We start from the raw sequence: 55,680 nt of genomic DNA on the forward strand, positions 1-55,680 counted from the left end.
CACACCGGCGAGGCCGCCGCCCTGCTGCACGCCACCCCGCTGCACGCCGAGGACGTCCCGGAGCTGGTCGGCATGCTGGCCGACCGGGCGCCGCGCTTCCTGCGGCCGCAGTCCAGCAGCCCGGTGCTGCGCGACCTGCTGCTGGGCATGGCCGTCGGCGACGTCGTCGCGGTCCCCGTCCTCGCCGGCCGCACCTTCCTCGGCGTGGTCACCGCCGGCTGGCCGGCCGGGCGGGCGCGCGGGCTGGTCGGCGACACCCTCGCCCGGCTGCGCGGCGTGGGGGACCAGGCCGCCACGGCCCTGCAGCGGGCCCGCCTGCTGGAGACCGTCCGGCACCAGGCCACCCACGACGTCCTCACCGGGCTGCCCAACCGGGTGCTCTTCCTCGACACGCTGGCCGGGGCGCTGGCCGGCGCGGGGGCCGGGCAGCACGTCGGCGTGCTGTTCTGCGACCTCGACCGGTTCAAGGCGGTCAACGACTCCCTCGGGCACGCCGCGGGCGACGAGCTGCTGCGGCAGGTGGCCGCCCGGCTGCGCGCCGCGGTGCGCCCCGGGGACACCGTGGGCCGGCTCAGCGGGGACGAGTTCGCCGTCGTCCTGCCCGCCCTGGCCCGGCCCGGGGACGCCGGGCGGGTGGTCGACCGGGTCACCGGCTGCTTCACCGAGCCGTTCCGGCTGGAGGGGACCCGCGTCGACGTGGGCGTCTCCGTGGGCGTCGCCGTCCACGGCGGGCCCGGCGGGGACCCCGGTGCGCTGCTGCGCACCGCCGACGCGGAGATGTACCGGCACAAGAAGCGGACGCCCGTCCCGCCGCAGGCGGTCCGCTCCCCGCGGGACCCCGATCGCGGCGGCGGGTCCTAGCCGGGCTGCTGGTCGCGGAGGCGGGCGCGCAGCGCGTCCTGCTCCCCGGGGCCGAAGCCGTGCACGGTGAGCCAGCCCCGCGGCCCGCCGTGCCGCTCGTGCAGCAGCTCGAGCAGCCGCCGCATGGTCTCCGCGCGGGGCGTGTGGCTGGCGACGTCGCGGCGCTGCATGTCCTCGGCGTAGGTCGGCGAGGAGGCCAGCTTGGCGACCAGGTCGTCGATGACCTCGGCGGTCAGGGCGTAGTCCGCGACGATCTCCTCGTCCGGCACGCCGGCCACCGCCAGGGCGAAGGCCACCACGACGCCGGTGCGGTCCTTGCCCGCGGCGCAGTGCACGACCGTGGCGCCGCCACCGTCCGGGGACCCGTCCCCGGCCAGGGCGCGCAGCGCCGCCACCACGTTCTCCGGCCGGTGCGCCAGGTAGCCGAGGTAGGAGCGCACCGCCGGCGTCTCCTCCTGGTCGTCCTCGGCGACCTGCCGCGGCAGGATCGACTCCGCCCAGCCGGCCGGCAGCTCGGGGGCGTCGGCCTCCTCGACGGCGAAGACGTCGGTGTGGTGACCCCGCTCCGGCAGCAGGGTGAAGTGCCGGTGCCGCACCCCGGGCACCGCGCGCAGCGGGCCGCGGCCCTCCAGCAGCACCTCGGCGGTGGAGCGCAGGTCGACGACCTCGCGCAGCCGCAGGTCCTCGACCAGCCGGCGGACGTCGACCTCGCTCAGGGTCTGCAGGTTGTCGCTGCGCAGCACCCGCCCGCGGACCGTCGTCCCGCCGTCGACGGTGGGCAGGCCGCCCAGGTCGCGGGTGTTCGTCGTGCCGTCGAGCCGCAGCCAGCGGTCGGTGCGCGTGGAGGTCACCCCCCGACCGTACGACCCGCGGGCCACGCCCCCAGATCGGCCGCGTGCACCCGCGGTGTGCTGCAGGCGTCGGCGGGGTGTGCCCGGGCCGGGTGGACCGCCGGGGGAGCCGCTCCCTAGGGTGTGACCCCGGCCACTCCCCGTATCCGGTGGGTCGCCCGTGAGCGTCCGTCGTCGACCCGACAGGAGTCCCATGCGCCTGACCAGAGCCAGGACCGCCGCGGCGGGAGTGGGCCTCGCCCTCGTCGCCGCACTCGGCTGGGTGTCCCCGGCCGGTGCCACCGGGGAGGCCGCCGACACGGCCGCCCGCTGCGCGGCGCTGGTGGGCGTCGCCGTCCCCGCCTCCGCCATCGGCCTGCCGACGACCGGCGGCGACGTGACCGAGGCCGCCGTCGTGGCTCCCTCGGGTGCCGGCCCGACGGCGATCGGGGAGCACTGCCTGGTGACCGCCGCGCTGCACCCGGTGGACCCCGCGGCGCCTGACATCCGCATGTCGGTCGCGCTGCCGACCACCTGGAACGCCAAGGCGCTGATGTTCGGCGGCGGCGGCTACAACGGCACCATCCCCAAGCTCGACCAGAACGTGCCCTTCGGTCCGGACGACGCGCTGCGGCCGCTGGGCCGCGGGTACGCGACCTTCGCCAGCGACTCCGGGCACCAGACGCCCGCAGGCTTCACGCCGACCCCCTCGCTGTACGGGGAGTTCCTGGCCAACGACGAGGCGCTGCGGAACTTCGCCGGCGACGCGCTGAAGAAGACGCGGGACGCCGCCGTCTTCCTCATCGGGCGGTACTACGACGAGGGGCCGCGGCAGACCTACTTCGCCGGTGGCTCCACCGGCGGGCGCGAGGCGCTGGCCGTCGCGCAGCGCTGGGGCCGGGACTTCGACGGGGTCATCAGCGTGTACCCCGCCTTCAACGCCGCAGCGCTGGACCTCTTCTTCGGGTACGCGACCCGGCAGCTCGCCGTCCCGGGGGCCTTCCCGCGGCCGGCGCAGCAGGTGCTGCTCTACGGCGCCGTCATCGCCGCCTGCGACGGCCTCGACGGGCTGGTGGACGGCGTCGTCGGCGACGAGGCCGGGTGCCGGTTCGACCCCGTCGTCCTCCGCTGCCCGACGGGGCAGGACGACGGCGACGGCTGCCTGTCCGACGCCCAGATCGGCGCGGTCCGGGCCCTCTCCAGCGCGATCACCTTCCCGTACGAGCTGGCCAGCGGGGAGACCGGCTACCCGGGCTTCCCGTTCCTCTCCGGTGCGGACATGTCCACGCCGCTGCTCGGCATGGGCACCACCCCGCCGGCGACCCCGATGCCGACGACGGCCGGGTACGGCATGCAGTTCTGGGACGCGTGGGTGAAGTACGCCGTGACGCGCGACCCGGCCTACGACTCCCTGACCCTGGACCCGCTGGCGCCCGGCGCGTGGGAGCAGCGCATCTCCGACCTCACCGCGCTGCAGGACGTCAACAGCACCGACTACAAGAAGTTCCGGAAGAACGGCGGCAAGCTGCTGATGGTGCACGGGACGGCCGACGAGCTGGTCAGCCACCGGGCCACGGTGGACTACTGGGAGCGGCTGGTCGCCGACCTCGGGCAGCGCGAGGTGGACGCCTTCGCGCGCTTCTACCTCGTCCCGGGCGCCAACCACGCCAACGTGGCCACGCCGTTCGCGGCCGGCTGGGACTCCCTGACCGCGCTGGACCGCTGGGTCACCGAGGACACCGCCCCGGTCGACCCGGTGGTGCAGGACACCAACCCCGGGGCCACCCGCGAGCGGCCGCTGTGCGAGTACCCGGCGCACCCGGAGTACACCGGGGGCAGTCCCGACTCGGCGGCCAGCTTCGCCTGCGTGACCGGCTGACCGGCCGGCGGGCCCGCGCGGCGCAGACTCCGCGCGGGCCCGCTCAGGCGGCGGGCAGCAGCCCCCGGCACACGTCGAGCAGCCGGGCCCGCAGCCCCGCGCCGCGGGCGGCGAACGCCCGCTGCGCGGCCACGTACTCCGCCTTGCCCTCCGGCGTCTCGATCGGCACCGGCCGGTAGCCGGCGGCGTGCAGGTCGTACGGGGAGGCGCGCATGTCCAGCTCGCGGACGTCGGCGGCGAGCACGAAGCAGTCCAGCAGCAGCTCGCCGGGGACGGCCGGGCCCAGCTTGTAGGCCCACTTGTAGACGTCCATGGTGGCGTGCAGGCAGCCGGGCTGCTCGAGGTCGACCTGGGTGTCGCGGGTGGGCTGCAGCCGGTTGCGGCCGGCGGCGGCCGGGGTGAAGAAGCGGAACGCGTCCACGTGCGAGCAGCGGATCGGGTGGGCCTCGACGACGGCGTCGGTGCCGGCCTGGCCCAGGCGCAGCGGCAGCGGGTGGCGGTGCCCGTCGTCCCGGTAGACCATCGCCCACTCGTGCAGGCCGAAGCAGCCGGTGAACGCCGGCCGGGCTGCGGTCGCGGCCAGCAGCCGGGCGACGAAGGCGACGGTGTCCCCGCGGTCGGCGAGGAAGGCGGGGCGGTCCAGGGCGACCGCGCCGTCGTCGCCGGTGGCGTACCAGCGCCAGGACGCGTGCTCCGCCGGGCCGTCCGCGCCGGGGAGCAGGACGGCCCCGGCGCCCGGGTGCCAGCGGCGCAGCTGGGCCGGCCGCGCGCTGTAGTACTCGAACAGGAAGTCCTCGACCGGGTGCGGGGTGCCGGTGGCCCGCCGGGCGCGGTGCCCGGCGGTCAGCGCGTCGGCCCGCCCCGCGTGCGCCCGCACCCGCGCCGCCCACTCCACCGCCGGCAGGCGGGCGGGGACGGCGGGCACCCGGCCAGGGTAGGCGGCAGGGACCTCCGACCGTGTCCGGCCAGCGTGCGCGGGCCGACCATCGGCCCATGACCGGCGAGCCGCTCTCCTGCGGCCTGGGGTTGCACGCCTACGTGCGGCAGCACCCCGCGGACGAGCGGCCGCACGGCCCGGACCAGGAGGTCTGCCGGCGGGGGTGAGGTGCTGGAACGGCCCCGTGCAGGAGGACCTCCTTCAGTGGGCGCTCCACCCTCCGTCCATCACCAGTGAGCTGCCGGTCATCGAGGCCGCGACCGGCGAGCACAGGTAGTGCACCGCCTCGGCGACCTCCTCCGGCTCGATGAGCCGCTTGACCGCCGCCGGCGCCAGCATCACCTGCGCCACCACCTCGTCCTCCGACATGCCGTGCACCCGCGCCTGGTCGGCGATCTGGTTCTCCACCAGCGGCGTGCGCACGTAGGCGGGGTTGACGCAGTTGGAGGTGACCCCGTGCGGGGCGCCCTCCAGCGCGATCACCTTGGACAACCCCTCGAGGCCGTGCTTGGCGGTCACGTAGGCGCTCTTGAACGGCGAGGCGCGCAGCCCGTGCACCGAGCTGATGTTCACCACCCGGCCCCACCCGCGGCCGTACATGTGCGGCAGCGCGCCGCGGACCAGCCGGAACGGCGTCTCCAGCATCAGCCGCAGGATGAGCGAGAAGCGGTCCACCGGGAACTCGTGCAGCGGCGCCACGTGCTGCAGCCCCGCGTTGTTCACCAGCACGTCGACGTCGAGGTCCAGGCCGTCCACCGCGTCGAGGTCGGACAGGTCGACGGCGACCGACGTCCCCCCGACCGCGGCCGCCACCTCCTGCGCCGCCGTGCCGTCCCGGTCGACGACGACCACCTCCGCGCCGGCCTGCGCCAGCCGGACGGCGCACGCCCGGCCGATGCCCGAGGCGCCGCCGGTGACGAGTGCGCGCCGTCCGCTGAGGGTCCCTGAGTCCGCCATGCCGCCGCACGCTAGGGCCTCCCGCCGTCCGGCCGCACGGCGGGGGGCGCGGTCAGCTGTTGCCCGGCTTGACCGGGGCGTCGTCGTCCTGGGCGTCGTCGTCCGTGGTCAGCGTGACCTCGTCGCGCTCGCCGCCGTCGGACCGGTCCTCACCGGTGACGCCGTCGACCAGGTTGTCCTCCGACGGGCCGGTGCCGCCGGTCGCCGGCTGCGGGTCGCTCATGTCGTCTCCTCGCGTCGTGGGGGCCGCCGGGTCACAGGCTGCCGCCGGGCCCGCCGCGCTGGGCGCGCGCCGGGTCGCTGTCGGCCCGGGCCGGCAGGTCGTCGGGCTGCGCCGCGTCGCGCTCGACGGCCTCCTCGCGGGTGAGGGGGACGTCGTCGAAGCCCGTCCCGGTGCTGCTGTCGCCGCCGCTCCCGGACGAGGTGGGGACGTCCTGGATCCGGTCGCTGCCCTCGGGGTCGGTCATCGTCGTCCTCCCTGTCGTTCCGGTCGCGGGGGGACATGCCCGGGCGATGCACCGTCCATGCCCGGGCGACCGGCCCGGTCAGCCGTTCCGGCGGCGGGCCCGCAGCACCAGGCCGGCCAGCCCGACCAGCAGGCCGCCGAGCGCGGCGGCGATGACCAGTGCCAGCACCAGGGGCGCCTGCACGTCGGCGAAGACCAGGCTGATCTGCACGGTCTGGCCGTTGTAGACGACGAACAGCACCAGGACGACGGTGACGAACAGCAGCAGCGCCAGGGCCAGGGTGCGGCCGATGGCGCGCCCGGGGTGGCGCTCGCGGGCCGGGGTCCGGCCGGGGGAGCCGGTCGCGGGCGCGGTGGTCCCCGGTGTCGTGTTCCCCGGTGTCGTGTTCCCCGGTGTCGTCGCCCCGGGGGTGGTCGTGGAGTCGGTGGCGGGTCGCGCGCGCGTGGGGTCGGAGCCTGGGGCGGTCACGGGTCGAGTCTCGTCCCGGCCGCGGCCGCGCGCACGGTCAGCGTGCGTCCGGCTCGCTGCCGGCCGGCGGCCAGCTCGGGCCGGCCACCCCGTCGGCCGGGCCGGGCGTGCCGCCCTGCGAGTCGGGGTCGCCGGGCGGTGCCGTCTCCCCGCCGAGGGGCGGGACGTCGCGCGGCTCGTCGGGCTCCGGCATGGTCATGGCCCGAGTCTGCGTCGGCGTCGTCCGGACGGCGACCCGGCGGGCCCTACTCCGACAGCGCGGGCCCCGCCTCGTGCGCCGGGTGGCCGGCGCTGCGCTCGCGCTGCTTCATCCGGGCCTCGAACACGTGCCGGTCGCCGTCGGCCAGCTCTGTGCGGGCGCGCTCGTCGAAGGCGCGGAAGACCGACCAGTAGTTGGCGTCGTAGTCCTCGACGATCTGGAAGGTCCACCGGTCGGCGATGACGTTGCGGCCGACGAGGTCCCGCTCGATGTCGTCGGCCAGCGTGGTGTGCCCGGCCTCGCGGAGCAGCCGCACCGCGTCCTGCAGCAGCAGGTCGGCCTTGCCGGAGTGCTGGTGGAAGCCGTAGAGCTGGCCGCGGGCCTGCTCGATGGTCTCCAGGGCCTCGGAGAGCTTGCCCAGGCCCTCCACGGTGGTGTCGTCGAGGTCGGGGCGGCTGCGGTCGGTGCTCACCGGGTCATCCTGCGGTGCGGTGCGGCCGGCCGCCGCCCGGCCGCGGCGGTCAGCCCGCGACGGCGGCGTCGACCAGCCGCTCGGCCAGCTCCCGGCCGTGGGCGGCGGGGCCGTCGGGGCCCAGCAGGCCACCGGAGAGGTACATGCCGTCGATGATCAGGTGCACCTGGGCGGCGAGGTCCTCGCCGTCCCCGGGGGCGACCTGCTCGGCCAGGCGTTCCAGGCGGCCGTGCAGCTCGAACTTGAAGTCGGCCGCGGCGCTGCGCGCGGGGTGCTGCGGGTCGTCGTACTCGCTGCTGACGTTGGTGAACGGGCAGCCGCGGAAGCCGGCACGGGTGACGTCGGCCTCGACGGTGTCGACGACGGACAGCAGCGCCGCCCGCGGGTCGCCCTCCAGCCGCGCCAGCTCGCCGTCGATGCGGGCCAGCACCGTGGCCGCCTTGCGGGCCAGATAGGCGCCGACCAGGTCGTCCTTGCTCTTGAACAGCCGGTAGACCGTCATCTTGCCCAGCCCGGTCTCGCGGACCAGCTCGTCCATCCCGACGCTGCGCGAGCTGCGCGAGGCGAACAGCCGCTCCGCGGTGTCCAGCACGATGGCCTGCCGCTCGGCCCGGCTCCGGCGGACGGGGACCGAGGCGTCGTCGGCGGCGAGGGGGAGAGCGGCTGCGGTCACCCCGGGGATGCTGCCCCAGGGCGTGACGGAGCGGTTCGCGGCACGCCGGAGATCGCCGACGGCTGGTTGCGGTGAGTGACGAGGTGCCCGCGGGCTGACCGTGACCGGTGGGACGGGTGGGGCGGCGGCGGTCCTCCTGCGCGGCCCGCCGCGACCGGGGAGTGCCGCTAGGCGCGCCGGGTCCGCCGGGGGTTGGCCAGCAGGCGGACCAGGGGCGGTGTCGCGTCCTGGCGGTCCTGCGACTCGTCGGCCGGGGGCTCATCGGCGGGCCCGGTACCGACGCGGGGCTGGCGCTGCGTGTCCTCCATGCAGGGCACCTCCCCCGCACAGCGGGTGACGAAACGGCGCGGCACCGGCCCGGGTGACTCCGGCGCGGAGACATGCGTCACGGTCCGGGCGCGGCAGGGGTGCGCCGCCCGCGCCCGGACCGCCGCGCTCAGGGGGTGTCGGCGCCGCCCCCGGACACGTCGCCACCCTCGGCCGGCTCCTCGGCGTGCGGGGTGCGGCCGGCCTCCTCCTCGCCCGGCCGGTCTCCGCCCTCGGCGGGCTCGGGGCTGCGGGGCGGGCGCTCGGGTTCGGTCATCGCAGGTCCTCCTCGGTCCTCGGCTGGCCGGACCTGTGCCCGGGGGTCCGGTGGGTCAACCGCACTCCCCACCGCGACGGCGGCCGGCAGCCCGGGCAGGGCCGCCTGGACCGCGGCGGCGTCGGGCAGGGCGCCGCGGGCCCCCGCGCCGGTGGTCGACAGCGCGGCCGCCGTCACCGCCGCCGCCACCGCCCCGGCCGGCGCCGTCCCCGCGGCGAGGGCCACCGCCAGGGCGCCGCAGAAGGCGTCCCCGGCGCCGGTGGTGTCCACGGCCGTCACCGGCGGGGGAGGCTGGAGCAGGGCCGGGCCGCCGTCCGGCACCAGCAGCGCACCGCGCGCGCCCAGGGTGACCACGACCGTGCCGGCCGCCAGGTCCCGGGCCAGGGCGGCCAGCTCGGCCGGTGTCCGCTCCGCCGGCCGGGCGCCGGCGAGCTGCACCAGCTCGTGCTCGTTGGGCACCAGGACGTCCACCCGCGCCAGCAGCCCGGCCGGCAGCGGCTGCGGCGGCGCCGGGGTGAGGACGACGGTGCCGCGGGCGGTCCCGGCCGCCGCCTGCACGGTCTCCAGCGGCACCTCCAGCTGCAGCAGCACCACCCGCGCGTCCCGCACCGCGGCGACGTCGACGTCCCCGGGGCCCAGCTCGGCGTTGGCGCCGGGGACGACGACGATGAGGTTCTCCCCGCTGCCGTCCTCGACCGGGATCGTCGCGGTGCCGGTCAGGGCCCCCGGCGTCCGGTGCACGGCGCTGACGTCGACGCCCGCCGCGGTCAGCGCCGCCAGCTGCCGGCCGGCGGCCGGGTCGTCGCCGACGCGGCCGACCATCGCCACCCCGCCGCCGAGCCGCCCGGCGGCCGCGGCCTGGTTGGCCCCCTTGCCCCCGGGCGCCAGCACGGTGTCCCGGCCGACCACGGTCTCGCCGCGCCCGGGCAGCCGCCCGACGCGGACCAGCACGTCCTCGTTGAGGCTGCCGACGACGGCGACGGTCATCCGGCGGCCGTCCGGCGGTGGCGCAGGGGCAGGGCGTACCAGGCGACGAGGGCGGTGGCCAGGACCACCGTGCTGGCCGCGACCGCCGGCCCGCGGCCGAGGACGACGTCGAGGACCAGCAGCACGGCGCTGGTGATGGACACCGCCAGCAGCACCAGGGCGATCAGCAGGGCGCGGTCGGCGAAGCGCACCAGCTGCTCCTTGCGGTGCCGGCGGAAGACGGTGCGGTGGAAGGAGACCGGCGCGACGAGCACGACGGTCGCCAGGGCGGTGCTCATCAGGGTCACCGTGTAGACGACGGTCGGGAAGGCGCCCAGGTCGGGGAAGCGGGCGGTGAAGGCCAGCGACAGCAGGAACGCGAACAGGATCTGCACGCCGGTGAGCACCACCCGGAGCTCCTGCAGCAGCTCGGCGACGTTGCGGTCGAGCACCTGCTCCCGGGTCTCGCCGCGCGCCAGCGCCGTGCGCTCGACGTCGAACCGTTTCTCGGTCACGCCGGTGCGGTACCGCGCAGGACAGGACCCGACACGCGGAGGCACCCATGGCCAAGGACGACGACCCCGACGAGATCCGCCGGCAGTTCAGCGAGGCGGTCAACATGAGCCCGGCGGAGCTGGAGCGGTGGCTGGACACCGACGAGTCGCGGTCGGTGGGTCAGAAGACCGACGGCGGGGAGTCCACCGGCCACGCGGAGGGCCGCCGGATCGTCGAGCTGCTGCGGACGAAGAAGGGCGACCTGGACGACGACGACCTCGCGCACATGCGCAAGGTGCACGGCTACGTCGCCCGCCACCTGGCGCAGGAACCGGCCAAGGAGGACGTCGAGACGTCCAAGTGGCGGTACTCCCTGATGAACTGGGGCCACGACCCGCTCAAGAGGAGCTGACGCCCGCACATGGGCGCGCTGCGGCCCAACGACCCCGCCCAGTACGACACCCTGGCCGACCAGTGGTGGGACCCCTCCGGCGGCTTCGCCGCGCTGCACTGGCTGGCCGCCTCCCGGGCCGAGCACGTCTCGCCGGCGCCGCACCCCGGCGCGGTGCTGGTCGACCTGGCCTGCGGCGGGGGGCTGATGGCCCCGCACGTGGCCCGGCTCGGCTACCGCCACGTCGGCGTGGACCTGGGGGTGCCGGGTCTGCGGCTGGCCGGCGAGCACGGCGTGCTGGCCGTGCGCGGGTCGGTGCTCGCCGTCCCGCTGGCCGACGGGTGTGCCGACGTGGTCGTGGCCGGGGAGATCCTCGAGCACGTCGAGGACGACGTCGGGGTGCTCGCCGAGTGCGCCCGGCTGCTCCGCCCGGGCGGCGCGCTGGTCCTCGACGCCCTCGCAGCCACCCGCGTCGGGCGGTTCCTCACCACCACGGTCGCCGAGCGGCTGCCCGGCGGGCCGCCCCCCGGCATCCACGACCCCGCCCTGTTCGTCGACCGTGCCCGGCTGCTGGCCGCCGCCGACGACCTCGGCCTGGACCTGCGCCTGGTCGGGCTGCGGCCCTCCTTCCGCGACGCGCTGGCCTGGCGGCTGGGCCGGCGGGTCACCGTGCGCATGAAGCCGGTCCGGTCCACCGCCGTCGTCTTCGCCGGCTACGGGCGGCGCCGCGACGGCGCGGGGCCCGCCGGCCGGACGCAGGGCGGCGGGGGGTCGCGGCCGCCCGTACGGTCGTGACCATGACGCCCCGCGCCCGCGAGCTGCGCCGATGAGCGCCGTCCTGACCGGTGCCGGCCGCGCCCTGCCGGCGACGCTGGACCAGGACGCGGCCTGGGAGGGCTTCTTCGCCGGCCACTACGCCGGCGTCCGGGCCGCGCGCCGGGTGTTCGCCGGCTCCGGGGTGCGCCGCCGGCACACCGTCGCCAACCCGCTGGACGAGGACATCAGCGGCTGGAGCACCGGCGCGCGGATGCAGCGCTACGTCCAGGAGGCGCTGCCCCTGGGCAAGCAGGCGGTCGCCGCCGCCCTCGACGAAGCCGGCCTCGCGCCCGGGGACGTCGGGCTGTTCGCCGTCGCCACCTGCACCGGGTACGCCACCCCCGGCCTGGACATCCGGCTGGCCAGCGACCTGGGCATGCCGCCGGGGCTGCAGCGGCTGCTGATCGGGCACATGGGCTGCTACGCGGCCATCCCCGGGCTGGCCGCGGTCGGCGACTACGTGGAGGCCCGGTCCCGCCCGGCCGTGCTGCTGTGCTGCGAGCTGACCAGCCTGCACGTGCAGCCGCCGGTGGGGGAGCTGGACCAGGTGGTGGCGCACGCGCTGTTCTCCGACGCCGCGGCGGCCGTCGTCCTGGAGCCCGGCGCGCGCGGTCGGCGGCTGGCCGGCGTGGTGGCCCGCACCGACTCCTCCACCGCCGACCACATGACCTGGGACGTCACCGACCTCGGCTTCCGCATGGGCCTGTCCCCTCGGGTGCCCGACGTGCTCTCCCGGCACGTCGGCGACGTCGTCGACGAGCTGCTGGCCGGCGCCGGGCTGCGCGTGGAGGACGTCGCCGGCTGGGCGGTGCACCCCGGCGGCCCGCGGATCCTCGACGTCGTCCGCGACTGCCTCGGCCTGGCCGAGGCGGACCTGGCGACCTCCCGGCACGTGCTCGCCGAGCACGGCAACTGCTCCTCGGCGACGGTGCTGCTCGTGCTGGAGGAGCTGGCCGGCGTCGACGGTCCCGTGGTGGCCATGGCCTTCGGTCCCGGGCTCACCCTGTACGCGGCGCTGCTGCTGCCCGCCTGACCATGGTCTCCAGGACTACGGTGGGTGATGTGGATCACGTCGAGGACCGGCCCGCGTCCGTGCGGGTGTTCCTCGTCGACGACCACGAGGTGGTCCGGCGCGGGGTGGCCGAGGTCCTGGAGGAGGACCCGGTGATCACCGTCGTCGGCGAGGCCGGGTCGGTCGCCGAGGCGCTGGCCCGCGTGCCGGCGGTCCGGCCGGACGTCACCGTCGTCGACATGCGGCTGCCCGACGGGGACGGCGCGGAGGTCTGCCGCCGGCTGCGCGAGCGGGTGCCCGGCCTGCGGTGCCTGGTGCTGACCAGCTTCCCGGACGAGGACGCCGTCGCCGCGGCGGCGGCCGCCGGCGCGGCCGGCTACCTCCTCAAGCAGGTCCGCGGCTCCGCGCTGGTCTCCGCCGTCCGCACCGTGGCCGACGGCGGGACGCTGTTCGACCGGGACGCCGGGGTGGCCGCCGCGGCGCGCCGCCGGCCCGCCGAGCGGGACCGCCGGCTGGCGCTGCTCACCGAGCAGGAGCGGACGGTGCTGCGGCTGATCGGCGAGGGGCTGACCAACCGGCAGATCGGCGCCAGGATGGGCCTGGCCGAGAAGACGGTGAAGAACTACACCAGCCACCTGCTGGCCAAGCTCGGCCTGGAGCGGCGCACCCAGGCCGCCATCCTGGCCACCGAGCTGCGCGACCGCTCGGACTGAGCGAGGACCCCGCTGCCCTCACCGGCGGGGGAGCGGCACCGACCAGCGGATCTGGGTGCCCCGCGGGCCGGTGGAGGTGCTCATCCGCCCGCCGTGCCGCTCGGCCCGGTCGGCCAGGTTGGTCAGCCCGCTGCGGACGGCGACGGCGGGCAGCCCGATCCCGTCGTCGGTGACCACGACGCGCACGTCGCGGTCGACGGTCACGGTGACCGTGACCCGGGTGGCCTGGGCGTGCCGCACCACGTTGGTCACCAGCTCGCGGACGACGGCGACCACGTCGGGCAGCAGGCGGGGCGGCAGGTCGTCGTCGCCGCGCAGCCGCACGTCCGGGCGCAGGCCCTGCCCGCCGGTGATCGAGCGGACCACGTCGACGATGCGGGTCCGCACCGCGTCGGGGGAGGCGTCGTCGGCCTCGTGCAGCTCGAAGATCGACGAGCGGATGCGGGCGATGGTGCCGTCCAGCTCGTCGACCCGCTCGGCCAGCGCCGCCGCCGTCTCCGGCTGGGTGTCGGCCAGCGAGCGGCTCACCCGGTCCAGGGCCAGCCCGGTGGCGAAGATCCGCTGGACCACGTGGTCGTGCAGGTCGCGGGCGATCCGGTCGCGGTCGGACTGCACCTGCAGCCGCCGCTCCCGCTGCTGGCTGCGGGCCAGCTCCAGGGCCACCGAGGCCTGCGCGGCGAACGCGGCGGCCAGCTCCAGGGTGTCGGGGGCGAACAGCTCCCGGTCGCGCAGCCGCAGCGCCACCACCGTCCCCAGCGCCGGGCGCCCGCCGAGCGGGATGACCAGCGTGGGACCGAAGTGCCGGGCGAGCTCCCCGAGCACCGGGGCCCGCCGGCCGCCGTGGGCCGCCGTGCTGGCGTCGGCGATCAGCCACGGCAGGCCGGAGCGGTGCGCCGTCCCGAGCTGGCTGTCGACCAGCGGCAGCCGCACGCCCTCGAAGCCCTCGACCTCCTCCTTGTCCGGGCCGATGGCGACCACGACGGTCAGCACCTCGTCGTCGTCCGGTGCGGGCACCAGCACGCCGGCGACGTCGGCCGAGGCCAGCTCGGCCACCCGCTCGCCGATCGAGCGCAGCACGCTGTCGGGGTCCGCGCCGGACAGCAGCGCCGTGGCGATGTCGCTGCCGGCCTGCGCCCACGCGCGCCGGTGCTCGGCCTGCTCCACCAGCTCGGCGTTGGCGAGGGCCAGGCCCGCGGCCGCCGCCAGCGCCTCCGCGGCCGCCTGGTCGGCCGCGCTGAACGGCCCGCGGGCGAGATCGCCGGTGAGGTAGACGTGCCCGAAGACGGCGTCCCGGACCCGGATGGGCACGCCGAGGAAGGCGTGCATCGGCGGGTGTCCGGATGGGAAGCCGACCGCCTCGGGGTGGGTGGACAGGTCCGCGAGCCGCACCGGCTCGGGCCGCTGCAGCAGCAGGCCGAGCACCCCGTGGCCCTGGGGGAGCCGGCCGATGCGCTCGCGGTCGGTGGCGTCGACGCCCACGACGAGCAGGCGCTCGAGCCGGGTCCCCGTGCCGTCGAGCACGCCGATCGCCCCGTAGTCGGCACGGGTGTGCTCGACGGCCAGCCGCAGCGTGTGGCGAAGGGTCGCGTCGACCTGCTCGCTGTGCTCGGCGGGGCGCACCCCGGGGACGAGGAACTCGGTGGAGGGCAGGCCCAGGGACCCGGCGGCGGGCGGGGTCACGGCCCGGCGGTCGGGGTGCTCCGGCAGGAGCGGCGGTGGCGTGGCGATGCGGGGCTCCGTCAGGCCCCGCGGGCCAGCCGGCGGGCCGGGTGCCGGGGGACGGCGGGCCGCAGCAGGGTCTTGCCCCGGCCGCTGACCACGACGAGGTCGGCCCCGCGGGCCGCGCTGGTCAGCGCCTCGAGGACCGGCCGCTCGAGGACGGCGGTGCGGACCCGGCCGGAGACACCGGTCGCGGCGACGGCCCGCAGCACCTGGTCGTCCAGCCGCTCCAGGGCGGCGTCCCGCGCCTGCCGTCCGGCGGGAGTGCGGCTGCCCGGGGCGTCGTCGGTCTCGTCGAGCACGCACACGACGACCACGGTGGCCTCGCGGCGGGCGGCCTCCTGCAGGGCCCACACCAGGGCGTCGTGCGGGTCCGGTGAGCCGTCGACGTCGACCAACAGCCAGGGGGCCTGCCGCCGCGGGAGCAGGGGGGCCGGTCGCATGGGCGCCACCCGGCTCCCGCGCGCGCCGTCCGCCGGCCCGCCGTCGGGCCGGTGTCCCTCGTCCATGGGGAGATGGTGGCGACCGGCGTTCCGGTACGGCAGGGCCGAACGGCCCGTGACGGTGCCGGTCACGGCGTCACGGGCCCGTCCGCCGGCAGCTCCCGGTGTGTCGCTCCGCTGGGTGACCTCTCCGGCACGCGACCACCGGGGGCCGTGCCGGCCACGACGGTCGCGTCGCGGTCCTCGTCCCGCACCACCACCGGGCGCAGCCCCCCGGCCCGCACGGCGGCCGCGGTGGCCGGGGCCAGGCCGGCGCTGGTCTCCACCAGCAGCGTGCCGCCGGGTGCCAGCCACCGGCGTGCCCCGGCGGCGACCCGCCGGTGCAGGCCGGTGCCGTCGGGGCCGCCGTCGAGTGCGGCGCGCGGCTCGTGGTCGCGTGCCTCCGGCGGCATCAGGGCCACCGCGGCGCTGGGTACGTACGGGGCGTTGACCGCGAGCACGTCGACCCGGCCGCGCAGCCCCGCGGGCAGGGCGGCGTACAGGTCGCCCCGGTGCACCCGGCCCCCGGCCGGTGCCAGGTTGCGCCGGGCGCAGCCGACGGCGACCGGGTCGACGTCGGCCGCGTGCAGCTCGACCGGTCCGGCGGCGGCCACGGCCAGGCCCACCGCGCCGGAGCCGCAGCACAGGTCGACGACGACCGGTGTCCCGCCGGTGTGCCGCAGGGCGGCGACCGCCTGCTCGACGAGCAGGGCGGTCCGCCGGCGGGGCACGAAGACGCCCGGCTCGACCGCGACGCGCAGCCCGCAGAACGCCGCCCAGCCGACGACCAGCTCCAGGGGCTCGCCGGCGACCCGGCGGGCGAGCAGCGCGGCGAGGTGGGCCGGGCCGGTCGCCTCGGCGAGCAGCACGGCGGCCTCCTCCTCGGCGAACACGCAGCCGGCGGCGCGCAGCGCGGCGACGAGGCCAGGGTCCTCCGCGGGCAGGGGGCACACGCTCACCGGCCTCCCCGTGTCGCGGACCCCCGGGAGGCTACGGGTGCCGCGTGCATGACCACCGTGCCGCCGGGGCACGCCACACAGGGAGCGATCGGCACGCGAACGGCGTGCGACCGGCACAGACGGGAGGTCCCCATGCCGACGACCGGACCAGGACGGGACGGCGAGCCCCACCGGGACGAGTCGACCGCGCACGGACGGCGCGGCCGGCTGCTGGTCTCCGGGACCGTCCTCGGCGGGCTGGCGGTGGTCCTGGCGGTGCTGCTGGGGGTGTCGCAGTGCGGCCAGGAGGTGCAGGAGAACGGCTCGGCCGACCGGCCCGCGCCGGTGGTGCAGGAGGTCGTGCCGGCCGGTGGGCCCGGCCGGGCGTAGCGGCGCAGGTCAGACACCGGCGAGCACGGCGGCCGCGCCCCCCGCGGGGGTCCTCCGGTCCCGGCGGCGCCCGGCTGGTGACCGGCGCAGCGCCGGCGGGTCAGATGCCGAAGCCGGCGCGGTCGACCTTGCGGTGGTATCGCTCGCCGAGCTTGCCGCCGATCAGCGCCCCGAGCAGGGAGGCCAGCAGGGCGGCGACCCCGGCGACGATGCCGGCGGTGGTCGCGGTGTCGCCGCTGACCGGGATGCTCGGCAGGTTCAGCTGACCCAGCACGTTGTACTGCGCGCCCAGCACCGCCCCGAGGACGGCCAGCGCGACGACGACCAGCAGGCCGATGACCCACACGGCCAGGCCCTGGCGGATGCCGTCGAAGCGGCTCATCCGCCCGGCCACGTAGCCGCCGGCGAGGTAGGCGAGGAAGAGCACGACCAGCAGGGCGATGCCGCCGATCAGGCCGATCGTGTCCGCCTGCGCGCTCGCCTGGTCGGCGGCCAGGGCGCCCGTGGCGGCCTCGGAGAGGCCGAGGGCGACGCCGGCCGCGGACAGCAGCGCCAGCAGCAGGACGGCCAGGCCGTTGGCCGACAGCCAGCCGAAGAAGGCGGCCCCCCACTTGATGCCGCCGTAGCGGGCGTGCTGGGCGTCGACGGCCTCGCGGGCGCTGCCCCGGGTGGCGTACGCGCCGTCGGTCGCCGTCGCAGGGTCGGGTCGGGTGCGGTCGTGCTCGGTCACGTCGGCTCCTGAGGGGGGCGGGGCGACCGCGGGCCCGCGTCGCCGTCCTCCTGGCTGCCCGTGCGGGTGCCGGGGTGAACGGGCGACGGCCGGATGTGATCCAACTGTCACGTGGCCGCGGGGGCGTCCGCGGGCGTGCAGCAGGCGTCGGCGCCCTCGGGGGTGAGCGCGGCCAGGGTCGCCAGCAGCCGGACCGGCCCGGCCAGGGCCTCGCAGCACAGCGCGTGGACGTTGCTGCGGCCGCGGGGGGTGACGGTGACCAGCCCCTGTTCGCGGAGGGGGGCGAGGTGGTGGCTGACCAGGGTCTGGCCCATCCCGCTGAGGTCGGCCAGCTCCCGCACCGAGCGGGGCCCGTCGGCGAGGAGCAGCAGCAGGTGCAGCCGGTTGGGGTCCGACAGCGCCTTGAGCTGCGGGGCGAGCAGCCGCGCCCGGTCGGCGGCGGGGACGAACGCCCCGGGGTCCAGGAGGCGGACGTCGAGGTCCTGGCGCATGCCCCGAGTATGGCAGGCGGTCGTTGTCATCGACAACGTCGGCTGTTATTGTCCGGCCGTGGACACGGAGCTGCCGGTCGTGGTCGTCGGCGCCGGCCCGGTCGGGCTCGCCGCGGCCGCCCACCTGCTGGAGCGCGGGCTCGAGCCGCTGGTGCTGGAGGCCGGTGACCGGGTCGGCGCGGCCGTCCGGGAGTGGGGGCACGTGCGGCTGTTCTCCCCGTGGGAGTACGACGTCGACGCCGCCGCGCTCCGGCTCCTCGAGCGCACCGGCTGGGAGTCGCCCGGCCGCGACGAGCTGCCGACCGGCGACGAGCTCGTCGAGGCCTACCTGGCACCGCTGGCGGCCACGCCGGAGCTGGCCGGGCGGGTCCGCACCGGCACCCGGGTGGTCGCGGTGACCCGCCAGGGCGTCGACAAGACCCGCGGCGTGGGTCGCGCCGGGCGGCCCTACGTCGTGCGCACGGTGCGCGGCGGCCGGGTGGCCGACGTCGCCGCCCGGGCGGTGCTCGACGCGTCCGGGACGTGGGGGAACCCCAACCCGCTGGGTGTCGCCGGGCTGCCGGCGATCGGCGAGGACCGGGCCGGCCCCTGGGTGACCGGCCCGCTGCCCGACGTGCTGGGCGCCGACCGCGCCCGCTTCGCCGGCCGGCACGCCCTGGTGGTCGGCATGGGCCACTCCGCGGCGACCACGCTGCTGGCGCTGGTGCGGCTGCGCGAGGAGGAGCCGGGCACCGAGGTCACCTGGGTGGTCCGCGGCCGGTCCCCGGCCCGCCTCTACGGCGGCGGGGACGCCGACGGCCTGCCGGCCCGCGGCCTGCTCGGCTCGACGCTGCGGGCCGCGGTGGCCGCGGGCGCGGTGACGCTGCTGCGGGAGACCACGCTCGCCTCGCTCACCCCGCCGCCCGGCCGGACGGGACGGCTCACCGTCGCCGGCACCGGGCGCGACGGCGTGCCCGTCGAGCTCGCCGTCGACGTCGTCGTCCGCGCCACCGGTGCCCGCCCCGACCTCGGCCTGCTGCGCGAGGTGCGCCTCGACCTGGACCCCGGCCTGGAGGCGCCGTCGGCGCTGGCGCCGCTGATCGACCCGGACGCCCACTCCTGCGGCACGGTGCCGCCGCACGGCGAGGCGCTGCTCGCCCACCCGGACGACGGCCTCTACGTCGTCGGCGCCAAGTCCTACGGCCGGGCGCCGACGTTCCTGCTGGCCACCGGCTACGAGCAGGTGCGGTCCATCGCCGCGCACCTCGCCGGCGACGCCGAGGCGGCCCGGCGGGTGGAGCTCGCGCTGCCCGCCAGCGGGGTCTGCTCGACCGACCTGGCCGGCCGGGAGGCGGCCGACCTCGCGGCCGTCGGCTTCGCGACCGGGTCGCGGCACGGCCGCTCGGCCGAGGAGGCGCCGCCGGCCGCGGCCTGCTGCGGGAGCCCGCCCACGCCGGTCACCGTGTCGCCGTCCCGTGCGGGCTGAACGGCGGGCACTGATCGGCCTGTGCGTCACCCAGGTCACCAGCTGGGGCGTCCTGTACTACGCGTTCCCGGTGGCTCTGGCCGCCATCACCGCCGACACCGGCTGGTCGGCCACGGCGGCGACCGCCGCGTTCTCCGCGGGCCTGGTGGTGTCCGCCCTGGCCGGGATCCCGGTCGGGCGGTGGCTGGACACCCACGGGCCCCGGCGGGTGATGACCGCGGGCTCGCTGCTCGCCGTCCCGGCCACGGTCGGCATCGCGCTGGCACCCACCTACCCGCTGTTCCTGGCGGCCTGGCTGGTGGCCGGGGCGGCCATGGCCGCGGTGTTCTACCAGGCTGCGTTCGCCGCCCTCACCCGCTGGTACGGCGACCGGCGGGTCCGGGCGCTCACCGCGCTCACCCTCGTCGCGGGCCTGGCCAGCACGCTGTTCGCCCCGCTGACCAACGCGCTGGTCGAGGCGCTGGGCTGGCGGGACACCTACCTGGTGCTCGCCGCGGTGCTGGCGGTCGTGACGGTCCCGGTGCACGCCCTCGCGCTCACCGCGCCGTGGGTCCCCGCGGGCCACCGCGACTCGCCGGCGGCCCGGCGGCCGCGCCGGGTGCCGAACGAGGTGCGCAGCACCGAGTTCCTCGCGCTGTCCGGCGCGCTGACCCTCACCGCCCTCGGCCTGTACGCGACGAGCCTCACGGTGATCCCGCTGCTCACCGGCCGCGGCTTCTCCGCGTCGCTGGCGGCGACCACCCTGGGGCTCCTCGGCGCCGGCCAGCTGCTGGGCCGGCTGCTCTACGCCCCGCTCACCGCGCGCACCACCGCGACCGGGCGGACCGTGGTGCTCGTCGCGGCCGGCGCGCTGGCCATCGGCCTGCTCGGGACGCTGCCCGGGCCGCCGGCCGCCCTCGTGGCCGCCGCGGTGGCCCTCGGCGCGGTCCGCGGGGCGTGCACCCTGCTGCAGGCCACGGCGGTCGCCGACCGGTGGGGGACGGCGCACTACGGCACCCTCTCGGGGTTCTTCGCCGCGCCGGTCACCGCGGCGACCGCGCTGGCCCCCTGGGTGGGCACCGCGCTGGCCGAGGCGATCGGCAGCTACGCGATCGCGTTCGGCGTGCTCGCCGGCGTCGTCCTCACCGCCGTCGGCCTGGCCTGGCTGGCCGGCGCGCCCCGCGGAACGACACCGCGCCCCGCCTCGTCCGGCCGGACGTGAGACCCCCCGCCCGCTGTCCGCTGGTCCTCGCCGTCGCGCTGGGCGCGCTGCTGTCCGGGTGCGGTGCCCCCTCGGCCGCCGACCCGCAGGTGCTCGCGGCGGAGGAGGTGTTCGTCGACGAGCCGGTGGTGGTGCCCGACCCGTCCGGGACGTCGGCCACGCTGCGGGTGTCGACCGACCTCGACATGGCCTGCGCCGTGGTGTCCGGGCGCGACGGGTTCCCGCACCCCCGACGCCGCCCCGGTGGCCACCCCCGGGGACGAGGTGGCCGCCGGCGCCACCGTGGTGGACGTCAGCTCGGAGTCCTCCGACTCCTTCGCCGCGTCCCGGGCGGTCGACGGTGACCTGGCGACCGAGTGGTCCAGCGCCGGGGACGGTGACGACGCGTGGATCACGGTGGACCTCGGCCGTCCGGTCGACGTGGCCGGCCTCACCCTGCGCAGCCGGGCGATGAGCGACGGCACGTCGGTGGTCGAGACCCTCACCGTGACCGTCGACGGGGGCCGCACGTACGGGCCGTCCCAGGGCGGCACGGCCGTCGTGGTCGACGAGGTCGACCTCACCGGCCGGGTACTCCGGTTCGACGCCGAGCGCACCACCGGGGGCACCACCGGGGCGGCCGAGATCCAGGTGTTCGCGGCCCCCTGAGGGCGGGGGGACGGTCGCTCAGCGGGCGGCCGGGGCGACGTCCAGCTCGGTGAGCAGGCCGCGGACGCGGGTCTCGATCTCGTCGCGGATGGGGCGCACGGCCTCGACGCCCTTGCCCGCGGGGTCCTCCAGCGCCCAGTCGAGGTAGCGCTTGCCGGGGAAGACGGGGCAGGCGTCCCCGCAGCCCATGGTGACGACGACGTCGGAGGCCTCGACCGCCTCGGTGCTGAGCACCCTCGGCTGCTGGCCGGTGATGTCGATGCCGACCTCGGCCATCGCCTCGACGGCCGCGGGGTTGACCCGGTCGGCGGGCAGCGAGCCGGCCGAGCGGACCTCGACGGCGTCGCCGGCGAGGGAGCGCAGCCAGCCGGCCGCCATCTGGGAGCGGCCGGCGTTGTGCACGCAGACGAACAGCACGCTGGGCTTGCCGGTCATGCGGGGACCTCCTCGGGTTCGGTCTGCCGACGCGCGGCGAAGACCGTGGCCACGGCGGACAGCGCCTCCGGGCGCACGGCGTAGTACACCCACACCCCGCGCTTCTCCCGGTCCAGGACCCCGGCCGAGTGCAGCACCTTGAGGTGGTGGCTGATCGTCGCCTGGGTGAGGTCGAAGGCCTCGTTGAGGTCGCACACGCACGCCTCGCCCCGCTCGCCGGAGGCGATCAGGCTGACCAGGCGCAGCCGGACCGGGTCGGCCAGCGCCTTGAGCAGGAGGGCGACGGACCGGGCCTGCTCCTCGCTCATGGCGGTGCCGGTCAACGGCGTGCAGCAGGCGAAGCCGGGGTCCGTCGTCTCGTCCGCGTCCGTGGCCATCGACGCCCATCGTAGTGACGGGCGTCGATGCGGTCACCCGACGGCGGGTGGACGGGGGGTGACGACCGGGGGCGGGTGGCGCCGCTGACGGGGGCGCCGGGGGAGTCGACCGGTGGCCGACGTGGAGCGGGTGACGAGAATCGAACTCGCACTGTCAGCTTGGGAAGCTGATGTTCTACCATTGAACTACACCCGCGTGGTGCGTCGACGAGCCTACCGGAGCGCCCCGTCCGTGGGCAGCGGGGGCCCACCCGAGCGGATGACCACCGTGGTGCCCGACGGGCCGGGGGTGGCGGTGACCTCCCCGACGGCGCTCATCAGCATCGAGCCCCGGCCCCGGTCCATGCTCGGCACCCGCTCCCGCCAGCGGCCGTGGTCCCGGACGGCGACCTCCACCAGCCCGCCGGCCACCTCGACGTGCACGTCGACGACCGGCTCGGCCGGGTCCTGGGCGTGCTCGATCGCGTTCGTCGCCGCCTCGCACACCGCGAGCACGAGGTCGTAGGCGCGGTCGCCGTCCACGCCGGCCTCGGCGAACAGCGTCCGCAGCCTGCGGCGCAGCACCGGGACCGACGAGGCGGCCGACGGCAGCCGCCAGTGCCGCCGGACGACGGCCCGCGCCGGTACCGCCGGCGGCGCGGACGACGGCTGGCGGGGGTGCGGCGGGGCCGGGGGGGCCGCGTCCGGGTCCGGCGCGACGGGTGCCGGCGGGGGCGGGGTGCCCGGCCGCGCGCTCGCCGCGGCCCCGGCCGCACGACCGGCGGCGCGCTCGAGCACCGCCCGCAGCCGCGCGACCAGCTCCGCGGACTCGAACGGCTTGGCCAGGTAGTCGTCGACACCGGCGTCGAAGCCCTCGACCGCGGCCTCCTGGCCGGCCCGGGCGGTGAGCATGACCACCGGCACGTCGCGCAGGGCCGGGTCCACGCGCAGCGCCCGCAGCAGGCCGAAGCCGTCCAGCGCGGGCATCATCACGTCGGTCAGGACGACGTCGGGCCGCGCGGCGGCCACGGCGGCCAGCGCCTCCTGGCCGTTGGTCGCGGTCCACACGGTGAACAGCGGGGACAGCAGCCGGGTCAGGTAGGCCCGCATGTCGGCGTTGTCGTCCACGACCAGCACGCTGGCGCCGGTGCCGGCTGCGGCCGGGCGGGAGCCGGCGGCATCGACGGCGTCGTCCCACGGCGTGACGACGCCGCCGCGCGCCGAGGGCGACGGGACGGCCGGACCGCCGGCCGGGGCGTCGGGCTCGCCGAACGGCACCCGGACGGTGAACGTGCTGCCGACGCCGGGTTCGCTGGTCGCGGTCACCTCGCCGCCGTGCAGGGTGACCAGCTCGCGGGCCAGCGCCAGCCCGAGCCCGGTGCCCTCCCGGCTGCGCGCGGCCGTGCCGCTGCCGCGGTGGAAGCGCTCGAACAGCAGTGGCAGCTCCGCGCGGGGGATGCCCACCCCGGTGTCGGCGACGGTGAGCACCAGGGAGTCGCCGTCGGCCCGCAGCGAGACGTCGATGCCCCCGACGAAGGTGTACTTGACCGCGTTGGCCACCAGGTTGAGGACGATCTTCTCCCACATCCGCGGGTCCACGTACGCCGGGCGGTCCAGCGGCGGGCAGTCGACCGACAGGCGCAGCCCCGCGCGCTCGGCGGCGGCCCGCAGCACCCCGGCCAGCTCCGCGGTGAGGGCGGGGACGTCGGTCTCCACCCGGACCGCCGACGCCCGGCCGGCCTCGATGCTGACGAACTCCAGCAGGTCGTTGACCAGCCGCTGCAGCCGCTGGCCGTTGCGCAGCGCCAGGGTCAGCGAGCCGCGGACGTCGTCGGGCAGCGCCGTCCCGGCCGCGGCGAGGGTGTCGGAGAGCGGGCCGAGGAGCAGCGTGAGCGGGGTGCGCAGCTCGTGGCTGACGTTGGCGAAGAACGCCGTCTTGGCCCGGTCCAGCTCGGCCAGCGCCTCGGCGCGGGCCCGCTCCTCGGCGTAGGCGCGGGCGTTGCGCACGGCGGCGGTGAACTGGCCGGCGAGCAGCTCGTGGAAGGAGCGGTACTCCCCGTCCAGCGCGCGGTTGGGGTTCACGCCGAGCACGAGCGCGCCGAGGTGCTCGCCGTCCGCACCGTCGAGGGGCAGGACGACGGCCTCGGTGACCGGGTCGCCGAACGGGCCGCCGTGGACGCCGAGGGCGGCGACCGCGGGGGGCAGCAGCCCGCCGGGGCCGGCCGCCGTCCCCGGCAGCGACTCCGCGGTGCAGCCGACCACGGCCGCGCGGCGCAGCCCGTCCGGGCCGGCCAGGTACACCGCTGCGAACGGGACGTCGAGGGCGCCGCCGGCCAGCGCGGCGGTCATCGCCGTGACCGTGGCCGTCTCGTCAGCGAGCCCCCCGGACGACGACGCGACGTCGTGCAGCAGCCCCTGGCGCCGCTCGGCCAGCACCTGGCGGGTGACCTCCGTGCAGACCGCGTGCATGCCTGCGACCCGGCCGTCGTCGCCGTAGGCGGGTGCGTGCGAGACGGTGAAGTAGGTCTCCTCGCGGTAGCCGGCCCGCTCGAGCAGCAGCAGCAGCTGCGGGATCCACGACGCCTCGCGGGTGGCCATCGCGTGCTCCACCGGCCCCTGCAGCGCCGCCCAGCCCTCGGCCAGGGTGACCCGCAGGTCCTCGCCGATGGCGGCGGGGTGCTTGGTGCCGATCAGCGTCGCGTAGGCGTCGTTGTAGAACTGCGTGTACCGCGGCCCCCAGGCCAGGATCATCGGGAACCGCGAGACCAGCACGGTGCGGACGGCGTGCCGCAGGCCGGCCGGCCACTCCCCGACCGGGCCCACCGGCGTCGTGGACCAGTCGAAGGCGGCCATCAGCCGGCCGTTCGCGCCGCCGTCAGCGAAGAGCTCGTCGTCCCCCGGGGCGTGCGGCGGGGAGGCGTGCGTGCCCACGTGCCGGCGCACCTCCCGTGCTGGTCGTCCGCGCCCGCCGGACGTGTCCCGGGCGCGCGTCGTCGGCGGTGCCCGGCGGGCCGGGTACCGGGACCGGAACGCTACCCGTGTGGGCGGCCGCGCCGGACCCGGCCCCGGTCAGACCGCCCAGCCGGGGCAGGTGACCGCGCAGCCGGTCGACAGCACCGGCCGCAGGGCCGCGAAGGCCGCGCTGCGCACCAGCCGCTGGCCACCCGGACCGGTGCGCACCTCCGGCCCGCCGGCGCCCGCGTCCGGGCCGCCGGTGCCGTCGCCGGCCCCCGGCCCGGGGGTGCCCGGGTCCGCGGGGGTGTCGCCGCCCGGGCCGGGAGCGGCCTGGGTGACGTAGCTCAGCGCCGCGGTGAGCACCTCCTGCTCCCGGCCGTCCGCGGAGAAGACGTGCACGTCGTAGACGCCCTCGACGCGGGCCGGCGCCCGGAAGTCCAGCCGGGTGCCGGTGGTGCGCAGCACCTCGGCGGCCGCGGTGTCGCCGACCCGGACCCGCGCTCCCGCGGGGATCGCGGTGCCGGTGAGCGTCACCGTGGTGCCGCCGTCCACGCCCACCACGGCCGGGCTCACCGAGGTGATGCCGAACGGGCCGGTACCGGGGTAGGTCACCTCGCCGCCGGGGGCCGGGCTGTCGGGGGCCGGGCTGCCGCCCGGGTCGCCGGGGCCGGGGCCGTCGGCGGCGTCCGGGGTCGGCGCACCCGGGGGCACGTCCACACCCGGCGCGTCCGGCGGGGTCCCCGGCGAGGTCGGGGCGTCGGGCGCGGGAGCGCCGTCCCCCGGGGGCGGGCTGCCGGGGCCGTCCGGGACGGACCCGTCCGTCCCGTCGCCGCCGGGCGGGCTGCCGCCGGGCCCGTTGCCGCCGGACCCGGGGTCGCCGGGAGCCGGGGTGCCGGTGCCGGGGTCGCCGGGAACCGGGTCGCCCGGGGTGGGGGTGCCCGCGCCGGGGTCACCCGGGGCCGGGGTGCCGGCGTCCGGGCCGCCGCCGGAGCCGCCCTCCGGGGGCGTGCCGCCGTCGGGTGCCGGCCCGCCGGGGGTGTCCCCGCCGGGAGCGGGGGTGCCGGGTGCCGGTGCGCCGTCGGCGGGCGGCGGCGCGGCCGCCGTCCCGACCAGGAGCGGCGCGGCGTGGGTGCGGCCCAGGGCGGCGCCGTCGCGGTCGAGCTGGACGGTCAGCACGTAGCGGCCGTCGCCGAGCTCGACCGTGGGGGAGAGGGCGAGCTCCGCAGGTGACCCGGCGGTCCCGAGGGCGAAGCGCGCCGTCCCGCTGTCGTCGGTGGCCAGGGTGGTGCCGCCCACGGTGAGCTCGGCGCCGGAGACCGCCCAGACCTCGCCCTGGTGCTCCATGCCGAGGCCGACCGTGAGGCCGTAGTCCCCGGTACCGGGCGCGCCGCCGGCGGTCACCCGGGGGGTCACGACGCCGGCGGGGGCCGACATCGAGCTGAAGGCGTAGGCGACGCCGTCGGCGGTGCGGGCCGGCAGGCGGCTCAGCGAGAGGCGGCCGCCGGTGACCGACCGGCCGGCGAACGCCGCGACCGGGTCGGCGTCCTCGAGCAGGGCCGACCGCAGCTGCTCCGGCGTCGCGGCGGGCATCGCCTGCCGGTAGAGCGCGACGGCGCCGGCCACCTGTGGCGAGGCGATCGAGGTGCCGTTGATGACCCGGTAGCCGCCGTCGTTCCAGGTGGTGAACACCCAGCTCCCGGGGGCGAAGAGGTCCACCGAGGTGGCGCCCCACGCGGAGAAGTCGCTGACGGCGTCGGCCGCGTCGGAGGCGCCGACGGTGATCACGTTGGGCTCGGTCAGGCTGGCCGGGTACAGCGGCGCGGCGTCCCGGTCCTGTGCGTCGTTGCCGGCGGCGACGACGACCACCACGCCCCTGCTGGCGGCGTAGGAGACGGCCGAGCGCAGGTTGTCCAGCGCCCACCCGCTGACCGGCCCGCCCCAGGAGGCGTTGACGACGTCGGCCCCGTGGTCGGCCGCGTAGCGGATGGCCTCGGCGCCCAGGACGACGTCGACCCCCTCCCCGCTGCCGATGACCAGCGGCATGATCGTCACGCCGGGCGCGACCCCGGCGGTGCCCTGCCCGTTGCCCGCGCGGGCACCCACGGCACCGGCGACGCTGGCGCCGTGCGTGCCGCCCGCGCCGTTGTCGACGTCCGGGCTGTCGGTCGTGAAGTTCCAGCCGTGGCAGTCGCCGGCCCGGCCGTTGCCGTCGGTGTCCGTGTCGCCGCACACCTCGGCCGGGTTGGTCCACAGCGCGCCGGCGAGGTCGGGGTGCTCGGCGTCGTAGCCGGTGTCGACCACGGCGACGACCACGTCCTCGCCGGCGCCGACGTCCCAGCCGGTGGTCGCGTCGGCGTCGGCGTCCGCGCGCGCCGCCTGGCCGTAGGCGTTGCTGCCGGTGTTCTCCAGGTTCCAGCCGTACTGCGGCCAGTAGGGGTCGGTCACCGTCCCGGCGGCCACGGGGACCGTCGGGGAGAACTCCGCGTCGGCGACGCCGGGCAGTGCCTCGAGCTGCTGCGGGGCCAGGCCGTCGGTGGCCGCCAGCACCCGCTGGCCGCCCACGACCTGCGCGGTGACGACGCCGTCGGCGCCGCCCACCGCCCGCGCCAGGTCGGCCGGGACGACGCCCGGGGCGGGGGTGAGCACGAAGCGGGTCAGCCCGTCGCCGGGGCCGAACTCGGTGGCCTCGCGCACGTCGGGCGCGGCCAGCGCGCTGATCGCGGCGGCGCCGACGTAGCCGGCCACCACGGAGCCGACCAGCACGACGGACAGGCCGCCGCGGCGCAGTACCGCTGCTCGGGATCGGGACACGGACCCTCCACTCCACGGAGCCGGCCGGAGCGGGCCAGCGGGAGGGGATCGACGCGCCCGGCCCTCCGGTTGAGGGCCGCGCGCCGGATCCGCCCCGGAGGAGGGAGGAACGGTGGTCCCTACACTCCGCCGCATGCTGCTGTCCGACCGCGACATCACCGCTGCGATCGCCGAGGGCCGGCTGGGCATCGACCCCTACGACGCGGCGCTGGTGCAGCCCTCGAGCATCGACGTGCGGCTGGACCGCTTCTTCCGGGTGTTCAACAACGCGCGCTACACCCACATCGACCCGGCGCAGCAGCAGGACGACCTGACCACCCTCGTCGAGCCCGACGGCGACGAGCCCTTCGTGCTGCACCCCGGGGAGTTCGTGCTCGGCTCGACGCTCGAGGTGGTGTCCGTCCCCGACGACGTCGCAGCAAGACTGGAAGGGAAGTCGAGTCTGGGGCGTCTCGGACTGCTGACCCACTCCACCGCGGGCTTCGTCGACCCCGGGTTCTCCGGGCACATCACCCTGGAGCTGTCCAACGTGGCCAACCTGCCGATCACGTTGTGGCCGGGCATGAAGATCGGCCAGCTGTGCATGTTCCGGCTCACCAGCCCGGCCGAGCACCCGTACGGGTCGGCGGTCTACGGCTCGCGCTACCAGGACCAGCGCGGCCCGACGCCGTCGCGGTCCTTCCGCAACTTCACCCGCGCCGAGACGCGGCGTCCGGCTCCCTGACCGGGCCGGCGAGCTCGTCGTCCACGAACCGCTCCCGGGTCACCTGCCAGCCGGTGACCAGCATGCCGGCCAGCCCGGCCAGCAGGAGGACGAACATCGGGGCGTAGGAGCCGGTCCACCCGAGCAGGACGCCGACCAGCAGCGGCCCGGCCCCGGCCAGGACGTACCCCCAGCCCTGCACAGCGGTGGCCAGCGCGGCGGTGGACTGCGGCGTCCGGGCCCGCAGCCCCAGCAGGGCCAGGACCATCGCGAAGGTGCCCAGCCCGACGGCGAGGAAGGCCATCCACAGCCACGGCACCGTGGTCGGGGCGACCCACAGGCCCACCCAGCCGACGGTGTAGCAGCCGAGGAAGGACAGCAGCAGGGGCCGCTGCAGGTGCGGGCGCACGGTGAGCGAGGGCACCACCGCGTGCACCGGGATGACCAGCAGCTGGTTGACGCCCAGCAGCACGCCCGCGGCCGCGGCGCTCAGCCCGGCGTCGCGCAGGTAGGAGGGCAGCCAGCCCACGAGCACGAAGGCCTGCAGCGCCTGCAGGCCGAAGAAGCAGGCGAAGACCAGCGCCAGCGGGCTGTGCACCAGCGACGACGTCCGGACGGCGGGGCGCGCCGCCGCGCCCGCCCCGGGCCGGACCGGGACGGCGAGCCACGGCAGCGCGGCGACCAGGGCCAGGACCGCCCACATGCCCAGAGCCCAGCGCCAGCCGTCCTGACCGATCGCCCCGGCGACGGGCGCGGCGGTGACCGCGGCCACCGTGCCGCCGGCGGTGAGCGCGCTGCTGTAGGCGCCCACCAGCAGCCCGGTGCGCTCGGGGAACCACCGCTTGACCAGGCCGGGCAGCAGCACGTTGCCCAGGGCCCCGCCGACCATCGCCAGCACCGTGCCCGCGACGAACAGCCAGAACGCCCCGGCCACCGCACGCAGCACCAGCCCCGCGGCCATGGCCAGCAGCGCGCCGGCCAGCACGTGCCCGTCGCGGTAGCGGGCGGCCAGCGGCGGCCCGGCGAAGCCGATGGCGGCGAAGCACAGCACCGGCAGGCTGGTCACCAGCCCGGCCAGGCCGCTGGAGACGCCGAGGCCGGCCTGCACCTCCTGCAGCACGGGGCCGACGCTGTTGACCGCCGTCCGCAGGTTCAGCCCGGTGAGGACGATCGCCGTGCCGACGAGGAGCAGGCCGCGGCGCGTCACCCGGCGATGGTCCTCCCCGCGGCCGGGCCGCCCGCGCGGGGGTGGCCCGGGCCGTCAGCGGGTGGCGCGGGCGCCCACCTCCGCGACGCGGGGGCTGGTGCGCGGCAGCCGGTGCCACAGGTACTTCTGCACGGCCAGGGTGACGGTCGCGGCCACCAGGATCCCGGCCAGGTTGACGCCGAGCTGCACCGCGGCGCGGATCAGCTCGTTGCCGCCGCCGAGGGCCAGGGACAGGCCGATGTCGGCCACCGCCGGGACCGTGGTGACCGAGATGAAGACGCCGACCAGCGCGCCGCTCCTGCCGGCGGTGAGTGACAGCACGCCCGCGACGCCGGCCAGCACCGCCACGATCGGCGACCAGCGGTCGGGGGCGGTGATGAAGCCGGTCTGCGGGCGGTCGTCGGAGAGCACCTCGGGGCCGTACCAGCCCAGCCCGTAGCCGACGAGGGCGAGCAGCACGGTGATGGCGATGGCCACGGCGAAGCCGACGACCAGCGCCTTGGCCGCGGTGCGGACCAGCGCCGGCCGGCGGTGCACCACGCCGACGGCCAGGGCGGCCAGCGGGCCGAACTCCGGGCCCAGCACCATCGCGCCGATCACCAGCACGGCGGAGTCGACGATGATCGCCACGCCGGCCAGCAGGGTGGCGATGGTGAGGAACGCGAGGTAGGCCACCGAGAGGGTGGAGTCCGCCGCCGTCGTCCGCACCACCTGCTCCCAGACCACCGCGTCGCTCCCGTCGCCGGGGGCGAGGTCCTCGGCCCGTGCCGCGGCGTCGGAGACGGCGGCGTCGACGGCCTCCATCGTGATGCTGCCGTCGCGGTCCACGTGCAGCCGGCGCAGGCCGGCCACCAGGGCGTCGGCGGACTCCCGGGCGACGTCGGCCATGACGAGGTCCCCGACCGGGGAGAGCGAGACGCCCGGGAGGACGGCGACGTGCGCCGTCCCCGGGCAGTCCTCGAGCAGCGCCACGACCGCGTCGGTCCGGTCGTGCGGAGCGGTGATCCTCAGGTGCAGCAGCACCGGGCCGTTCTACCCCACCGGCCGGCCACCGCCGCTCACGGCGTGTGGCCCGTCGCCGCGGAACCGGTGCCCGCCACGTCGTCGGCCTCGGTACCGACCTCGGCGCCGTGCTCGGTGCCCGGCGTGCCGGCCGGCGCCATCGACCGGAGCAGGATCTGGCTGACGTCGAGCACCTCGACGTGCTCGGCGGCCTCGCCGTTCTGCTTCTTGGTGGTCAGCGCGTCGGACAGCATCGTGATGCAGAACGGGCAGGCCGTGGAGATGACGTCGGGGTCCAGGCCGAGGGCCTCCTCGGTGCGCTCCACGTTGATCCGCTTCCCGATCTTCTCCTCCATCCACATGCGCGCACCGCCGGCGCCGCAGCAGAAGCCGCGGTCCTTGCAGCGGTGCATCTCCTGGGTGGACAGGCCCTGGACGCTGTCGAGGATCTCCCGCGGCGGCGTGTAGACCTTGTTGTGCCGGCCCAGGAAGCACGGGTCGTGGTAGGTGACCTTGCGGTCGACCGGCGTGACCGGGGTCAGCCGCCCCTCCTCGACGAGCTGGCTCAGCAGCTGGGTGTGGTGCACCACCTCGTAGTCGCCGCCGACCTGCGGGTACTCCCGGCCCAGGGAGTTGAAGCAGTGCGGGCAGGTGGTGACGATCTTGCGCGTGCCGGGCCCGCGGCCCTCGAAGACGCCGTCCAGCGTGGCCACGTTCTCCTGCGCCAGCATCTGGAAGACGAACTCGTTGCCCATCCGGCGGGCCGGGTCGCCCGAGCAGGTCTCCCCGGAGCCCAGGACCGCGAACTCCACGCCGGCGGTGTGCAGCAGCTCGGCGACGGCCTTGGTGACCTTCTTGGCGCGGTCGTCGATGGCGCCCGCGCAGCCCACCCAGAACAGGTACTCGACCTCGGCGTCCAGCGGGCCGTCGGCCTGCCGCACCTCGAAGTCCATCTCCTTGATCCAGTCCTCGCGGGCGCTGGCCTGCACGCCCCACGGGTTGCCGCGGTTCTCCAGGTTGCGCAGCATCACGCCGGCCTCGGACGGGAAGCTGGACTCGATGAGCACCTGGTAGCGGCGCATGTCCTCGATGTGGTCGACGTGCTCGATGTCGACCGGGCACTGCTCCACGCAGGCGCCGCAGTTGGTGCAGCTCCACAGCACGTCGGGGTCGATGACCCCGCCTTCTTCGAGGGTGCCGACCAGCGGGCGGTGCGCCTGCGCGTCGTTGGTCCCCTCGATGCGGGCGTAGCCCGACGTCCACACCTGCTCGTCGCTGGGCTTGAGGACGTCGTAGTCCGGCGCGGTCTCGCTGGCGGTCTTCGCGCCGAGCAGGTACGGGGCCTTGGCGTACAGGTGGTCCCGCAGGTCCATGATCACCATCTTGGGGCTGAGCGGCTTGCCCGTGTTCCACGCCGGGCACTGGCTCTGGCACCGCCCGCACTCGGTGCAGGTGCTGAAGTCCAGCATCCCCTTCCAGGTGAAGTCCTCGATCTTGCCGCGGCCGAAGGTGGCGTCCTCGTCGGGGTCCTCGAAGTCGATCGGCTTGCCACCGGAGGTCATCGGCTGCAGCGGGCCCAGCGCCTGGCCGCCGCCGGACTCGCGCTTGAAGTAGATGTTGAAGAAGGCGCTGAACCGGTGCCACGCGACGCCCATGTTGAGCAGCCGGGAGACGACGACCACCCACACCAGCGACACGACGATCTTGACGAACGCGATGACGCTGACCAGGTCGGGGCTGGCCGGCAGGAGGTTGGCCAGCAGGCCCGACACCGGGTGCGACCAGGACGGCGCGTCGTCCAGGCCGGCGGCGACCTTGGCCGCGCGGATGCCCAGGATGCACAGGCCGACGACGAGCACGACCGCTTCGACGAAGTAGCCGCGGCCCTCGTTGGAGCCGGCGAAGCGGCTGGCGCGGCCCTTGCGGCGCGGGTGGTCCAGCTGGCGGCGGACGATCAGGTAGAGGATGCCCAGCACCGTGCCGGTGCCGATGACCTCGACGAACAGGCTCCACAGCCCCCACGTGCCGATCAGCGGCAGGTGGAAGGCCGGGTCGAAGACCTCCCCGAACGCCTCGACGAGGGTGAGGAACAGCCCGTAGAAGCCGACGAAGACGAACCAGTGGGCGACGCCGATGGCCGACCACTTGAGCATCCGGGTGTGCCCGAGGGACTCCACCGCGAGCGTCTTCAGTCGCGGGCCGACCGGGCCGGTGCGGGTGTCGTCGGGCTGGCCGGTCCGGATGATGCGGACCATGGCGCGGACCGCCCGGTAGGCCATCACCGCGGCCACGACGAGCAGGACGAGGCTGATCGTCCCGAGGACGAGCTGCAGCGGGCCGGTCATGACGTTCCCTCCCGGACGCCGGCGCGGCGTCGGTCGATCCCCCACCCGCCGCGACGGCGGGCGGACGCAGCACCGTCGGGCCGACCGTGCGCGTGCACGCGTCGGACGATAGCTGTCGGCCGCACAGGCTACTCGCCGGTAACCCTCGCCGTCGTCCTGCGGTGTGACCCGCCCCGCCCCGCTCCGGCCGGCTGCCCCGCTGCAGACACGGCGGCCCCGACCTCGCTGTCTGGTGCCCGACCTCGCCCCGCAGCGCGAGGTCGGGCACCACGGGGCGAGGACGGCGCCGTCCGGGGCGACCACGGAGCGTCACAGGTGCACCTGCCGGGGCCGGGAACACCGCGCGCGCACGTGCCGTTAGGGTGGGCAGGAAAGTTGAGTGGACCACGCGCAAGGCGCTTCCACCGGCTCCCTCCGGACCAGCACGACCACCAGCACACACGGAAGAGAGGCCAGCTCCATGGCTCGAGCGGTCGGTATCGACCTCGGCACCACCAACTCCGTCGTCACCGTCCTCGAGGGCGGCGAGCCGACGGTCATCGCGAACTCCGAGGGCTCGCGCACCACCCCCTCGGTCGTCGCGTTCGCCAAGAACGGCGAGGTCCTCGTCGGCCAGTCGGCCAAGAACCAGGCCGTGACGAACGTCGACCGCACCATTCGGTCGGTCAAGCGGCACATGGGCACCGACTGGAAGACGCCGGAGATCGACGGCAAGAAGTACACGCCGCAGGAGATCAGCGCGCGGATCCTGCAGAAGCTCAAGCGGGACGCCGAGACCTACCTGGGCGAGCCGGTGACCGACGCGGTCATCACCGTCCCCGCCTACTTCGAGGACGCGCAGCGCCAGGCCACCAAGGAGGCCGGTGAGATCGCGGGCCTCAACGTCCTGCGCATCGTCAACGAGCCGACGGCGGCCGCGCTGGCCTACGGCCTGGACAAGGGCGAGACCGAGCAGACGATCCTGGTGTTCGACCTCGGCGGCGGCACCTTCGACGTCTCCCTGCTGGAGATCGGCGAGGGCGTCATCGAGGTCAAGGCCACCGCCGGTGACAACCACCTCGGCGGGGACGACTGGGACCAGAAGGTCGTCGACCACCTGGTGCGCACCTTCAACGCGTCCAACGGCATCGACCTGTCCAAGGACAAGCTGGCCATGCAGCGGCTCCGCGAGGCCGCCGAGAAGGCCAAGATCGAGCTGTCCGGCGCGCAGTCGACCAACGTCAACCTGCCCTACATCACCGCCGGCGCCGAGGGCCCGCTGCACCTGGACGTCACGATCACCCGCGCGGAGTTCCAGCGGATGACGCAGGACCTGCTCGACCGCACCCGCGCGCCGTTCAACCAGGCGATCCGCGACGCCGGCGTCTCCGTCGGCCAGATCGACCACGTCGTCCTGGTGGGTGGCTCGACCCGCATGCCGGCCGTCACCGACCTGGTGCGCGAGCTGACCGGTGGCAAGGAGCCCAACAAGGGCGTCAACCCCGACGAGGTCGTCGCCATCGGCGCCGCCTTGCAGGCCGGCGTGCTGCGCGGCGAGGTCAAGGACGTCCTGCTGCTCGACGTCACCCCGCTGTCCCTGGGCATCGAGACCAAGGGCGGGATCATGACCAGGCTCATCGAGCGCAACACCACGATCCCGACCAAGCGCTCGGAGATCTTCACGACGGCCGACGACAACCAGCCGTCCGTGCAGATCCAGGTCTTCCAGGGCGAGCGCGAGATGGCGATGTACAACAAGAAGCTCGGCATGTTCGAGCTGACCGGTCTGCCCCCGGCGCCGCGCGGCGTCCCGCAGATCGAGGTGGCCTTCGACATCGACGCCAACGGCATCGTGCACGTGTCGGCCAAGGACCTCGGCACCGGCAAGGAGCAGTCGATGACCATCACCGGCGGCTCGGCCCTCCCGAAGGACGACATCGAGCGGATGATGAAGGACGCCGAGGCGCACGCCGAGGAGGACAAGCGCCGCCGCGAGGAGGCCGAGACCCGCAACCTGGCCGAGTCGCTGCAGTACCAGACCGAGAAGTTCCTGGCCGAGAACGGCGACAAGATCCCGGCCGACAAGAAGGAGGAGCTCGGCGAGGCCCTCACCGAGCTGCGCTCGGCCCTCGGCGGCTCGGACATCGCCGCGATCAAGGCGGCCCAGGAGAAGGTGGCCCGGGTCTCCCAGGAGGTCGGCGGGGCGCTCTACGCCCAGCAGGCCGAGGCCGGTGCGGCCGGTGCCGGTGCCGGTGACCCCGGCGCGCCGGGCGGTGCGACGGGTGGGGCCACCGGTGCGACCGCGTCGGACGACGACGTGGTCGACGCCGAGATCGTCGACGAGGACAACGACCGCCGATGAGCGAGCGGGAAGAGGAGCCGCGGGTCGTCATCCGCGACAAGCGGCGCATCGACCCGATCAGCGGCACCGTGCGGGTGCCGGCCGGTGACCCACCGGCCGGCGCCCGCCCGGGCGTGGACCCATCAGAGGAGCAGATGAGCGAGCAGCAGGCCCCCGACGGCGCGCAGCCGACGGTGGTGGACGACGACAGCGCCCGCCAGCTGGCGGAGCGGACCGAGGACCTCCAGCGGGTCACCGCGGAGTACGCGAACTACCGCCGCCGGGTGGACCGGGACCGCCAGCTCGTGGTCGACCAGGCCGCCGAGCGGTTCGCCGCCCAGCTGTTCCCCATCGTCGACGACATCGAGCGGGCCCGTGACCACGGGGACCTCACCGGTGCGTTCAAGGTGGTGGCCGACCGCGTGCTCGGGCTGATCGACGGCCTGGGCGTGGAGGCCTTCGGCGTCGCCGGCGACCCGTTCGACCCGGCGCTGCACGAGGCGGTCATGCACGACACCTCCGCCGACGTCGACGTCCCGACCGCGACGACGGTGCTGCGGCAGGGCTTCCGCCGCGGCGACCGGGTGCTGCGGACGGCGATGGTCGCGGTCACCGAGCCGGAGACGCCGGCGGCGGCAGCGGCCGCGCCCACCCAGCCGGGCGGCGAGCCGGCCACCGGTCCGGCGTCCGACTGAGCCGGGAGGGAGGCGCCCGATGAGCACCCGGGACTTCATCGAGAAGGACTACTACGCCGCGTTGGGCGTCCCCCAGGACGCCGACGCGGCGGCCGTCAAGAAGGCCTACCGCCAGCTGGCCCGGGACCTGCACCCGGACAAGAACCCGGGCAACGCGCAAGCGGAGGCCCGGTTCAAGGAGGTCTCCGAGGCCTACGACGTGCTGTCCGACCCCAAGCGGCGGGCGGAGTACGACGAGGCCCGGCGGCTGTTCGGGGCCGGCGGCGCCGGCGCGCGGGCCGGGTTCCCCGGCGGGTTCCCCGGTGGCGCCGGCGGGCAGGCGTTCGACCTCGGCGACCTGTTCGGCGCCACCGGCGGTGGGGCCCGTGCCGGGGGCGCCGGCGGTCTCGGCGACCTGTTCGGCGGCCTCTTCGGGGGCGGCGCCGGTGCCGGGTCGGCCCGGGCACGCAGCCAGGCGGCCTCCGGCCCGGCCCGCGGACAGGACGTCGAGACCGAGGCGACGCTGTCGTTCGAGGAGTCCGTCCTCGGGGTGACCGTGCCGCTGCGGATGCAGAGCCCGGGCACCTGCCCGACCTGCGCCGGGTCCGGCGCCCGGCCGGGCACCAGCCCGCACACCTGCCCCGTGTGCCAGGGCGTCGGGGTGACCAGCCGCAGCCAGGGGGCGTTCGCCTTCTCCGAGCCCTGCCGCAACTGCCGCGGCACCGGCCAGGTGGTCGAGGACCCGTGCCCCACCTGCGCGGGCAACGGCGTCACCAACCAGACCCGCACGATCACCGTGCGGATCCCTGCCGGCGTCAAGGACGGCCAGCGGATCCGGCTGGCCGGCAAGGGAGCGCCCGGACGGCGCGGCGGCCCGGCCGGTGACCTGTTCGTCGTCGTGCACGTGTCCGAGCACGAGCTGTTGGGCCGCAAGGGCAACGACCTGACGCTCACCGTGCCGATCACGTTCGCCGAGGCCGCCCTCGGGGCGACCCTGACCGTGCCCACGCTGGACGGTGACGTCACGCTCAAGGTCCCCCCGGGGACGGCGAGCGGCCAGACGCTGCGGGTGCGCGGGCGCGGCGTCCCGGGCAAGGGCCGGGCCGGCGACCTGCTGGTCACCGTGGAGGTGGCGGTGCCCAAGCGGCTCACGCCCGCCGCGGAGGAGGCCGTCAAGGTGCTCGAGGCCGAGCTCGGCGACCCACGGCCGCGGATCACCGCCGCCGTCCAGCAGCAGGGCGGCACCCGGTGAGCGCCCCGGGCCGCGAGCAGGCCGACGCCGGCCGGGCCGTGACCGACGACGCGCCGGTCTTCGTCATCTCCGTGGCCGCGGAGCTGGCCGGCATGCACGCGCAGACGCTGCGCCAGTACGACCGGCTGGGCCTGGTGAGCCCGGGCCGCACCCGCGGCGGGGGCCGCCGGTACAGCCCGCGCGACGTCGCGCTGCTCCGCGAGGTGCAGCGGCTCTCCCAGGAGGACGGCGTCAACCTCGCCGGGATCAAGCGGATCATCGACCTGGAGTCGCAGGTCGAGGCGCTGCGGCAGCGGGTGGAGGAGCTGATCGACGAACTCGGGGCCGCCGAGCGCCGGGCGATCGCGGCGGAGACCGCCGTGCAGGCCGGCTACCGGGGCGACGGCTACGGCTCCGCCGTCCTGTCCACCGGGGCCCTCGTGCCGCTGCGACCGTCCACCTCCGCCCTCGTCGTCTGGCGGCCCCGGGACGACCGGTGAGCCCGGTGGACCCGCACGAGGCCTTCGTCGGGGTGGAGCGGGAGATCGGCCTGCTGCTGCGCCGCTCCCGCGCCATCTCCGCGCGGCTGTCCCGCGAGCTGCACCCGGACCTGGACGGCGCCGCCTACGGCCTGCTCGCCCTGCTGCAGGACACCGGGCCGCTGCGGGCCAGCGACCTGGTGGCCCGGCTGGGGCTGGACAAGAGCACGGTCAGCCGGCAGGTGTCCTCGCTGGTCGGCCTGGGCCTGGTCGTCCGCGAGGCCGACCCGGCCGACGGCCGGGCCCAGGTGCTCAGCACCTCACCGGAGGGGGCGGCCCGGCTGGGCCGCATCCGGGACGCCCGGCGCGCCCGGTGGGAGGCCGACCTCGCCGGCTGGCCGGCCGAGGACGTCGCCACGCTGGGCGAGCTGCTGGCCCGGCTGAACCGGCTGGGGGAGGCCGAGGCCCGCGAGGCCGAGCAGGAGGAGCCTGTCCGGGGGTAGCGACGACGGCGCCCCCGTACCCGGCCGGGTACGGGGGCGCCGTCGGTCACCGCCGGCGTGGAGCTAGCCGCCCACGGGGGCCGGGACCATCCAGCCGAGCACCGGCGTGGCCTGCAGCACCACGATCAGGCACATGAGCAGCAGGAGCAGGATGCTCCAGCCGAACACCTTCCGGAACAGCTCGCCCTCCCGGCCCGCCATGCCGACGGCGGCGGCGGCGATGGCCAGGTTCTGCGGGCTGACCATCTTGCCCATGACGCCGCCGGAGGAGTTGGCCGCCGCGAGCAGCACCGGGTCCAGCCCGGCGTTGGTCGCCGCCTGCACCTGCAGCGCACCGAACAGCGCGTTCGCCGAGGTGTCCGAGCCGGTCACCGCGACGCCGATCCAGCCCAGGATGGGGGACAGGAAGGCGAAGAAGCCGCCGGTCTCGGCCAGCAGCCGGCCGAGGTGGCTGGTCATGCCCGACTGGTTGAGCACGTAGGCCAGGGCGAGCACCGCCATGACGGTGAGGATGGCCCACTTCAGCTCGCGGTAGGTGTCGACGTAGGCCTTGAGCCCCCGCGCCGGGGAGACCCGCAGCACCAGCATGGTCAGCAGGCCGGCGAAGATCATCAGGGTGCCCGCGGCGGGCAACCAGTTGAAGTTGTACGTGGTCGACGCCAGCTCGGCGTCCGACCCGGCCGCGAAGATGTTGAGCCCCGGCCACGCGAAGGACGTCGTGAACGGCGGCTCCGCCAGCGCGCTCTTGATCGGGCCGAGGTTGGCCAGCGAGAAGATCGCGATGATGATCCCGTAGGGGGCGTATGCCTTCACGACCTCGGCCCGGCTGTCGTCGACCGCCGGCCCGCCACCACCGACGGCGGGGGCGTGCGGGTCGCGGGCGTCCTGCCGGCCCGGAGCGTCGCCGAGCTGCTCGCCCGCCGTCGCGCCGATCCCACCGCGCGTGCCGTCGGACCCCGCGGCGGCGGTGCCACCCGCACCGCCGCCGACCGTGGCCGCGGTGACCGGCTCGTAGGCCGCCGTGCGCATCCGGACGACGGCGACGACGGCGGCCGCGGCCACCAGTGCGGCGATGATGTCGGTCAGGGGCACCGAGATGTAGTTGGCGGCCACGAACTGGGCCACGCCGAACGCGACGCCGCCGACCAGCGCCTCGCGCCAGGTGTCGCGCAGGCCGCGCTTGCCGTCGACCACGTACACCAGGACCAGCGGCACGAACGCGGCCAGGATCGGCGTCTGCCGGCCGGCCATGGCGCCCAGGGTGTCCACGGTGAGCCGGGCGTCGTCGCTGACGCCGGAGGTGACCGTGGCCAGCGTGATGATCGGCGTGGCCAGGGCGCCGAAGGCGACCGGCGCGGTGTTGGCGATCAGCGCAACGACCGCGGCCTTGAGCGGCTGGAAGCCCAGCGCCATGAGCATGACGACGCTGATCGCGACCGGCGTCCCGAAGCCGGCCAGCGCCTCGAGCAGGGCGCCGAAGCAGAAGGCGATGATGATCGCCTGGATCCGCTGGTCGGGGCTGACCTTCTCGAAGGAGCGGCGCAGCACGTCGAAGTGGCCGGTGGCGACGGTGAGGTTGTAGACCCAGATCGCGTTGATGACGACCCAGAGGATCGGGAAGAAGCCGAAGGCGGCGCCCTCGGACGCCGACAGCAGCGTCTGCCCGACGGGCATCCGGAACGCGACGATGGCCAGCACGACCGCGACGGCCAGCGAGATGAGCCCGGCCAGCCAGGCCTTGAGCTTCAGCGCGCCGAGGAGCACGAACAGGGTGAGCAGCGGGATCGCTGCCACCAGCGCGCTCAGTGCGAGTGACCCACCGACGGGGTCGACGACCTGCTCGAACAACGGAGCTCCTTCCCTCGACCGTGAGGGCGCGTGGGCTGGGTGGGGGTGGTGCGGCGGGGCGGGGGAGCGGGGTGGGTCAGGAGGCGGCGGGCCGGGTCAGGGCGGTGCCGGGGCCGGTGAGCGCCCGCTCGAGCAGGTCCTCCACGGGCACCCCGCGGATCGAGGCGTCCAGCACCTGGACGGTGTGCGCGACCGGCATCCGCTCGCCCATCCGGGCCAGCGTCGTGGCCACCTGCATCCAGCAGCCCGGGTTGGCCGTGACCATGAGCTCGGCCCCGGTGACCAGGACGGCGCTCGCCTTGCGCTCGCCCAGCTCCCGGGCCGGCTCCGGCTGGAGCATGTTGTAGGTCCCGGCGCTGCCGCAGCACAGCTCCGCCTCGGCGATCGCCTTGATCTCCACGCCCGGGATGCCGCGCAGCACCTGCCGCGGTTGCTGGCGGATGCCCTGCGCGTGGGCGAGGTGGCAGGCGTCCTGGTAGGCCACGGTCATCGGCAGCGGGTGCCGCTGGGCCACCGGGCCGAGCTCGGTGATGAACTCGCTGATGTCCCGCGACTTCCGCGCCAGCGCCTCGGCGCGCTCGGCCCACTCCGGCTCGTCGCGCAGCTGGTGGCCGTACTCCTTGACGTTCGAGCCGCAGCCGGCGGCGTTGAGGATGACGTAGTCGACCCCGGCCCGCTCGAATGTCTCGATCGTCCGCCTGGCGAACTGCAGGGCCTGCTCCTCGCGGCCGCCGTGGCCGGGCAGGGCGCCGCAGCAGCCCTGGCTGCGCGGCACGATGACGTCGCAGCCCTCGGCGGCCAGCACCCGCACGGTGGCCGCGTTCACGTCGGGGAAGAAGGTGCCCTGCACGCAGCCGGCGAGCAGGCCGACGACGGCGCGGCGCTCGCCCACGGCCGGCGTCCGCTCGGGCACCCGCTCCACCGGGCCGAGCTTGGGGGCCAGCGACTCCATCGCCTGCAGCGGCGCGGGCATCTTCCCCATCAGGCCCGAGCGGGTGAGCAGGCTGCCGAGCCGGCTGGCCTGGTAGGCCCGCAGCGGCCCGCGCAGCGCGCGCAGCCGCCGCGGGTAGGGGAACAGGTTGTAGATGAGGTCGCGGTAGAGCTTCTCCGCGCGGGACCGCTGGTAGCGCCGCTCGATCTGCGGGCGGGTGGCCTCGATGAGCTTGTCGTACTGCACGCCGGACGGGCAGGCGGTGACGCAGGCCATGCAGCCCAGGCACTGGTCGAAGTGCCGCACCATCGAGTCGTCGAGCGGCTCGCCCTCCAGCGCCTCCTTCATGAGGTAGATGCGCCCGCGCGGGCTGTCCATCTCCTCGCCCCAGAGCACGTAGGTGGGGCAGGTCGGCAGGCAGAACCCGCAGTGCACGCAGTCGCCGATGAGCGCGGCGTCCGGCGGGTGGTGCTCGTCGAACGCCGGCTGCACCGCCTGGCGCGTGCCGGGCAGGCCGAGCAGCGTGGAGGTGCCCACGGTGGCGGCGCCGGTGCCCGGCGGCAGGTCGATGTCCTGGCCGAGGTCGAGCGGTCGGCGCGCACCGATCGCGGCGGCCGGCGCCTCGTCGGCGGCCCGCGCGGCGCCGGTGGCCGACCCGTTGGGCAGGTCGGCGGTCGAGTCGCGCACCGGGTTGACGTTCGCCGAGGCGCCCGGGGAACCGGCCGGCGGCGAGTCGCCGCGACCGTGGCTGCCCGGCGTGATCTCCGTCATCTACAACCCTCCGACGAACCGGCCCGGCGACATGCGTCGCTCGGGGTCGAACCTGTCCTTGACCCGCCGCATGAGGTCCAGCGCGTCACCGACCGGGCCCCAGTGGTCCAGCCGGTCACGGACGGCGTCGGGTGCGCGCAGCACCACCGCCGTCCCGTCGTGCGGTGCGAGGGCGCTGCGCAGGGCGGGCAGCACGGCGGCGACCTCACCGGCGGGGACGGCGGCGTGGCACACCCCCGTGCCGGCGTGCGCGGCCACGGCTGCCCCGGCGGGCAGGGCACCCAGCACCGACGACAGCGCGGCCGGTGCGAAGGCCAGCCGGAGCAGCACGTCGTCGGCGCCCCCGGGCCGGGCGCCGAAGTCGGCGGGCAGGTCCGCGGACTCCGTGCCGCCGCCGAGCAGGGCGACGGCCGAGCGCGCCTGGTCGCTGACCGACTCCGCGATGGACTCGAACAGCACGACCAGCCGCCCGGCGCCGCCGGCGGTGCCGATCAGCTCCACGGCCGTCGGGGTGAGCGTCGAGCGGCCCAGCGCGATCGCCAGCGACCCGGCGGCCGCGACGTCGGGCAGGTCGAGGGTGACCACCCGGCGCGCCGGCGGGACCGGGTGCAGCCGCCAGGTGGTGGAGGTCGCGACGCCGAGCGTGCCGTGGGCCCCGGTGAACAGCTTGCCCAGGTCGTAGCCGGCGACGTTCTTGACCACCTTGCCGCCGGCGTGCGCCACGGTGCCGTCGGCGAGCACGACGGTGATGCCGATGAGCAGGTCGCGGGTGGTGCCGTAGCGCAGCCGGCGCGGGCCGGAGGCGTTGGCCGAGACCACCCCGCCCAGCGTGGCGCCCTGCTCGGGCGGGTCCAGGCCGAGCAGCTGACCGGCCTGCCCGACCGACGCCTGCAGGTCGGCCAGGCGCACCCCGGCCTCGGCCACGACGGTCAGGTCGCCGGCCACGTGCTCGACGATCCGGTCCAGGCCGGTGAGGTCCAGCAGCAGGTCCGCGGAGGTGGGCGGCGCGGCCCACGTCGTCTTGGTGCGCCCGCCGACCGGGACGACGGTGTGCCCGGCGGCCGCCGCCGCCCGCAGCACCTCGGCGACCTGCTCGGTGCTCGCCGGCCGGACCACCTCGCCCGGGACCACGCCACCGACCGCGTCGTCGGCGCCGCCCGGCCTCCGGGTGTCGGTGGCGGTGGTCACGAGTCCTCCTCGCGGGCGCTGGTCGGCCGCGCGCCCGACGGTGCCCTGCCCGTCGGGGAGCTCCCCCGCCCGCCCACTAGAAGACCTCGCCCAGGCCCGCCGCCTGCACCGGGTGCTCGCCCTTGCGCACGCCGGGTCGCTCGCCGCACAGCCGCGGGGTCGGGAAGACCTTGCCGGGGTTGGCGATGCCGTCGGGGTCGAAGGCGCACCGCACCAGCTGCATGGTGTCGAGGTCCTCGGGGGTGAACTGCTTGCCCATCTTCATCCGCTTCTCCTGGCCCACCCCGTGCTCGCCGGTGATGGAGCCGCCGGAGGTGATGCACAGCTCGAGGATGTCCCCGGCCAGCTCCTCGGCCTCGTGGGCCTGCCCTTCAACCGCGTCGTCGAAGAGCACCAGCGGGTGCAGGTTGCCGTCGCCGGCGTGGAACACGTTCGCCACCCGCAGGCCCTTCGCGTCGGCCATGCGCTTCATCTCGGCCAGCACCTCGGGCAGCTTGGTGCGCGGGATGACGCCGTCCTGCACGAAGTAACTGGGGCTGATCCGGCCGACCGCCGCGAAGGCGGACTTGCGGCCCTTCCACATCAGCGCCCGCTCCTCGGCGTCGGCGGCGATGCGGACCTCGAAGGCGTTGCGCCGCTGGGCGATCTCCTCGACCTGCTTGAACTGCGCCTCGACCTCCACCCGCGGGCCGTCGAGCTCGATGACCAGCACGGCCACCGCCCCCTCGGGGTAGCCGCAGCTGACCGCGGCCTCGGCGGCCTCGATGGCCAGCGCGTCCATCATCTCCACCGCGGCGGGCAGGATGCCGGCGCCGATGATGTCGCTGACCGTGCCGGCGGCGTCCTCGACGGAGCGGTAGCCGACCAGCATGGTCTGCACCTCCTCGGGCACCCGGACCAGCCGCAGCGTCAGCTCGGTGGCCACGCCGAGGGTGCCCTCGCTGCCGATGAAGGCGCCCAGCAGGTCGTAGCCGGGGTGCTCGGGGGCGCGGCCGCCCAGGTGCACGACCTCGCCGTCGGGCAGCACCACCTCGGCGCCGAGCACGTGGTTGACCGTGAAGCCGTACTTCAGGCAGTGCGCCCCGCCGGCGTTCTCGGCCACGTTGCCGCCGATGGAGCAGACCAGCTGGGAGGACGGGTCCGGCGCGTAGGCGAGGTCGTGCGGCGCGGCGTCCCGGGTGACCCACAGGTTGATGACGCCGGGCTCCACGGTGACCTGCCGGTTGTCCGGGTCCACCGGGCCGAGCGACCGCAGCCGGGACAGCACCAGCAGGACGCCGTCCGCCCGGGGCAGCGCCCCGCCGGACAGCCCGGTGCCCGAGCCGCGCGCCACGAACGGCACCCCGGCCTCCGAGCACAGCCGCACCGTGTCGACCACGTGCTGGCGGCTCTCGGCGAGGACCACGATCGCGGGGGTGACCTTGAAGTTGGCCAGGCCGTCGCACTCGTAGGTCCGCACCTGCGTGCGGTCGGTGAGCACCCGCTCGGTGCCGACGGCGGCCCGCAGCCGCTCGGCGAGCGCGGCGGTGCGCTCGGAGGTGGCCGGTTCGGCGGTGGCGTTCTCGGCGAGGGTGGTCATGGTGTCCTCACGGCAGGCGCTCGTACGCGGGCAGGGGCGGGGGGTCGGGGCACTCGTCGGCCACGGCGGTCCCGGGGGAACGGTGTCCGTGCATCGTCCCACCGGCCGGAGGAGACGGCATCGTCGTGCCGGTCCCCGCCGCACGGGTCACCGCGGGACCGCCCGCGCCGGCGGTGGCGCTCATCGTCCTCCCTGGGTCGCTGTGCGGAGGGCGCCGACCTGTTCCGGGGACCGGGCGGCGCGGCTATCGTGCTTTCCACATCGCGGAACAGCCCGCTCGATCACAGGGAAAGTAGTGGGCCCGGTCACCCGGGGCAACTCGGGCTCGAGGGGTGGGGGATGACGGCAGGGGCGGCGGCGCCGGGCGGCGCGGCGGACGGCGTGCAGTCGCTGGAGCGCGCCTTCCTCCTGCTGGAGCTGATGGCCGAGGCCGGTGGGGAGGTGGCGATCAGCCGGCTCGCGACCGACAGCGGGCTGCCGGTGTCGACCATCCACCGGCTGGTGCGCACGCTGGTGTCCCGCGGCTACGTGCGTCAGCTGCCGTCGCGCCGCTACGTCCTGGGCCCGCGGCTGATCCACCTCGGCGAGTTCGCCGCGCGGATGCTGACCACCTGGGCGCGCCCGCACCTGACCTGGCTGGTCGACGCGATCGGGGAGACGGCGAACCTGGCCGTGCTCGACGGGGACCGGGTCGTCTACGCCGCCCAGGTGCCCTCCCGGCACTCGATGCGGATGTTCACCGAGGTCGGGCGGCGGGTGCACCTGCACTGCACCGGCGTGGGCAAGGTGCTGCTGGCCCAGTTGCCCGCCGAGACCGCTCGCGAGCTGCTGGTGCGCGGCGGCATGCCGGCCCGTACCGACCGCACCGTCACCGACCCCGACCGGCTGCTCGCCCAGCTGCCCCTGATCGCCGCGCAGGGCTACGCGGTCGACGACGGGGAGCAGGAGGCCGGGGTCCGCTGCGTGGCCGTCCCCGTGCCCGGCGGCTCGTCGGCCGGCGCCATCTCGGTGTCCGGACCCGCCGGCCGGCTCGGCCTGGACGCCGTCCCGCGAGTGGTGCCGCTGCTGCAGACGGCGGCCGCCGCGCTCGCCGCGGAGCTGCGGGAGGACGGCGTGCCGCTGCTCAGCGCCCCGTCCAGCTGACCCGCTCGCGGGCCACGAACGCCGCCACCCCGGCGCGGAAGTCCGCGCTGCCGTAGACGGTGCGCACCAGGTCGGTGTCGTCGGGCAGGCCGGCCCGGCGCAGCCGCACCACCGCCTGCTTGGCCGCCCACATGCTCAGCGGGGCGTGGCCGACCAGCGTGGCGGTCAGCTCCTCCAGCGCGGCGTCCAGCCCGCCGTCGGGGCAGGTGGTGACGAACCCGGCCGCGGCGGCCTCGTCGGCGCCGAGCAGCCGGGCCCGCAGCAGCAGGTCCAGCGTCCGCGCCGGCCCCAGGTGCTGCACCAGCAGCGAGACGCTGTTGACCGACAGGCAGTTGCCGAGCGTCCGCGCCACGGGCACGCCGAACCGGGACGACGGGGTGGCCAGCCGCAGGTCGCAGGCCGCGGCGAGGGCCAGCCCCCCGCCGACGCAGGCGCCGTCGACCGCGGCGACCGTGGGCACCGTGACGTCCTCGAGCCGGGTGACCACCCGCTCGATGCCCTGCTCGTAGGCGACGCCGTCGTCCCCGCCGGTGAACTCCAGGAACTGGCTGATGTCGGTGCCGGCGACGAACGCCCGCCCGGCGCCGCGCAGCACCAGCACGCGCACCGCGTCGTCGGCGTCGGCCCGCTCGCAGGCCTCGTGCAGGCCCTCGTACATCGCGAAGGTCATCGCGTTGCGCTGCTCGGGCCGGGAGAACAGGACGGTCAGCACCGCGCCGTCCTGGGTCACCTGCAGGTCCCCGTCCACGTGCTCGCCGCTCACGCGCCCTCCCCGGGGGCCACCGGCGCGGGCTCGGCGGGGACGACCGGCCCGGCCACGGCGTCGACCACGTCGGCGGGGACGCCGGCCCGCTCCAGGACCGTCCGGGTGTCGGCGCCCAGCGGCGGCCCGGCGTGGTCGCGGACGGCCGGGCTGGCCGACATGCGCATCGGCGACCCGAGCTGCCGCTGCGGGGGCAGGGTCGGGTGCGCGCCGTCCCAGAAGAACCGCCGCGCGTGCAGGTGGTCGTCGGTGAAGACCTGGCCGTGGTCGTTGATGGGGGCGCACGGCACGCCGGCCGCGCCCAGCGCCGCCAGCAGGTCCTCGGTGGTCCGGGCGGTCGTCCGGGACTCCACGAGGTCCTGCAGCTCCGCGCGCAGGGCGTGCCGCCGGGTGGCGTCGGCGTAGCGGTCGTCCGCGAGGGCGTCGTCCATGCCCAGCGTGCGGCACAGGCCGGCCCAGGTGTTGGGCGTGTTGGCGCCGATGGTCACCCATCCGTCGGCGGTGCGGAACGCCTGGTAGGGCGCCTGGCTCTGGTGTGCCGAGCCGAGCGGCCCGCCCACCTCCCCGGTGGCGAACCACCGGCCGGCCTCCCAGACCGCGAGGCTCACGCCGGCCTCGAACAGCGAGACGTCGATGCTCTGGCCGACGCCGGTGCGGTCCCGCTCGCGCAGCGCGGCGGTGACCGCCAGGGCGAGGTAGAGGCCGCAGACCAGGTCGCACACCGGGACGCCGACCTTGACCGGCTCGCCCCCGGGGGTGCCGGTGATGCTCATGATCCCGCTGCGGGCCTGGGCCATGATGTCCAGCCCGGGCAGGGGGGCGAGCGGGCCGTCCTGGCCCCAGCCCGAGCCGGAGGCGTAGACCACGCGGGGGTTGACCGCCCGCACGGCGGCGGCGTCCAGGCCGAGCCGGGCCATGGCGCCCGGGCGCAGATTCTCGACGACCACGTCGGCGGTCTCCACCAGCGCGAGGAACGCCCGCCGGCCCGCCTCGGACTTCAGGTCCAGCGCCACCGACTCCTTGTTGCGGTTCAGCCGCAGGTACGGCGAGCTCTCGTCGCCGACGAACGGCCCGCTGGCGCGCACCGGGTCGCCGGCGCGCGGGTCCTCCACCTTGATGACCCGGGCGCCGAGGTCGGCCAGCTGCATGGCGGCGAAGGGGGCGGCCATGAACACGCCGACCTCCAGCACGGTGGTGCCGGTCAGGGGCGGCCGGGCCCCGTCGTCCGTCTCGGTCATGCGCCCTCCCCGGGTGCGCGTGTGGGTCGGTGGTGCGGGAGCCAGTGTGGCCCGGACGCGACCGCGCCCCGGCGGCGGGGAGCCGTCCGGGGCGCGTCGCGTGCTGCGGGGCCTGCTACAGCCAGCCGGGCACCACCAGGACCAGCCAGGTGACCAGCGGGACCACGGCCACCATCGAGAAGCCCCAGATGGTCAGCGAGCGGAACACGCTGTCCCGCTCGTTCTCCTGGGCGTTGGCCACGACCAGGGCGCCGCTGGTGGAGAAGGGGCTGGAGTCGACGATGGACGACGACAGCGCCAGGGCGGTGATCAGGCCGATCGCGCCGATCGACTCGCTGCCGAGCAGGAACGGCACGGCCAGCGGGATGAGCGCGCCCAGGATGCCGGTGGTGGAGGCGAAGGCGGACACGACCGCGCCGATGTAGCAGATCAGCAGCGCGGCGATGGTCGGGGCGCCGAGCTGGGCGACGTTGTCACCGAGCCAGCCGGGGGTGTCGATCTCCTGCATCAGCCCGACGTAGGTGACGATGCCGCAGATCAGCAGCACGGTGGGCCAGGCGATCTGGCCGACGGCGCCCTTCGCGCCGCGGGGGGCGACGATCGACAGGATGACGCCGACGGTGATCGCCAGCAGGCCGATGTCCAGGCCGATCGGCAGCAGCGCACCGAGGACCAGGATGCCGAGCCCGATGAGGGTCAGCGTCCGGTCCCGGTCCAGCGAGGTGACCGGGCCCGGGCGGTCGGCGGTCGCCACCGCGGTGGTCTGCACGGCCTTGTCCTCGGCCCGCTCCTCCGCCTGGCCGTGCACGTGGCCGGGCTGCCCGTGCCGCGGGCTGCCGGCCGCGCTGGAGCCCCCGGCCCCACCCGTGCCCGGGGCCACCGCGCCGCCGGTGGACGGGCTGCCGACGGCCACCGGGCGGGCGTCGGCGTCCGTGCCGCCCTCGCCGAGGTCGACGCGCTGCGGGTTGCCGAGCAGCTTCTTGCCGCCGAACAGGAAGAACACCAGCACGCTCAGCAGCACGTTGGCCACGATCGAGGCGACCCAGAGGAACAGCGGGCTGCCGGGCAGGTCGTTCTGGGCGACCACGTTGTTGGTGATCGACCCGAAGATCGACAGCGGCGAGAAGCCGCCGGCCGTCGCGCCGTTGATGATGAACAGGCCCATCAGCAGCGGGTTGATGCCGTAGCGGCGGGCGAAGGACATGCCCACCGGCGCGATGATCGCGACCACCGCGGGGACGACGCCGCCGATGGCGGTGAGGGCGCCGGTGACCGCGAACATCGCCCACGGGATGGCGACCAGCTTCCCGCCGGAGGCCTTGACCGCGGCGTGCACCAGCCAGTCGACCGTGCCGTTGTTCTTGGCGATCGCGAACAGGTAGGTGACGCCCACGAGGATGACGAACAGCGATCCGGGGAAGAAGCCGAACACCATGTCGGCGTACTCCTCGGACCCGAAGAGGAAGTACCCGAACACGAAGGCGGCCACGAAGGCGAGCGCACCCATGTGGACGGGCAGCACCGTGGCGATCAGGAAGACCGCCAACAGGACGAGGATCGAGACGAGCTGACTGGACACCATTGCCCCTGACGTACGGGACGGACCCGGGGGCGCCGTCCTGATCTCCGTTGTTCCACGAAGCGGAAACCACGTCCCGCTCCCCGTGCATCCAAGTGATCACGGGGCGGTGTGTCAACTGTCACAGAGACCGTCCGGTCCGCTGGACAGCCGTCCGTCAGGCGGGAGTACGGTCCCGCATCGTGGAGTCCGGGTGGACCACGCCCGGCGTGGTTGCGGCGAGAGGGCGATGACATGACGACCACGGGGACGGGCACCGGCGGCCGTCACTTCCTGCAGATCCCGGGGCCGACCAACGTGCCCGACCGCGTGCTGCGGGCCATGGACATGCCCACCATCGACCACCGCGGCCCGGAGTTCGCCGCGCTCGGCCGCGAGGTGCTCGAGGCGGTCAAGGCGCCCTTCGGCACCAGCAACCCGGTGGTCGTCTACCCGGCGTCGGGCACCGGCGCCTGGGAGGCGGCCCTGTGCAACACGCTGTCCCCCGGCGACCGGGTGCTCTGCTTCGAGACCGGCCACTTCGCCACCCTCTGGCAGGACATGGCCCGCCGGCTCGGCCTGGAGGTCGAGTTCGTCCCCGGTGACTGGCGGCACGGCGTCCCGCCCGAGGCGGTGCAGGAACGGCTCGCCGCCGACCCCGGGCACGAGGTCAAGGCCGTCATGGTGGTCCACAACGAGACCTCCACCGGCGTCACGAGCCGGGTCGGGGAGATCCGCGCGGCGATCGACGCCGCGCAGCACCCCGCGCTGTACCTGGTCGACACGATCTCCTCGCTCGGCAGCATCGACTACCGGCACGACGAGTGGCGTGTCGACGTCACCATCGCCGGCTCGCAGAAGGGCCTGATGCTCCCGCCCGGCATCAGCTTCAACGCGGTCAGCGACAAGGCGCTCGAGGCCTCGCGGACGGCCCGGCTGCCCCGCTCCTACTGGGACTGGGAGCCGATCCTCGCGGCCAACGCCAACGGCTTCTGGCCCTACACCCCGGCCACGAACATCCTCTACGGCCTGCGCGAGGCCCTGCGGATGCTGGCCGAGGAGGGCCTGCCCGACGTCTACGCCCGCCACCAGCGGCACGCCGAGGCCACCCGGGCCGCCGTCCGCGGCTGGGGGCTGGAGGTGCTCGCCCTGGACGAGCGGGAGTACTCCGGCTCGCTGACGGCGATCCTGCTGTCCGACGAGCACGACGCCGACGAGGTCCGCCGGGTCATCCTCGAGCACTACGACATGTCCCTGGGTGCCGGGCTGGGCCGGCTGGCCCGCAAGGTGTTCCGCATCGGCCACCTGGGCCACTTCAACGACCTGATGCTCGCCGGCACCCTCGCCGGCGTGCAGATGGGCCTGGTCCGCAGCGGGGTGAAGGTCGACCCCGCGGGCATCCAGGCGGCGCTGGAGGTGCTGGGGCAGTGACAGCCGCGCCGCCGCGACCCTCGACGGCCGCCGCCGAGCACGCCGACCTGGGCGCCGAGCTGAGCCGGGCCCTCGACGGCGAGGTCGCGTTCGACGACTACACGCGTCACCTGTTCAGCCAGGACGCGTCCATGTACGCGATGACGCCGGCCGGCGTCGTCTACCCCCGGCACGCCGACGACGTCGTCGCCACCGTGCGCCTGGCCGGCCAGGCCGGGCTGCCCGTGCTGGCCCGCGGGGCGGGCACCAGCCTGGTGGGGCAGACGGTGTCGCCGGGCATCGTCATGGACCTGTCCCGGCACATGTACGCCATCACCGACCTGGACCCCGACGCCCGGACGGCGCGGGTGCAGCCCGGCGTGGTGCAGGACGAGCTGAACCGGGCGGCGGGGGAGCACGGGCTGATGTTCGGCCCGGACACCTCGACGTCCAACCGCGCCACGATCGGCGGGATGATCGGCAACAACTCGGCCGGCAGCGGGTCCCTGCGCTTCGGGATGACCATCGACCACGTCCTGGAGATGGACCTGGTCCTCGCCGACGCCTCGACCACCCGCTGGGGCGCGCTCGACGAGGCCGAGCGGGCCCGCCGCGCCGAGGGCGACTCGCTGGAGGCCCGCATCCTGCGCGGCCTGCCCGGCATCGTGTCCGCGCACGCCGACGCGATCGGCACCGGCTTCCCGGCCTACTGGCGCCGTGCCGGCGGCTACCGGCTGGACCGGCTGGCCACGGCCCCCCCGTACGACCTGGCCAAGTTCCTCGTCGGCTCGGAGGGCACGCTCGCCGTCACCACCTCGGCGCTGGTCGCCCTGGTGCCCAAGCCGTCCAGGCAGGTCTTCGCCGTCGGCCACTTCCGGTCGGTGCTGGAGGCCACCGCGGCGACCGGGGACGCCCTGTCCCTGGACCCGGCCGGCGTCGAGATGATCGACAAGACCATCCTCGATCTGTCCCGGCGCAAGATCGAGTACGCCGGCCTCGGCCGGATCCTCGAGGGCGACCCCGAGGCGCTGGTGTTCGTGTCCTTCACCGGTGACGACGAGGCCGAGCTCGTCGCCTCCCTCGACCGGCTGACCGAGCTGTGGCGGCGCAACGGCCACGGCTACGCCACCCTGCGCGCGGTCACCCCCACCCAGCAGTCCGACCTGCTCAAGGTGCGCAAGTCCGCACTCGGCCTGCTCATGGCCGCCTCGGAGGGCGCCCGCCGCCCGCTGGCCTTCGTCGAGGACACCGCCGTCCCCCCGGAGCACCTGGCCGAGTACACGGCCCGCTTCCGCGACGTGCTCGACCGGCACGGCCTGGAGGCCGGCTTCTACGGGCACTGCTCGGTCGGCTGCCTGCACATCCGCCCGTTCGTCGACCTGACCGAGCCCGGCCAGGTGGAGACCATGCGGTCGGTCGCCGAGGAGGTCAAGGACCTCGTCCGGGAGTACGGCGGGGCCAACTCCAGCGAGCACGGCGACGGCCTGGCCCGCAGCGAGTTCAACCGGGAGCTGTTCGGCGAGGAGCTCTACCAGGCCATGCGCGAGGTCAAGGCGCTGTTCGACCCGGCGGGGGTCATGAACCCCGGCAAGATCGTCGACGCCCCGGCGATGACCGAGCACCTGCGGGACGCCGACCCGCCGCAGCCCGGGCCGCTGCGCACCCGGCTCACCTTCGACGTCGTCGGCGGCATGTTCGGCGCCGCCGACCGCTGCATGAACATCGGCCTGTGCCGGAAGTCCACGACCGGCACCATGTGCCCGAGCTACATCGCCACGCGCATGGAGGAGCACTCCACCCGCGGCCGGGCCGGCGCGCTGGTCAAGGCGCTGTCCGAGGGCGACCCGCACACCGCCCTGAGCGACGAGCGGCTGCACGAGGCGCTGGACCTGTGCCTGTCGTGCAAGGCGTGCAAGAGCGAGTGCCCGCTGGGCGTGGACATGGCCTCGCTCAAGGCGGAGGCGCTGGCGCACAAGTACGACGTCCAGGGGGTGCCGCTGCGCGCCCGGGTGTTCGGCGCGATCCGCACGCTCAACCGGCTGGGGTCGGCGACGGCGCCGCTGTCCAACGTGCCCGGCCGGATCCGGCCGCTGCGAGTGCTCCTGGACCGGCGGCTGGGCATCGCCCGGCAGCGGCCGCTGCCCCGCTTCCAGCGGGACAACCTGCCGCGCTGGTTCAAGCGGCACCGGCCGGCCGGCACGCCCACCCAGGGCCGGGTCACCATGCTGGCCGACTCCTTCACCAGCTACAGCGAGCCGGGCGTGGGCCGGGCCGTCGTCGAGCTGCTCGAGCACGCCGGCTACGACGTCCGGTTGGAGAGCCGGGGCTGCTGCGGGCGGCCGAGCATCTCCAAGGGCCTGCTCGACGACGCCCGCGAGAAGGCCCGCGGCCTGGCGGCGTCGCTGTGCGCCGGCGGGGCCGCCGACGGGCCGATCGTCGGCTGCGAGCCGTCCTGCATCCTCACGCTGCGGGCCGAGCACGTGTCCCTGCTGCCCGACGACCCCAACGTGCGGGCGGTGGCCGACCGGGTGCGGCTGCCCGAGGAGCTGCTGGTCGAGGCCATCGACGCGGGGCGGCTGCGGCTGCGCGAGGACAGCCGGCTGGCGGGCCGCACGATCGTCTTCCACGGCCACTGCCACCAGAAGGCCGAGGCCGGCACCGCGGCGACCGTGGCGCTGCTCAAGCGCATCCCCGGGGCCACGGTGCAGGAGCTGGACGCCGGGTGCTGCGGCATGGCCGGCTCCTTCGGCTACGAGACGGAGCACTACGACATCTCGCTGCGGGTGGGGGAGGACCGGCTGTTCCCGGCCGTCCGCGCCGCCGCCCCGGACGCCGTGATCGCGGCGACCGGGACGTCCTGCCGCGAGCAGATCCACCACGGCACCCAGCGCACCGCCCGTCACCCGGTCGAGTTGGTCCTGGAGGCCCTCGACCGGTAGGCGTCCGCGAACCGGTCCGCTCACCGGCGCCCCCGGCTACGGTGCGCCGGTGAGCGGGACCCCTCGGCTGCTGGCAGTGGTCAACCGGGCCGCCGGCACCGCCGGGGACGGCGCGGTCGGGGCTGCCCTGCGCGAGCTGCGCACCGGGGCCGACGTCGTGGTGGCCGCGACCGGGTCACCGGCCGAGCTGGACGAGGCGCTCGCCGGGCGTGACGGCCGCCGCCTGGTGGTGCTGGGCGGTGACGGCTCGCTGCACGCCGTCGCGCGGGCCCTGCACCGGGCCGGCGCGCTGGACCCCGCCGAGCCGGTCGGGGTCGTGGCCCGCGGCACCGGCAACGACCTGGCGCGCAGCCTCGGCCTGCCGCTGGACCCGGTCGCGGGTGCGGCCGCCGTCCTCGCCGGGGTGCCCCGGCCGCTGGACCTGCTCGAGGACGACGCGGGCGGGCTGGTGGTCAACGCCGTGCACGCCGGGGTCGGGGCCCGGGCCGGCGCGCGGGCGGACCGGCTCAAGGAGCTGCTGGGGGTGGTCGCCTACCCGGTGGGTGCGGCGATGGCCGGGGTCAGCAGCCTGGGCTGGCCGCTGCGGGTGGAGGTCGACGGCCGGGTGGCGGCGCACCCGCGGGAGGGCTGGGTGGCCGACGGGACACGCGAGCTGCTGATGCTGGGCGTCTGCACGGGCCGCTCGATCGGCGGCGGGACACCGCTGGCGCCGGACGCCGAGCCGGACGACGGGCTGGCCGACGTGGTGCTCTCGGCGGCGACCGGCCCGGTCGCCCGGGCGGCCTTCGCCGCGGCGCTGACCAGCGGGGAGCACGTGGACCGGCCCGACGTGCTGGTGCTGCGGGGGAGCCGGGTGGCGCTCTCCGGCGGCCCGGTCGACCTCGACGCGGACGGCGAGGTCGAGGAGGGAGTGGCGTCGCGGACCTGGCGGGTGCGGCGGCACGGCTGGTCGCTGCTCGTGCCGCCGCCCCCCAGGTGAGGTGATGGAACCGGCCACGCTTCAGGGGCCCGCGCCGAGCCTGCGAGGCGCGGGGGGAAGCGTGGTCCTCATTCCAGCGTGGCGTCCAGGCTGATCTCGTCGACGCCGGCGAGGGCCTTGCTCACCGGGCAGCCGGCCTTGGCCGCTTGGGCGGCCTGCTCGAAGCCGGCGGCGTCGAGGCCCTCGACCTCACCGCGGACCGCGATGGCGATCTTCGTGATGTGCGGGCCGCCGTCCTTCTGGCCGAGGGTGACGTCCGCGGTGACCTCGAGGGACTGCGGGGTGCCGCCGGCCTTGGCGATCTCGTTGGACAGCGCCATCGCGAAGCACGACGAGTGCGCCGCCGCGATGAGCTCCTCGGGGCTGGTGGTGCCGTCGGCGTCCTCGGCCGCGCGCTTGGGGAACGACACGTCGTAGGTGCCGACCTTCGAGCTGGACAGCTCCACCTGGCCGGACCCCTCCTGCAGGGAGCCGTTCCAGGCGGTGCGAGCGGTGCGGGTGGGCATGGGGCCTCCTCGTCGGGACGGTCTGTGTCAGGGGTGCGCTACCCCGGTCCATCGCGCACAACCGTCCGGGGACGTGCAGGTCAGGTCCTCGGCGCGACCCGCTCGGTCACCAGGTTCAGCTTGGCCTTGAGCTCGGAGAACTCCGCGCGGTCGAGGTCCAGCGCGCAGATGATCTCCTCGGAGATGGCGTCCGCCTTGTCCCGCAGCGCGCGGCCGGCGTCGGTCAGCGTGATGGCCACCGACCGCTCGTCCTCCACCCGCCGGTGGCGGGTGACCAGGCCGGCGGTGGTGAGCCGCTTGAGGAGGGGGGACAGCGTGCCGCTGTCCAGGGAGAGCCGGGCTCCGAGCTGACCCACCGTCTGGTTGTCCTGCTCCCAGAGCAGCATCATGACCAGGTACTGCGGATAGGTGAGCCCGATCGCGTCGAGCAGGGGGCGATAACGCGCGGTCACCGCTCGGGAGGCGGCGTAGAGCGCAAAGCAGAGCTGGTCCTCGAGGACCGCGCTCGGTGCCGGGAGACGCGTCATCCTGCAGATCCTAGTGCTCGGGTGCCCGGCGTCTGAGGCCGTTGCCCCCGGACACCCCCCGCAGAGGTGGACGGGCACCCGGACACCGCAGAGGTTGAGCGGAACAGACTCAACCCTGAGCTCGTTGCACACTCCGACACCGACGGCCGGCGAGCCCGGCCCCGCCCGAGAGGACCACCCCCAGAGACCATGCAGAGCAAGCTGACCACCCGTTCGCAGGAGGCGATCACGGCCGCCCAGCGGCTGGCGGTCGACCGCGGCCAGGCCGCGCTGGAGCCCCTGCACCTGCTCGCCGCCCTGCTCGAGCAGACCGACGGCATCGCCGGGCCGCTGCTCCAGGCCGTGGGCGCCGACGTCGCCGACGTCCGGGCCAAGACCGAGGCCGCGCTGCGCCGGATGCCCAGCGTCAGCGGCGCCACCGTGCCCGCCCCGTCGCCCTCGCGGGACCTGCTGCGCGTGCTCAACGCCGCCGGCGAGCAGGCCGGCGCGCTGGGCG

54 protein-coding genes and 1 tRNA gene (2 of these 55 running past the window's edge) are annotated in these 55,680 nt (G+C 75.8%); 21 read left to right on the forward strand and 34 right to left on the reverse strand.

Annotated elements, in window-relative coordinates; translation table 11 throughout:
• Positions 1–861, forward strand: the 3' portion of a protein-coding gene (locus CHB98_RS17210) for a sensor domain-containing diguanylate cyclase (protein ID WP_089306818.1). 1,227 nt of this gene lie to the left of the window's left edge; 861 of the gene's 2,088 nt are visible here — the last part of the coding sequence; its start codon lies off the left edge, out of view; its stop codon occupies positions 859–861.
• On the opposite strand, the gene CHB98_RS17215 is transcribed toward CHB98_RS17210, so the two are convergent.
• Positions 858–1,712 carry a tyrosine-protein phosphatase gene (locus CHB98_RS17215; RefSeq protein WP_089306819.1) on the reverse strand — a complete coding sequence of 285 codons (855 nt, stop codon included), beginning with the start codon at positions 1,710–1,712 and terminating at the stop codon, positions 858–860. The genes CHB98_RS17210 and CHB98_RS17215 overlap by 4 nt on opposite strands.
• Before the next feature lie 193 nt (positions 1,713–1,905).
• On the opposite strand from CHB98_RS17215, the gene CHB98_RS17220 reads away from it, so the two are divergent.
• On the forward strand, positions 1,906–3,570 hold the full coding sequence (locus CHB98_RS17220; protein ID WP_089306820.1) for a tannase/feruloyl esterase family alpha/beta hydrolase: 1,665 nt from the start codon (positions 1,906–1,908) through the stop codon (positions 3,568–3,570).
• 43 nt (positions 3,571–3,613) lie between these two features.
• On the opposite strand, the gene CHB98_RS17225 is transcribed toward CHB98_RS17220, so the two are convergent.
• From CHB98_RS17225 to CHB98_RS17260, 11 genes are all read right to left on the reverse strand, one after another.
• Positions 3,614–4,495 carry a 3-methyladenine DNA glycosylase gene (locus CHB98_RS17225; RefSeq protein ID WP_089306821.1) on the reverse strand — a complete coding sequence of 294 codons (882 nt, stop codon included), beginning with the start codon at positions 4,493–4,495 and terminating at the stop codon, positions 3,614–3,616.
• Between the two features lie 213 nt (positions 4,496–4,708).
• On the reverse strand, positions 4,709–5,464 hold the full coding sequence (locus tag CHB98_RS17230) for a 3-hydroxybutyrate dehydrogenase (protein ID WP_089306822.1): 756 nt from the start codon (positions 5,462–5,464) through the stop codon (positions 4,709–4,711).
• A gap of 52 nt (positions 5,465–5,516) precedes the next feature.
• Positions 5,517–5,687 carry a hypothetical protein gene (locus CHB98_RS21795; protein WP_179224617.1) on the reverse strand — a complete coding sequence of 57 codons (171 nt, stop codon included), beginning with the start codon at positions 5,685–5,687 and terminating at the stop codon, positions 5,517–5,519.
• Between the two features lie 31 nt (positions 5,688–5,718).
• Positions 5,719–5,931, reverse strand: coding sequence for a hypothetical protein (locus CHB98_RS17235; protein ID WP_089306823.1), 213 nt, complete (start codon positions 5,929–5,931; stop codon positions 5,719–5,721).
• A 78-nt stretch (positions 5,932–6,009) separates the two neighbouring features.
• Positions 6,010–6,399: a lipopolysaccharide assembly protein LapA domain-containing protein gene (locus CHB98_RS22520; protein WP_245821307.1), complete on the reverse strand. Its 390-nt coding sequence runs from the start codon at positions 6,397–6,399 to the stop codon at positions 6,010–6,012.
• Between the two features lie 37 nt (positions 6,400–6,436).
• Entirely contained in the window at positions 6,437–6,598 is a 162-nt protein-coding gene (locus tag CHB98_RS21800; RefSeq protein ID WP_179224619.1) for a hypothetical protein, read from the reverse strand.
• Between the two features lie 46 nt (positions 6,599–6,644).
• On the reverse strand, positions 6,645–7,070 hold the full coding sequence (locus tag CHB98_RS17245) for a hypothetical protein (protein ID WP_089306893.1): 426 nt from the start codon (positions 7,068–7,070) through the stop codon (positions 6,645–6,647).
• 49 nt (positions 7,071–7,119) lie between these two features.
• Positions 7,120–7,743 carry a TetR/AcrR family transcriptional regulator gene (locus CHB98_RS17250; RefSeq protein WP_089306824.1) on the reverse strand — a complete coding sequence of 208 codons (624 nt, stop codon included), beginning with the start codon at positions 7,741–7,743 and terminating at the stop codon, positions 7,120–7,122.
• A 167-nt stretch (positions 7,744–7,910) separates the two neighbouring features.
• Positions 7,911–8,051, reverse strand: a complete 141-nt coding sequence (locus CHB98_RS21805) for a hypothetical protein (RefSeq protein ID WP_179224621.1) — start codon at positions 8,049–8,051, stop codon at positions 7,911–7,913.
• Positions 8,052–8,179: 128 nt separating this feature from the next.
• Positions 8,180–9,313, reverse strand: a complete 1,134-nt coding sequence (locus CHB98_RS17255; RefSeq protein ID WP_245821309.1) for a ribokinase — start codon at positions 9,311–9,313, stop codon at positions 8,180–8,182.
• On the reverse strand, positions 9,310–9,807 hold the full coding sequence (locus tag CHB98_RS17260) for a DUF6328 family protein (protein ID WP_089306825.1): 498 nt from the start codon (positions 9,805–9,807) through the stop codon (positions 9,310–9,312). Before CHB98_RS17260 ends, CHB98_RS17255 begins: the two co-directional genes overlap by 4 nt.
• Positions 9,808–9,854: 47 nt before the next feature.
• On the opposite strand from CHB98_RS17260, the gene CHB98_RS17265 reads away from it, so the two are divergent.
• Genes CHB98_RS17265 through CHB98_RS17280 form a run of 4 tightly spaced genes read left to right on the forward strand, consistent with a single transcriptional unit; the run spans position 9,855 to position 12,719 of the window.
• Entirely contained in the window at positions 9,855–10,199 is a 345-nt protein-coding gene (locus CHB98_RS17265) for a DUF3140 domain-containing protein (RefSeq protein WP_089306826.1), read from the forward strand.
• A 9-nt stretch (positions 10,200–10,208) separates the two neighbouring features.
• Positions 10,209–10,973 carry a methyltransferase domain-containing protein gene (locus tag CHB98_RS17270; protein ID WP_089306827.1) on the forward strand — a complete coding sequence of 255 codons (765 nt, stop codon included), beginning with the start codon at positions 10,209–10,211 and terminating at the stop codon, positions 10,971–10,973.
• Between the two features lie 31 nt (positions 10,974–11,004).
• Positions 11,005–12,027, forward strand: coding sequence for a type III polyketide synthase (locus CHB98_RS17275; RefSeq protein WP_089306828.1), 1,023 nt, complete (start codon positions 11,005–11,007; stop codon positions 12,025–12,027).
• Positions 12,028–12,056: 29 nt separating this feature from the next.
• Entirely contained in the window at positions 12,057–12,719 is a 663-nt protein-coding gene (locus CHB98_RS17280; protein WP_281251873.1) for a response regulator transcription factor, read from the forward strand.
• 18 nt (positions 12,720–12,737) lie between these two features.
• Here CHB98_RS17280 and CHB98_RS17285 read toward each other — a convergent pair whose 3' ends face one another.
• The 3 genes from CHB98_RS17285 to CHB98_RS17295 all read right to left on the reverse strand — a co-directional run bounded on the left by CHB98_RS17285 (position 12,738) and on the right by CHB98_RS17295 (position 15,879).
• The gene (locus tag CHB98_RS17285; RefSeq protein WP_245821311.1) at positions 12,738–14,399 is read right to left on the reverse strand and encodes a GAF domain-containing sensor histidine kinase; all 1,662 of its coding nucleotides are present in this window, start codon (positions 14,397–14,399) and stop codon (positions 12,738–12,740) included.
• Positions 14,400–14,458: 59 nt separating this feature from the next.
• Entirely contained in the window at positions 14,459–14,947 is a 489-nt protein-coding gene (locus CHB98_RS17290) for a universal stress protein (protein WP_143425120.1), read from the reverse strand.
• Between the two features lie 62 nt (positions 14,948–15,009).
• Positions 15,010–15,879, reverse strand: a complete 870-nt coding sequence (locus tag CHB98_RS17295; RefSeq protein ID WP_089306831.1) for a putative protein N(5)-glutamine methyltransferase — start codon at positions 15,877–15,879, stop codon at positions 15,010–15,012.
• Positions 15,880–16,011: 132 nt separating this feature from the next.
• Between CHB98_RS17295 and CHB98_RS17300 the strand changes: the two genes are divergently transcribed.
• Positions 16,012–16,248 (forward strand): hypothetical protein, encoded by a 237-nt coding sequence (locus CHB98_RS17300; protein ID WP_089306832.1) that lies wholly within the window; start codon positions 16,012–16,014, stop codon positions 16,246–16,248.
• 100 nt (positions 16,249–16,348) lie between these two features.
• On the opposite strand, the gene CHB98_RS17305 is transcribed toward CHB98_RS17300, so the two are convergent.
• Both CHB98_RS17305 and CHB98_RS17310 read right to left on the reverse strand, forming a co-directional pair.
• Positions 16,349–16,978 carry a hypothetical protein gene (locus tag CHB98_RS17305; RefSeq protein ID WP_089306833.1) on the reverse strand — a complete coding sequence of 210 codons (630 nt, stop codon included), beginning with the start codon at positions 16,976–16,978 and terminating at the stop codon, positions 16,349–16,351.
• 107 nt (positions 16,979–17,085) lie between these two features.
• A complete protein-coding gene (locus CHB98_RS17310; RefSeq protein WP_089306834.1) occupies positions 17,086–17,469 on the reverse strand; it encodes an ArsR/SmtB family transcription factor in 384 nt (127 codons plus the stop codon).
• On the opposite strand from CHB98_RS17310, the gene CHB98_RS17315 reads away from it, so the two are divergent.
• The 3 genes from CHB98_RS17315 to CHB98_RS17325 all read left to right on the forward strand — a co-directional run bounded on the left by CHB98_RS17315 (position 17,468) and on the right by CHB98_RS17325 (position 20,783).
• Complete coding sequence (locus CHB98_RS17315; RefSeq protein WP_089306835.1) at positions 17,468–18,934, forward strand: FAD-dependent oxidoreductase; 1,467 nt, start codon at positions 17,468–17,470, stop codon at positions 18,932–18,934. The two genes, CHB98_RS17310 and CHB98_RS17315, sit on opposite strands and share 2 nt — an antisense overlap.
• Positions 18,924–20,135 carry an MFS transporter gene (locus CHB98_RS17320; RefSeq protein ID WP_089306836.1) on the forward strand — a complete coding sequence of 404 codons (1,212 nt, stop codon included), beginning with the start codon at positions 18,924–18,926 and terminating at the stop codon, positions 20,133–20,135. Before CHB98_RS17315 ends, CHB98_RS17320 begins: the two co-directional genes overlap by 11 nt.
• Before the next feature lie 243 nt (positions 20,136–20,378).
• Positions 20,379–20,783 (forward strand): discoidin domain-containing protein, encoded by a 405-nt coding sequence (locus tag CHB98_RS17325; RefSeq protein ID WP_089306837.1) that lies wholly within the window; start codon positions 20,379–20,381, stop codon positions 20,781–20,783.
• Positions 20,784–20,801: 18 nt separating this feature from the next.
• Here the strand turns inward: CHB98_RS17325 and CHB98_RS17330 are convergent, their stop codons facing one another.
• The 5 genes from CHB98_RS17330 to CHB98_RS22805 all read right to left on the reverse strand — a co-directional run bounded on the left by CHB98_RS17330 (position 20,802) and on the right by CHB98_RS22805 (position 27,340).
• The gene (locus CHB98_RS17330; RefSeq protein WP_089306838.1) at positions 20,802–21,218 is read right to left on the reverse strand and encodes an arsenate reductase ArsC; all 417 of its coding nucleotides are present in this window, start codon (positions 21,216–21,218) and stop codon (positions 20,802–20,804) included.
• Entirely contained in the window at positions 21,215–21,595 is a 381-nt protein-coding gene (locus CHB98_RS17335; protein ID WP_089306839.1) for an ArsR/SmtB family transcription factor, read from the reverse strand. The genes CHB98_RS17330 and CHB98_RS17335 overlap by 4 nt, the downstream gene beginning before the upstream one ends.
• A 122-nt stretch (positions 21,596–21,717) precedes the next feature.
• Positions 21,718–21,791: transfer RNA gene (locus tag CHB98_RS17340), tRNA-Gly, on the reverse strand.
• A gap of 17 nt (positions 21,792–21,808) precedes the next feature.
• Positions 21,809–24,505, reverse strand: a complete 2,697-nt coding sequence (locus tag CHB98_RS17345) for an ATP-binding protein (protein ID WP_245821313.1) — start codon at positions 24,503–24,505, stop codon at positions 21,809–21,811.
• Between the two features lie 138 nt (positions 24,506–24,643).
• Entirely contained in the window at positions 24,644–27,340 is a 2,697-nt protein-coding gene (locus CHB98_RS22805; RefSeq protein ID WP_089306840.1) for a S8 family peptidase, read from the reverse strand.
• Positions 27,341–27,473: 133 nt separating this feature from the next.
• Here CHB98_RS22805 and dcd point away from each other — a divergent pair, with 133 nt between their 5' ends.
• Positions 27,474–28,064: a dCTP deaminase gene (gene dcd, locus CHB98_RS17355; protein ID WP_089306841.1), complete on the forward strand. Its 591-nt coding sequence runs from the start codon at positions 27,474–27,476 to the stop codon at positions 28,062–28,064.
• On the opposite strand, the gene CHB98_RS17360 is transcribed toward dcd, so the two are convergent.
• Genes CHB98_RS17360 through CHB98_RS17370 form a run of 3 tightly spaced genes read right to left on the reverse strand, consistent with a single transcriptional unit; the run spans position 28,030 to position 32,597 of the window.
• The gene (locus CHB98_RS17360; RefSeq protein ID WP_089306842.1) at positions 28,030–29,250 is read right to left on the reverse strand and encodes an MFS transporter; all 1,221 of its coding nucleotides are present in this window, start codon (positions 29,248–29,250) and stop codon (positions 28,030–28,032) included. The two genes, dcd and CHB98_RS17360, sit on opposite strands and share 35 nt — an antisense overlap.
• 54 nt (positions 29,251–29,304) lie before the next feature.
• Positions 29,305–30,273 (reverse strand): DUF389 domain-containing protein, encoded by a 969-nt coding sequence (locus tag CHB98_RS17365; RefSeq protein WP_218822408.1) that lies wholly within the window; start codon positions 30,271–30,273, stop codon positions 29,305–29,307.
• A gap of 35 nt (positions 30,274–30,308) precedes the next feature.
• Positions 30,309–32,597 carry a (Fe-S)-binding protein gene (locus tag CHB98_RS17370; protein WP_089306843.1) on the reverse strand — a complete coding sequence of 763 codons (2,289 nt, stop codon included), beginning with the start codon at positions 32,595–32,597 and terminating at the stop codon, positions 30,309–30,311.
• A 460-nt stretch (positions 32,598–33,057) separates the two neighbouring features.
• Between CHB98_RS17370 and dnaK the strand changes: the two genes are divergently transcribed.
• Genes dnaK through CHB98_RS17395 form a run of 5 tightly spaced genes read left to right on the forward strand, consistent with a single transcriptional unit; the run spans position 33,058 to position 37,804 of the window.
• On the forward strand, positions 33,058–34,938 hold the full coding sequence (gene dnaK / locus CHB98_RS17375; protein WP_089306844.1) for a molecular chaperone DnaK: 1,881 nt from the start codon (positions 33,058–33,060) through the stop codon (positions 34,936–34,938).
• Positions 34,935–35,612: a nucleotide exchange factor GrpE gene (gene grpE, locus CHB98_RS17380; RefSeq protein ID WP_089306845.1), complete on the forward strand. Its 678-nt coding sequence runs from the start codon at positions 34,935–34,937 to the stop codon at positions 35,610–35,612. Before dnaK ends, grpE begins: the two co-directional genes overlap by 4 nt.
• A gap of 19 nt (positions 35,613–35,631) precedes the next feature.
• A complete protein-coding gene (gene dnaJ, locus CHB98_RS17385) occupies positions 35,632–36,843 on the forward strand; it encodes a molecular chaperone DnaJ (RefSeq protein ID WP_089306846.1) in 1,212 nt (403 codons plus the stop codon).
• Positions 36,840–37,322 (forward strand): heat shock protein transcriptional repressor HspR, encoded by a 483-nt coding sequence (locus CHB98_RS17390; RefSeq protein ID WP_089306847.1) that lies wholly within the window; start codon positions 36,840–36,842, stop codon positions 37,320–37,322. Before dnaJ ends, CHB98_RS17390 begins: the two co-directional genes overlap by 4 nt.
• On the forward strand, positions 37,319–37,804 hold the full coding sequence (locus CHB98_RS17395; protein ID WP_089306848.1) for a MarR family winged helix-turn-helix transcriptional regulator: 486 nt from the start codon (positions 37,319–37,321) through the stop codon (positions 37,802–37,804). The genes CHB98_RS17390 and CHB98_RS17395 overlap by 4 nt, the downstream gene beginning before the upstream one ends.
• Before the next feature lie 63 nt (positions 37,805–37,867).
• Here CHB98_RS17395 and CHB98_RS17400 read toward each other — a convergent pair whose 3' ends face one another.
• From CHB98_RS17400 to CHB98_RS17415, 4 genes are all read right to left on the reverse strand, one after another.
• Positions 37,868–39,652, reverse strand: coding sequence for an L-lactate permease (locus CHB98_RS17400; protein WP_089306849.1), 1,785 nt, complete (start codon positions 39,650–39,652; stop codon positions 37,868–37,870).
• Positions 39,653–39,728: 76 nt separating this feature from the next.
• Positions 39,729–41,354 (reverse strand): glycolate oxidase subunit GlcF, encoded by a 1,626-nt coding sequence (gene glcF / locus CHB98_RS17405; RefSeq protein ID WP_179224624.1) that lies wholly within the window; start codon positions 41,352–41,354, stop codon positions 39,729–39,731.
• The gene (locus CHB98_RS17410) at positions 41,355–42,542 is read right to left on the reverse strand and encodes an FAD-binding oxidoreductase (protein ID WP_089306850.1); all 1,188 of its coding nucleotides are present in this window, start codon (positions 42,540–42,542) and stop codon (positions 41,355–41,357) included.
• A gap of 76 nt (positions 42,543–42,618) precedes the next feature.
• Complete coding sequence (locus tag CHB98_RS17415) at positions 42,619–44,121, reverse strand: FAD-linked oxidase C-terminal domain-containing protein (RefSeq protein ID WP_089306851.1); 1,503 nt, start codon at positions 44,119–44,121, stop codon at positions 42,619–42,621.
• 339 nt (positions 44,122–44,460) lie between these two features.
• Here CHB98_RS17415 and CHB98_RS17420 point away from each other — a divergent pair, with 339 nt between their 5' ends.
• On the forward strand, positions 44,461–45,264 hold the full coding sequence (locus CHB98_RS17420; protein WP_089306852.1) for an IclR family transcriptional regulator: 804 nt from the start codon (positions 44,461–44,463) through the stop codon (positions 45,262–45,264).
• On the opposite strand, the gene CHB98_RS17425 is transcribed toward CHB98_RS17420, so the two are convergent.
• The 3 genes from CHB98_RS17425 to CHB98_RS17435 all read right to left on the reverse strand — a co-directional run bounded on the left by CHB98_RS17425 (position 45,245) and on the right by CHB98_RS17435 (position 48,847).
• On the reverse strand, positions 45,245–46,027 hold the full coding sequence (locus CHB98_RS17425) for an enoyl-CoA hydratase (RefSeq protein ID WP_245821316.1): 783 nt from the start codon (positions 46,025–46,027) through the stop codon (positions 45,245–45,247). The genes CHB98_RS17420 and CHB98_RS17425 overlap by 20 nt on opposite strands.
• Positions 46,024–47,265 (reverse strand): CaiB/BaiF CoA transferase family protein, encoded by a 1,242-nt coding sequence (locus tag CHB98_RS17430; protein ID WP_089306853.1) that lies wholly within the window; start codon positions 47,263–47,265, stop codon positions 46,024–46,026. The genes CHB98_RS17425 and CHB98_RS17430 overlap by 4 nt, the downstream gene beginning before the upstream one ends.
• Before the next feature lie 115 nt (positions 47,266–47,380).
• Positions 47,381–48,847: an SLC13 family permease gene (locus CHB98_RS17435; protein ID WP_245821318.1), complete on the reverse strand. Its 1,467-nt coding sequence runs from the start codon at positions 48,845–48,847 to the stop codon at positions 47,381–47,383.
• A gap of 231 nt (positions 48,848–49,078) precedes the next feature.
• Between CHB98_RS17435 and CHB98_RS17440 the strand changes: the two genes are divergently transcribed.
• From CHB98_RS17440 to CHB98_RS17450, 3 genes are read left to right on the forward strand one after another with little or no spacing between them, the layout of a single operon-like run.
• On the forward strand, positions 49,079–50,254 hold the full coding sequence (locus CHB98_RS17440) for a pyridoxal-phosphate-dependent aminotransferase family protein (RefSeq protein ID WP_089306854.1): 1,176 nt from the start codon (positions 49,079–49,081) through the stop codon (positions 50,252–50,254).
• The gene (locus CHB98_RS17445) at positions 50,251–53,172 is read left to right on the forward strand and encodes an FAD-binding and (Fe-S)-binding domain-containing protein (protein ID WP_218822409.1); all 2,922 of its coding nucleotides are present in this window, start codon (positions 50,251–50,253) and stop codon (positions 53,170–53,172) included. Before CHB98_RS17440 ends, CHB98_RS17445 begins: the two co-directional genes overlap by 4 nt.
• 49 nt (positions 53,173–53,221) lie before the next feature.
• Positions 53,222–54,151 carry a diacylglycerol/lipid kinase family protein gene (locus CHB98_RS17450; protein WP_089306855.1) on the forward strand — a complete coding sequence of 310 codons (930 nt, stop codon included), beginning with the start codon at positions 53,222–53,224 and terminating at the stop codon, positions 54,149–54,151.
• A gap of 68 nt (positions 54,152–54,219) precedes the next feature.
• Here the strand turns inward: CHB98_RS17450 and CHB98_RS17455 are convergent, their stop codons facing one another.
• Together CHB98_RS17455 and CHB98_RS17460 are read right to left on the reverse strand one after the other, a co-directional pair.
• A complete protein-coding gene (locus CHB98_RS17455) occupies positions 54,220–54,657 on the reverse strand; it encodes an OsmC family peroxiredoxin (RefSeq protein WP_089306856.1) in 438 nt (145 codons plus the stop codon).
• An 80-nt stretch (positions 54,658–54,737) separates the two neighbouring features.
• On the reverse strand, positions 54,738–55,184 hold the full coding sequence (locus CHB98_RS17460; RefSeq protein ID WP_089306857.1) for a MarR family winged helix-turn-helix transcriptional regulator: 447 nt from the start codon (positions 55,182–55,184) through the stop codon (positions 54,738–54,740).
• A gap of 189 nt (positions 55,185–55,373) precedes the next feature.
• Between CHB98_RS17460 and clpB the strand changes: the two genes are divergently transcribed.
• Positions 55,374–55,680, forward strand: the 5' end (the start) of a protein-coding gene (clpB, locus tag CHB98_RS17465) for an ATP-dependent chaperone ClpB (protein WP_089306858.1). It continues 2,279 nt past the right edge of the window; 307 of the gene's 2,586 nt are visible here — the first part of the coding sequence; its start codon is at positions 55,374–55,376; its stop codon lies off the right edge, out of view.

Source organism: Geodermatophilus pulveris (genome assembly GCF_900188375.1).
GTDB lineage: Bacteria > Actinomycetota > Actinomycetes > Mycobacteriales > Geodermatophilaceae > Geodermatophilus > Geodermatophilus pulveris.

Bases quoted from the DNA above. Each gene is read 5' to 3' on its own strand.
- CHB98_RS17220 (WP_089306820.1), top strand. From the start codon at position 1,906: ATGCGCCTGACCAGAGCCAGGACCGCCGCGGCGGGAGTGGGCCTCGCC.
- CHB98_RS17230 (WP_089306822.1), bottom strand. From the start codon at position 5,464: ATGGCGGACTCAGGGACCCTCAGCGGACGGCGCGCACTCGTCACCGGC.
- CHB98_RS21795 (WP_179224617.1), bottom strand. From the start codon at position 5,687: ATGAGCGACCCGCAGCCGGCGACCGGCGGCACCGGCCCGTCGGAGGAC.
- CHB98_RS17235 (WP_089306823.1), bottom strand. From the start codon at position 5,931: ATGACCGACCCCGAGGGCAGCGACCGGATCCAGGACGTCCCCACCTCG.
- CHB98_RS21800 (WP_179224619.1), bottom strand. From the start codon at position 6,598: ATGACCATGCCGGAGCCCGACGAGCCGCGCGACGTCCCGCCCCTCGGC.
- CHB98_RS21805 (WP_179224621.1), bottom strand. From the start codon at position 8,051: ATGGAGGACACGCAGCGCCAGCCCCGCGTCGGTACCGGGCCCGCCGAT.
- CHB98_RS17255 (WP_245821309.1), bottom strand. From the start codon at position 9,313: ATGACCGTCGCCGTCGTCGGCAGCCTCAACGAGGACGTGCTGGTCCGC.
- CHB98_RS17265 (WP_089306826.1), top strand. From the start codon at position 9,855: ATGGCCAAGGACGACGACCCCGACGAGATCCGCCGGCAGTTCAGCGAG.
- CHB98_RS17270 (WP_089306827.1), top strand. From the start codon at position 10,209: ATGGGCGCGCTGCGGCCCAACGACCCCGCCCAGTACGACACCCTGGCC.
- CHB98_RS17275 (WP_089306828.1), top strand. From the start codon at position 11,005: ATGAGCGCCGTCCTGACCGGTGCCGGCCGCGCCCTGCCGGCGACGCTG.
- CHB98_RS17290 (WP_143425120.1), bottom strand. From the start codon at position 14,947: ATGGACGAGGGACACCGGCCCGACGGCGGGCCGGCGGACGGCGCGCGC.
- CHB98_RS17300 (WP_089306832.1), top strand. From the start codon at position 16,012: ATGCCGACGACCGGACCAGGACGGGACGGCGAGCCCCACCGGGACGAG.
- CHB98_RS17315 (WP_089306835.1), top strand. From the start codon at position 17,468: ATGCCCCGAGTATGGCAGGCGGTCGTTGTCATCGACAACGTCGGCTGT.
- CHB98_RS17310 (WP_089306834.1), bottom strand. From the start codon at position 17,469: ATGCGCCAGGACCTCGACGTCCGCCTCCTGGACCCCGGGGCGTTCGTC.
- CHB98_RS17330 (WP_089306838.1), bottom strand. From the start codon at position 21,218: ATGACCGGCAAGCCCAGCGTGCTGTTCGTCTGCGTGCACAACGCCGGC.
- CHB98_RS17335 (WP_089306839.1), bottom strand. From the start codon at position 21,595: ATGGCCACGGACGCGGACGAGACGACGGACCCCGGCTTCGCCTGCTGC.
- dcd (WP_089306841.1), top strand. From the start codon at position 27,474: ATGCTGCTGTCCGACCGCGACATCACCGCTGCGATCGCCGAGGGCCGG.
- CHB98_RS17370 (WP_089306843.1), bottom strand. From the start codon at position 32,597: ATGACCGGCCCGCTGCAGCTCGTCCTCGGGACGATCAGCCTCGTCCTG.
- dnaK (WP_089306844.1), top strand. From the start codon at position 33,058: ATGGCTCGAGCGGTCGGTATCGACCTCGGCACCACCAACTCCGTCGTC.
- grpE (WP_089306845.1), top strand. From the start codon at position 34,935: ATGAGCGAGCGGGAAGAGGAGCCGCGGGTCGTCATCCGCGACAAGCGG.
- dnaJ (WP_089306846.1), top strand. From the start codon at position 35,632: ATGAGCACCCGGGACTTCATCGAGAAGGACTACTACGCCGCGTTGGGC.
- glcF (WP_179224624.1), bottom strand. From the start codon at position 41,354: ATGACGGAGATCACGCCGGGCAGCCACGGTCGCGGCGACTCGCCGCCG.
- CHB98_RS17415 (WP_089306851.1), bottom strand. From the start codon at position 44,121: ATGACCACCCTCGCCGAGAACGCCACCGCCGAACCGGCCACCTCCGAG.
- CHB98_RS17420 (WP_089306852.1), top strand. From the start codon at position 44,461: ATGACGGCAGGGGCGGCGGCGCCGGGCGGCGCGGCGGACGGCGTGCAG.
- CHB98_RS17430 (WP_089306853.1), bottom strand. From the start codon at position 47,265: ATGACCGAGACGGACGACGGGGCCCGGCCGCCCCTGACCGGCACCACC.
- CHB98_RS17435 (WP_245821318.1), bottom strand. From the start codon at position 48,847: ATGGTGTCCAGTCAGCTCGTCTCGATCCTCGTCCTGTTGGCGGTCTTC.
- CHB98_RS17440 (WP_089306854.1), top strand. From the start codon at position 49,079: ATGACGACCACGGGGACGGGCACCGGCGGCCGTCACTTCCTGCAGATC.
- CHB98_RS17455 (WP_089306856.1), bottom strand. From the start codon at position 54,657: ATGCCCACCCGCACCGCTCGCACCGCCTGGAACGGCTCCCTGCAGGAG.
- CHB98_RS17460 (WP_089306857.1), bottom strand. From the start codon at position 55,184: ATGACGCGTCTCCCGGCACCGAGCGCGGTCCTCGAGGACCAGCTCTGC.